Origin of the sequence: Pseudomonas sp. SBT1-2, from assembly GCF_028640875.1 — a bacterium.
Lineage (GTDB): Bacteria > Pseudomonadota > Gammaproteobacteria > Pseudomonadales > Pseudomonadaceae > Aquipseudomonas > Aquipseudomonas chlororaphis_I.
In genome coordinates, this window is record NZ_JAQZAA010000079.1 from 1 (window position 1) to 57,042 (window position 57,042).

At 64.2% G+C, this 57,042-nt stretch carries 51 protein-coding genes; 23 read left to right on the forward strand and 28 right to left on the reverse strand.

Annotation, left to right across the window (positions count from 1 at the left end; all coding sequences use genetic code 11):
• Positions 1-70 precede the first annotated feature (70 nt).
• A complete protein-coding gene (locus tag PVZ78_RS13795) occupies positions 71-1,717 on the reverse strand; it encodes a Na+/H+ antiporter (RefSeq protein ID WP_009047208.1) in 1,647 nt (548 codons plus the stop codon).
• Positions 1,718-1,997: 280 nt separating this feature from the next.
• On the opposite strand from PVZ78_RS13795, the gene PVZ78_RS13800 reads away from it, so the two are divergent.
• The 4 genes from PVZ78_RS13800 to PVZ78_RS13815 all read left to right on the forward strand — a co-directional run bounded on the left by PVZ78_RS13800 (position 1,998) and on the right by PVZ78_RS13815 (position 5,058).
• The gene (locus tag PVZ78_RS13800; protein WP_231999350.1) at positions 1,998-2,306 is read left to right on the forward strand and encodes an arsenate reductase; all 309 of its coding nucleotides are present in this window, start codon (positions 1,998-2,000) and stop codon (positions 2,304-2,306) included.
• Between the two features lie 34 nt (positions 2,307-2,340).
• Entirely contained in the window at positions 2,341-3,375 is a 1,035-nt protein-coding gene (dapD, locus tag PVZ78_RS13805; protein WP_009047206.1) for a 2,3,4,5-tetrahydropyridine-2,6-dicarboxylate N-succinyltransferase, read from the forward strand.
• A gap of 76 nt (positions 3,376-3,451) precedes the next feature.
• Positions 3,452-4,657 (forward strand): aminotransferase class V-fold PLP-dependent enzyme, encoded by a 1,206-nt coding sequence (locus PVZ78_RS13810; RefSeq protein ID WP_273828826.1) that lies wholly within the window; start codon positions 3,452-3,454, stop codon positions 4,655-4,657.
• The gene (locus tag PVZ78_RS13815; protein WP_009047204.1) at positions 4,654-5,058 is read left to right on the forward strand and encodes a SufE family protein; all 405 of its coding nucleotides are present in this window, start codon (positions 4,654-4,656) and stop codon (positions 5,056-5,058) included. Before PVZ78_RS13810 ends, PVZ78_RS13815 begins: the two co-directional genes overlap by 4 nt.
• 99 nt (positions 5,059-5,157) lie before the next feature.
• Here PVZ78_RS13815 and tcdA read toward each other — a convergent pair whose 3' ends face one another.
• Entirely contained in the window at positions 5,158-5,973 is an 816-nt protein-coding gene (gene tcdA / locus PVZ78_RS13820; protein WP_162098622.1) for a tRNA cyclic N6-threonylcarbamoyladenosine(37) synthase TcdA, read from the reverse strand.
• Positions 5,974-6,236: 263 nt separating this feature from the next.
• On the opposite strand from tcdA, the gene PVZ78_RS13825 reads away from it, so the two are divergent.
• The 4 genes from PVZ78_RS13825 to PVZ78_RS13840 all read left to right on the forward strand — a co-directional run bounded on the left by PVZ78_RS13825 (position 6,237) and on the right by PVZ78_RS13840 (position 11,486).
• Complete coding sequence (locus tag PVZ78_RS13825) at positions 6,237-8,831, forward strand: glycosyltransferase (RefSeq protein WP_053268333.1); 2,595 nt, start codon at positions 6,237-6,239, stop codon at positions 8,829-8,831.
• Positions 8,832-9,064: 233 nt separating this feature from the next.
• Positions 9,065-10,216, forward strand: a complete 1,152-nt coding sequence (gene dapE, locus PVZ78_RS13830) for a succinyl-diaminopimelate desuccinylase (RefSeq protein WP_009047201.1) — start codon at positions 9,065-9,067, stop codon at positions 10,214-10,216.
• Positions 10,216-11,025 (forward strand): putative RNA methyltransferase, encoded by an 810-nt coding sequence (locus tag PVZ78_RS13835; protein WP_038630709.1) that lies wholly within the window; start codon positions 10,216-10,218, stop codon positions 11,023-11,025. The genes dapE and PVZ78_RS13835 overlap by 1 nt, the downstream gene beginning before the upstream one ends.
• 83 nt (positions 11,026-11,108) lie before the next feature.
• Positions 11,109-11,486, forward strand: coding sequence for a hypothetical protein (locus tag PVZ78_RS13840; RefSeq protein WP_007927921.1), 378 nt, complete (start codon positions 11,109-11,111; stop codon positions 11,484-11,486).
• A gap of 94 nt (positions 11,487-11,580) precedes the next feature.
• Here the strand turns inward: PVZ78_RS13840 and PVZ78_RS13845 are convergent, their stop codons facing one another.
• Complete coding sequence (locus PVZ78_RS13845; protein ID WP_007927922.1) at positions 11,581-11,790, reverse strand: cold-shock protein; 210 nt, start codon at positions 11,788-11,790, stop codon at positions 11,581-11,583.
• Between the two features lie 244 nt (positions 11,791-12,034).
• Between PVZ78_RS13845 and plsB the strand changes: the two genes are divergently transcribed.
• Genes plsB through PVZ78_RS13860 form a run of 3 tightly spaced genes read left to right on the forward strand, consistent with a single transcriptional unit; the run spans position 12,035 to position 15,707 of the window.
• Entirely contained in the window at positions 12,035-14,539 is a 2,505-nt protein-coding gene (plsB, locus tag PVZ78_RS13850; protein ID WP_009047198.1) for a glycerol-3-phosphate 1-O-acyltransferase PlsB, read from the forward strand.
• A gap of 52 nt (positions 14,540-14,591) precedes the next feature.
• A complete protein-coding gene (locus tag PVZ78_RS13855) occupies positions 14,592-14,990 on the forward strand; it encodes a YbaY family lipoprotein (RefSeq protein WP_038630706.1) in 399 nt (132 codons plus the stop codon).
• Positions 14,991-15,017: 27 nt separating this feature from the next.
• Positions 15,018-15,707 (forward strand): DUF4197 domain-containing protein, encoded by a 690-nt coding sequence (locus PVZ78_RS13860; protein WP_009047196.1) that lies wholly within the window; start codon positions 15,018-15,020, stop codon positions 15,705-15,707.
• 115 nt (positions 15,708-15,822) lie between these two features.
• Here PVZ78_RS13860 and PVZ78_RS13865 read toward each other — a convergent pair whose 3' ends face one another.
• Together PVZ78_RS13865 and PVZ78_RS13870 are read right to left on the reverse strand one after the other, a co-directional pair.
• Positions 15,823-18,888, reverse strand: a complete 3,066-nt coding sequence (locus PVZ78_RS13865) for an efflux RND transporter permease subunit (protein WP_009047195.1) — start codon at positions 18,886-18,888, stop codon at positions 15,823-15,825.
• 6 nt (positions 18,889-18,894) lie between these two features.
• Complete coding sequence (locus PVZ78_RS13870; protein ID WP_028681754.1) at positions 18,895-19,995, reverse strand: efflux RND transporter periplasmic adaptor subunit; 1,101 nt, start codon at positions 19,993-19,995, stop codon at positions 18,895-18,897.
• Positions 19,996-20,088: 93 nt separating this feature from the next.
• Between PVZ78_RS13870 and PVZ78_RS13875 the strand changes: the two genes are divergently transcribed.
• On the forward strand, positions 20,089-20,733 hold the full coding sequence (locus PVZ78_RS13875; protein ID WP_101281879.1) for a TetR/AcrR family transcriptional regulator: 645 nt from the start codon (positions 20,089-20,091) through the stop codon (positions 20,731-20,733).
• Positions 20,734-20,829: 96 nt separating this feature from the next.
• On the opposite strand, the gene PVZ78_RS13880 is transcribed toward PVZ78_RS13875, so the two are convergent.
• Positions 20,830-21,612, reverse strand: coding sequence for a class I SAM-dependent methyltransferase (locus tag PVZ78_RS13880; protein WP_273828827.1), 783 nt, complete (start codon positions 21,610-21,612; stop codon positions 20,830-20,832).
• A gap of 94 nt (positions 21,613-21,706) precedes the next feature.
• Between PVZ78_RS13880 and PVZ78_RS13885 the strand changes: the two genes are divergently transcribed.
• On the forward strand, positions 21,707-22,327 hold the full coding sequence (locus PVZ78_RS13885) for an energy transducer TonB (protein WP_273828828.1): 621 nt from the start codon (positions 21,707-21,709) through the stop codon (positions 22,325-22,327).
• Positions 22,328-22,341: 14 nt separating this feature from the next.
• Here PVZ78_RS13885 and PVZ78_RS13890 read toward each other — a convergent pair whose 3' ends face one another.
• The 7 genes from PVZ78_RS13890 to ppc all read right to left on the reverse strand — a co-directional run bounded on the left by PVZ78_RS13890 (position 22,342) and on the right by ppc (position 29,604).
• Entirely contained in the window at positions 22,342-23,040 is a 699-nt protein-coding gene (locus tag PVZ78_RS13890; protein WP_273828829.1) for an extensin-like domain-containing protein, read from the reverse strand.
• Between the two features lie 16 nt (positions 23,041-23,056).
• Positions 23,057-23,884 (reverse strand): isocitrate lyase/PEP mutase family protein, encoded by an 828-nt coding sequence (locus PVZ78_RS13895; RefSeq protein ID WP_028681749.1) that lies wholly within the window; start codon positions 23,882-23,884, stop codon positions 23,057-23,059.
• Between the two features lie 33 nt (positions 23,885-23,917).
• Entirely contained in the window at positions 23,918-24,778 is an 861-nt protein-coding gene (locus PVZ78_RS13900; RefSeq protein WP_038630694.1) for a DUF72 domain-containing protein, read from the reverse strand.
• On the reverse strand, positions 24,778-25,080 hold the full coding sequence (locus tag PVZ78_RS13905; RefSeq protein ID WP_273828830.1) for a hypothetical protein: 303 nt from the start codon (positions 25,078-25,080) through the stop codon (positions 24,778-24,780). Before PVZ78_RS13905 ends, PVZ78_RS13900 begins: the two co-directional genes overlap by 1 nt.
• 184 nt (positions 25,081-25,264) lie before the next feature.
• Complete coding sequence (tsaB, locus tag PVZ78_RS13910) at positions 25,265-25,939, reverse strand: tRNA (adenosine(37)-N6)-threonylcarbamoyltransferase complex dimerization subunit type 1 TsaB (RefSeq protein WP_016705289.1); 675 nt, start codon at positions 25,937-25,939, stop codon at positions 25,265-25,267.
• Positions 25,940-26,037: 98 nt separating this feature from the next.
• Positions 26,038-26,685 carry an adenylate kinase gene (gene adk / locus PVZ78_RS13915; protein WP_009047185.1) on the reverse strand — a complete coding sequence of 216 codons (648 nt, stop codon included), beginning with the start codon at positions 26,683-26,685 and terminating at the stop codon, positions 26,038-26,040.
• A gap of 288 nt (positions 26,686-26,973) precedes the next feature.
• Positions 26,974-29,604 (reverse strand): phosphoenolpyruvate carboxylase, encoded by a 2,631-nt coding sequence (ppc, locus tag PVZ78_RS13920; protein WP_028681746.1) that lies wholly within the window; start codon positions 29,602-29,604, stop codon positions 26,974-26,976.
• Between the two features lie 240 nt (positions 29,605-29,844).
• On the opposite strand from ppc, the gene PVZ78_RS13925 reads away from it, so the two are divergent.
• The 3 genes from PVZ78_RS13925 to PVZ78_RS13935 all read left to right on the forward strand — a co-directional run bounded on the left by PVZ78_RS13925 (position 29,845) and on the right by PVZ78_RS13935 (position 31,730).
• Positions 29,845-30,189, forward strand: a complete 345-nt coding sequence (locus PVZ78_RS13925; protein ID WP_009047183.1) for a hypothetical protein — start codon at positions 29,845-29,847, stop codon at positions 30,187-30,189.
• 285 nt (positions 30,190-30,474) lie between these two features.
• Complete coding sequence (locus PVZ78_RS13930; protein WP_009047182.1) at positions 30,475-30,888, forward strand: DUF4398 domain-containing protein; 414 nt, start codon at positions 30,475-30,477, stop codon at positions 30,886-30,888.
• 53 nt (positions 30,889-30,941) lie between these two features.
• The gene (locus PVZ78_RS13935) at positions 30,942-31,730 is read left to right on the forward strand and encodes an OmpA family protein (protein ID WP_009047181.1); all 789 of its coding nucleotides are present in this window, start codon (positions 30,942-30,944) and stop codon (positions 31,728-31,730) included.
• Between the two features lie 109 nt (positions 31,731-31,839).
• Here the strand turns inward: PVZ78_RS13935 and PVZ78_RS13940 are convergent, their stop codons facing one another.
• The 15 genes from PVZ78_RS13940 to PVZ78_RS14010 all read right to left on the reverse strand — a co-directional run bounded on the left by PVZ78_RS13940 (position 31,840) and on the right by PVZ78_RS14010 (position 48,463).
• On the reverse strand, positions 31,840-32,166 hold the full coding sequence (locus PVZ78_RS13940) for a hypothetical protein (protein ID WP_023969761.1): 327 nt from the start codon (positions 32,164-32,166) through the stop codon (positions 31,840-31,842).
• On the reverse strand, positions 32,163-33,080 hold the full coding sequence (locus PVZ78_RS13945) for an alpha/beta hydrolase (RefSeq protein ID WP_273828831.1): 918 nt from the start codon (positions 33,078-33,080) through the stop codon (positions 32,163-32,165). The genes PVZ78_RS13940 and PVZ78_RS13945 overlap by 4 nt, the downstream gene beginning before the upstream one ends.
• Positions 33,081-33,379: 299 nt before the next feature.
• Positions 33,380-34,657, reverse strand: a complete 1,278-nt coding sequence (locus PVZ78_RS13950; protein ID WP_009047178.1) for a flavohemoglobin expression-modulating QEGLA motif protein — start codon at positions 34,655-34,657, stop codon at positions 33,380-33,382.
• 33 nt (positions 34,658-34,690) lie between these two features.
• Complete coding sequence (locus tag PVZ78_RS13955) at positions 34,691-35,236, reverse strand: hypothetical protein (protein ID WP_009047177.1); 546 nt, start codon at positions 35,234-35,236, stop codon at positions 34,691-34,693.
• Between the two features lie 137 nt (positions 35,237-35,373).
• Positions 35,374-36,090, reverse strand: coding sequence for a TetR/AcrR family transcriptional regulator (locus tag PVZ78_RS13960; protein WP_009047176.1), 717 nt, complete (start codon positions 36,088-36,090; stop codon positions 35,374-35,376).
• Positions 36,091-36,191: 101 nt separating this feature from the next.
• Positions 36,192-37,691, reverse strand: coding sequence for a lysine--tRNA ligase (lysS, locus tag PVZ78_RS13965; RefSeq protein WP_009047175.1), 1,500 nt, complete (start codon positions 37,689-37,691; stop codon positions 36,192-36,194).
• Positions 37,692-37,801: 110 nt separating this feature from the next.
• A protein-coding gene (gene prfB, locus PVZ78_RS13970) for a peptide chain release factor 2 (RefSeq protein ID WP_097305473.1) occupies positions 37,802-38,897 on the reverse strand; the annotation gives its coding sequence in 2 pieces (ribosomal slippage) (positions 37,802-38,824 and positions 38,826-38,897; 1,095 coding nt in all).
• A 108-nt stretch (positions 38,898-39,005) separates the two neighbouring features.
• The gene (locus tag PVZ78_RS13975) at positions 39,006-40,007 is read right to left on the reverse strand and encodes a response regulator (RefSeq protein WP_007927977.1); all 1,002 of its coding nucleotides are present in this window, start codon (positions 40,005-40,007) and stop codon (positions 39,006-39,008) included.
• A 48-nt stretch (positions 40,008-40,055) separates the two neighbouring features.
• Positions 40,056-41,069, reverse strand: a complete 1,014-nt coding sequence (locus PVZ78_RS13980) for a chemotaxis response regulator protein-glutamate methylesterase (protein ID WP_009047174.1) — start codon at positions 41,067-41,069, stop codon at positions 40,056-40,058.
• Positions 41,066-43,402, reverse strand: coding sequence for a hybrid sensor histidine kinase/response regulator (locus PVZ78_RS13985; protein ID WP_053268323.1), 2,337 nt, complete (start codon positions 43,400-43,402; stop codon positions 41,066-41,068). The genes PVZ78_RS13980 and PVZ78_RS13985 overlap by 4 nt, the downstream gene beginning before the upstream one ends.
• On the reverse strand, positions 43,399-44,079 hold the full coding sequence (locus PVZ78_RS13990) for a chemotaxis protein CheW (protein WP_009047172.1): 681 nt from the start codon (positions 44,077-44,079) through the stop codon (positions 43,399-43,401). Before PVZ78_RS13990 ends, PVZ78_RS13985 begins: the two co-directional genes overlap by 4 nt.
• Positions 44,076-45,350, reverse strand: coding sequence for a CheR family methyltransferase (locus PVZ78_RS13995; protein WP_009047171.1), 1,275 nt, complete (start codon positions 45,348-45,350; stop codon positions 44,076-44,078). The genes PVZ78_RS13990 and PVZ78_RS13995 overlap by 4 nt, the downstream gene beginning before the upstream one ends.
• A complete protein-coding gene (locus tag PVZ78_RS14000) occupies positions 45,347-45,883 on the reverse strand; it encodes a chemotaxis protein CheW (protein ID WP_009047170.1) in 537 nt (178 codons plus the stop codon). Before PVZ78_RS14000 ends, PVZ78_RS13995 begins: the two co-directional genes overlap by 4 nt.
• Positions 45,883-47,505, reverse strand: coding sequence for a methyl-accepting chemotaxis protein (locus PVZ78_RS14005; protein WP_009047169.1), 1,623 nt, complete (start codon positions 47,503-47,505; stop codon positions 45,883-45,885). The genes PVZ78_RS14000 and PVZ78_RS14005 overlap by 1 nt, the downstream gene beginning before the upstream one ends.
• A gap of 232 nt (positions 47,506-47,737) precedes the next feature.
• The gene (locus PVZ78_RS14010) at positions 47,738-48,463 is read right to left on the reverse strand and encodes a tellurite resistance TerB family protein (protein ID WP_273828832.1); all 726 of its coding nucleotides are present in this window, start codon (positions 48,461-48,463) and stop codon (positions 47,738-47,740) included.
• Positions 48,464-48,653: 190 nt separating this feature from the next.
• Here PVZ78_RS14010 and PVZ78_RS14015 point away from each other — a divergent pair, with 190 nt between their 5' ends.
• From PVZ78_RS14015 to PVZ78_RS14045, 7 genes are all read left to right on the forward strand, one after another.
• On the forward strand, positions 48,654-49,568 hold the full coding sequence (locus PVZ78_RS14015) for a LysR family transcriptional regulator (protein ID WP_009047167.1): 915 nt from the start codon (positions 48,654-48,656) through the stop codon (positions 49,566-49,568).
• A 104-nt stretch (positions 49,569-49,672) separates the two neighbouring features.
• On the forward strand, positions 49,673-51,163 hold the full coding sequence (locus PVZ78_RS14020) for a gamma-aminobutyraldehyde dehydrogenase (RefSeq protein ID WP_028681738.1): 1,491 nt from the start codon (positions 49,673-49,675) through the stop codon (positions 51,161-51,163).
• An 87-nt stretch (positions 51,164-51,250) separates the two neighbouring features.
• Entirely contained in the window at positions 51,251-52,402 is a 1,152-nt protein-coding gene (gene ydcS, locus PVZ78_RS14025; protein ID WP_273828833.1) for a putative ABC transporter substrate-binding protein YdcS, read from the forward strand.
• Positions 52,403-52,604: 202 nt separating this feature from the next.
• Positions 52,605-53,642, forward strand: a complete 1,038-nt coding sequence (locus PVZ78_RS14030) for an ABC transporter ATP-binding protein (RefSeq protein WP_009047164.1) — start codon at positions 52,605-52,607, stop codon at positions 53,640-53,642.
• 1 nt (position 53,643) lies between these two features.
• On the forward strand, positions 53,644-54,591 hold the full coding sequence (locus tag PVZ78_RS14035; protein ID WP_009047163.1) for an ABC transporter permease: 948 nt from the start codon (positions 53,644-53,646) through the stop codon (positions 54,589-54,591).
• A complete protein-coding gene (locus PVZ78_RS14040) occupies positions 54,581-55,408 on the forward strand; it encodes an ABC transporter permease (protein ID WP_273828834.1) in 828 nt (275 codons plus the stop codon). Before PVZ78_RS14035 ends, PVZ78_RS14040 begins: the two co-directional genes overlap by 11 nt.
• 160 nt (positions 55,409-55,568) lie before the next feature.
• Complete coding sequence (locus PVZ78_RS14045) at positions 55,569-56,993, forward strand: gamma-aminobutyraldehyde dehydrogenase (RefSeq protein WP_009047161.1); 1,425 nt, start codon at positions 55,569-55,571, stop codon at positions 56,991-56,993.
• Positions 56,994-57,042: the final 49 nt, after the last annotated feature.

The following is a 57,042-nucleotide window of genomic DNA, read 5'->3' on the forward strand; positions in this document are numbered from 1 at the left end:
ACAACGCCGTACATCTGATACACCGCGTTATCGTTCATCGCGGGCAAGCCTCGCTCCTACAAAGCCAGGGTCATTTCACCTGCCCCAGATTGGCCTCGCTGAGGTCCAGCTCACCCAGGACCTCGCGCAACACGTCGTCGCCGATCTGGTGCTGGCGGCTCAACCGATATAACTCCAGCCGCTGCGCCCGCAGCGCTTTCAAACGTAACTTGCGCTCCAGCAAGTCCATCTGAAACGCCAATGCCTGGGCTTCGGCGGAATCGTTGAACACCTCCAGTTGATGGCGATATTCCGACATCAACCGCCCCTTGAGCTCGGTGGCCAGCGCCGCCTGGGCCGCATCCGGCGAGTTGGCCGCATCGGCCACTTCCTCGGCTTCCAGGGCATGGATCGCCGCCTCGGCGGTTTTGCGCCAGGCGTCACGCACTTCGGCGTGGCGCTTCTCGTCGGGGCTCTTCTGGATGCCCCGCAGCAACAGCGGCAGGGCGATACAGGCGGCAATCAGCGACAACAGGATCACCCCCGCGGCAATGAAGATCAGCAGGTCGCGCTCGGGGAAAGCCTCGCCCGCCCCCAGCAACAGCGGCACCGACATGACGCCCGCCAGGGTCACCGCCCCCCGTACCCCGCCAAGCGTCAGCAACCAGCAGGAACGCGCGGTCGGCACCAGCGTCAGCTCACCCTTGCCACGCCAGCGGCGCAACAGGCCGGACAGGCGCCAGATGCTTTGCACCCAGATAAAACGCAGCACCAGCAGCACCAGGAAGATCGCCCCGACATCCAGGCAGCGATAGAACAGGGTCGGCCACAAGGTGGTTTCATGGCTGACCACGGCCTTGATGATGTCGGGCAGTTGCAGGCCCAACAGCAGGAAGATCAGGCCGTTGAAGGCGAATTCCAGCAGCGACCAGACACTGCGGTTGAGCAAGCGGGTGCTGGTCTGCCGGGGCAACAGGTCGAGCCAGCTCTGCATCATCCCCGCCGCCACCGCCGAGAGGATGCCCGAGGCTCCCAGGCGCTCGGCCAGCACGTAGGCGGCGAACGGCAGCAACAGCATGAACACCACGTGGGTCGCCGGGTCATCCCAGCCGCGGGCGATCATCCAGGCACGCAAGCGCCCCACCAGCCAGCTCAGGGCCACGCCGACCGCCAGGCCACCCACCGCCACCAGGACAAAGGTCAGGCTGGCATTGGCCAGGGAAAACACCCCGGTCACGGCCGCCGCCAGGGCGAACTTGAAGGTCACCAGGCCGGAAGCGTCGTTCATCAGCGCCTCGCCCTGGAGCATGTGCATCAAGGGCGTCGGCAGGCGGTTCTGGGAAATCGCCGAGACCGCCACGGCGTCGGTCGGCGACAGTACTGCCGCCAGGGCAAAGGCCACCGGCAAGGGAATGGTCGGCAACAACCAGTGAATGAAGTAACCAGCGCCCACCACCGTGAATAGCACCAGGCCTACGGCCAGGGTCAGGATCGGCCCGCGCAGGCGCCACAGCTCACGCTTGGGCATGCGCCAGCCATCGGAGAACAGCAGCGGCGGCAGGAACAGGAATAGAAACAATTCCGGGTCCAGGGCCACGTGCAGCCCCAGGGTGGGCCAGGCCAACAAGGCCCCGGCGGCGATCTGCACCAGCGGCAACGGCAACGGAATCACCCGTCCGACCAGCCGCGAGAGACTCACCAGCATCAGCAGGATAAGGACGGTATAAGCGGTTTGCATAAAGCGGTTTTCCCAATCGATCAGCAGCAGACTTCAGGCAACAGGTTACCGTCGAAGTGCCATATTAGCCGCTTAAGCTCGGGCCTCGCCGCTGCACAAAAGTCGCAAGTGGCCCATGCCGCTGTCACACAAAGCTACAAAGCCGGGCCTTCGCCGACGCCGAACCGGCGCGGGCATGGCATAATCCGTGACCTTTAACTCCAGCATCTCAAAAGGGGGCAATTCCTTGACCGCTTCAAGCAAAACGTTGCACCTTTTCGGCATCAAAGCCTGCGACACCATGAAAAAGGCGCGCACCTGGCTCGATGAACACGCTGTCAGCTATGACTTCCATGACTACAAAGCGGTCGGTATCGACCGCGAACACCTGGCCCAGTGGTGCAACGAGCACGGCTGGCAGGTGGTGCTGAACCGTGCGGGCACGACCTTTCGCAAACTCGACGACGAACGCAAAGCCGATCTCGACCAGGCGAAAGCGATCGAACTGATGCTCGCGCAACCCTCGATGATCAAGCGCCCGGTGCTCGATCTCGGTGACCGAACCCTGATTGGCTTCAAGCCCGATATCTACGCGGCAGAAATCAAATAACGCCTGCCCGTTCAATTTTGTAAGAGGTAACAGCATGTCCACTACCCTGTTCAGCCTGGCCTTTGGTGTCGGCACTCAAAACCGTCAAGGCGCGTGGCTGGAAGTGTTCTACGCCGCGCCCCTGGTCAAGCCATCCGCGGAAATCGTTGCCGCCATCGCCCCGGTACTGGGCTACAGCGAAGGCAACCAGGCCATCACCTTCACCACCGCCCAGGCCGCGCAACTGGCCGAGGCCCTGAAAAGCATCGACGCCACCCAGGCCGCGCTGCTGACCCGCCTGGCCGAAAGCCACAAGCCGCTGGTCGCCACCCTGCTGGCCGAAGACGCCCAGCTGACCTCTACCCCGGAGGCCTACCTGAAGCTGCACCTGCTGTCCCACCGCCTGGTCAAGCCGCACGGCCTGAACCTGGCCGGGATCTTCCCGCTGCTGCCGAACGTGGCCTGGACCAACCAGGGCGCGGTCGACCTCGGCGAACTGGCCGAGCGTCAACTGGAAGCGCGCCTGCGCGGCGAGCTGCTGGAAGTGTTCTCGGTGGACAAGTTCCCGAAAATGACCGACTACGTGGTACCGAGCGGCGTGCGTATCGCTGACAGCGCGCGCATTCGCCTGGGCGCCTACATCGGCGAAGGCACCACCGTGATGCACGAAGGTTTCGTCAACTTCAACGCCGGCACCGAAGGCCCGGGCATGATCGAAGGCCGGGTTTCCGCGGGCGTATTCGTCGGCAAGGGTTCCGACCTGGGCGGCGGCTGCTCGACCATGGGCACCCTGTCGGGCGGCGGCAACATCGTGATCAAGGTCGGCGAAGGCTGCCTGATCGGCGCCAACGCCGGCATCGGTATCCCGCTGGGCGACCGCAACACCGTGGAATCGGGCCTGTACGTGACTGCCGGGACCAAGGTGGCGCTGCTGGACGAGAACAACCAGCTGGTCAAGGTGCTCAAGGCCCGCGAACTGGCCGGCCAGCCTGACCTGCTGTTCCGCCGCAATTCGGAGACCGGTGCCGTGGAGTGCAAGACCCACAAATCGGCCATCGAGCTGAACGAAGCGCTGCACGCTCACAACTAAGCAGCGATTCGGTTCCACTGAAACCGGCCGGGCGCTTATCATCGGCGCCCGGCCTGTTCAAACGAGTTCTGCCACCATGCTTGTACCCTCCCCCTGGCGCGCCGACTTCCCGGCCATCGCCGCCCTGCAACGGCAGGACCAGACCTACCTGGACAACGCCGCCACCACGCAAAAACCCCAAGCCCTGCTGGACGCCCTGGCGCACTACTACGCCAATGGCGCGGCCAACGTGCATCGCGCGCAGCACCTGCCCGGTGCTCACGCCACCCAGGCATTCGAGAACAGCCGGCACAAAGTGGCGCAGTGGCTGAATACCGGTGACCGTGGGCAGATCATCTTCACCCACGGCGCGACCTCCGCGCTGAATCTCCTGGCCTATGGCCTGGAACACCAGTTCAACCCGGGCGACGAGATCGTCATCAGCGCCCTGGAACATCACGCCAACCTGCTGCCCTGGCAGCAACTGGCGCACCGTCGCGGCCTCAACCTGGTGGTCCTGCCGCTGGACGACGACGGCCTGATCGATCTCGACGCCGCGACCCGTCTGATCGGTCCGCGCACCCGGCTACTGGCCGTCAGCCAGCTATCCAACGTGCTCGGTGCCTGGCAACCCCTGCCGCAGCTGCTGGCCCTGGCCAAGGCGCACGACGCCCTGACCGTGGTTGACGGCGCCCAGGGCGTGGTCCATGGCCGCCACGATGTGCAGGCGCTGGGCTGCGATTTCTATGTGTTCTCCAGCCACAAGCTCTACGGTCCGGACGGCGTCGGCGTGCTCTACGGACGCAACGAGGCGTTGCCAGGCCTGCGTCACTGGCAGTTTGGCGGCGAGATGGTCCAGCAGGCCGACTACCAGCACGCCAGCTTCCGCCCCGCCCCACTGGGTTTCGAAGCCGGTACGCCGCCGATCGCCAGCGTGATCGGCCTGGGCGCGACCCTGGATTACCTCAGCGGTCTCGACCAGGACGCCGTCAGCGCCCATGAAGCCGCGCTGCACGACTACCTGCTGCATGGCCTGCTGGCCCGCAAAGGCCTGCGCCTGCTGGGCAAGCCGCAGCTGGCGCTGGTCAGTTTCGTGGTCGATGGCGTGCACAACGCCGACCTGGCTCACTTGCTGACCGAACAGGGCATCGCCGTGCGTGCCGGGCATCACTGCGCCATGCCGCTGCTGAAAAGCTTCGGCCTGGCCGGGGCGATCCGCGTGTCCTTGGCGCTGTACAACGACTCCGAGGATCTGGAGCGCTTCTTCGAGGCCCTCGATCAGGCCCTGGAGCTGTTGCGATGAGCCTGCCCGCCGAAGCCCTGGCCGCCCTCGACAGTTTCCAGGGCGCTCCCGGCTGGGAACAGCGCGCACGCCTGCTGATGCAATGGGGCGAACGCCTGGCGCCGCTGGCTGAAGCCGACAAGGTCGAGGCCAATCGGGTGCATGGCTGTGAAAGCCAGGTCTGGCTGGTGGGGACCTTGCAGGACGGTCACTGGCAGTTCGCCGCCAGCAGCGATGCGCGCCTGATCCGTGGCCTGGTGGCCCTGCTGTTGGCGCGGGTCAACGGTCTGTCCGCCGAGGAGCTGCAACGGGTGGATTTGCCGGACTGGTTCAATCAGCTGGGCCTGTCGCGCCAGCTGTCACCGTCGCGCAGCAATGGGCTGAATGCGGTATTGCAGCGGATGCGCGAGCTCTCAGCCTGACGCCCATCCCTGTAGGAGCGAGGCTTGCCCGCGATAGCGGTCTATCTGACACACCGCATTTCGCGGGCAATCGAGCGTCGATCGGCCGCTCCTACAGAGTCAAACGGCCGCGGGCTTGACCCGGTCCGCCGGGCGCCGCACGCCAGCTACCAGCTTGTCCACCGCCTTGGTCGCCGCGACCATGCCGAAGGTCGCGGTCACCATCATCACCGCGCCAAAACCGCCGGCGCAGTCGAGTTTCACGCCATCGCCGACAAAGCTCTTCTGCAGGCAGATGCTGCCGTCCGGTTTCGGGTAGCGCAGTTGCTCGGTGGAAAACACGCAAGGCACGCTGTAGTGACGGGTCACGGTGCGGGAAAAACCGTAGTCGCGACGCAGGGTCGAGCGCACTTTCGAGGCCAGCGGGTCGTTGAAGGTGCGGTTCAGGTCACAGACCTGGATCAGCGTCGGGTCGATCTGCCCGCCCGCGCCGCCGGTGGTGATGATCTGGATCTTGCGCCGCTTGCACCAGGCGATCAGCGCCGCCTTGGCGTTGACGCTGTCGATGCAGTCGATCACGCAGTCGATGTTCGGCGTGATGTACTCGGCCATGGTCTCGCGGGTGACGAAGTCCGCCACCGCATGCACGGTGCAAGCCGGATTGATCCCGCGCAGGCGCTCGGCCATGACCTCGACCTTGGCCTTGCCGACCGTGCTGTCGAGGGCGTGCAGCTGCCGATTGCTGTTGCTGACGCAGACGTCGTCCAGGTCGAACAGCGAGATCTCGCCCACGCCGCAACGGGCGATGGCTTCCGCCGCCCAGGAACCGACACCGCCGACCCCGACGATCGCCACATGGGCGGCGCGCAAGCGTTCCAGCCCCTCGATGCCATACAAACGGGCGACGCCAGCAAACCGCGGATCTTCTGTACTCATGACCATTACCCCAAAAACCGGCGCGCATTATAGGGCCGATGTCCGCCAAGAGCATCTTTGCCCTATGAATGGCAGTCAGGGCTGCTTTAATGAGGGAACAATCTGAAAATTCCGGCGCCGAGAACTTAAATCGAGTTGGATTGCCCAACCTGCGGCCTTCTCCTGTGCGCTGTACGCTCAGCCGAAGGCCAGTGTAGGATGCGCGCCGCTTGGCGCATGCCGACCGTTCCCCCGTTCCACACCCTTTGGAACCCGAAATAGCTATGTCATCGCGTAAATTTGGACTCAACCTGGTGGTGGTTCTGGCAATCGCCGCCCTGTTCACCGGCTTCTGGGCACTGGTCAACCGCCCGGTCTCCGCCCCCAATTGGCCTGCACAAATCTCCGGCTTTTCCTACTCGCCTTTCCAGCTGGGCCAGTTCCCGCAGAAAGACCAGTTCCCGACCGACGATGAAATGCGTCGCGACCTGGAGATCATGAGCAAGCTGACCGACAACATTCGCACCTACTCGGTCGACGGCACGCTGGAGAACATCCCCAAGCTGGCGGAAGAGTTCGGCCTGCGCGTGACCCTGGGGATCTGGATCAGCCCGGACCTGGAACGCAACGAGCGTGAAATCACCCGCGCCATCGACATCGCCAACAACTCGCGCAGTGTGGTGCGCGTGGTGGTCGGTAACGAAGCGATCTTCCGCAAGGAAATCACCGCCGACCAGTTGAGCGTCCTGCTCGATCGCGTGCGCGCTGCCGTCAAGGTACCGGTCACCACCTCCGAGCAGTGGCACGTCTGGGAAGAACACCCGGAACTGGCCCAGCACGTCGACCTGATCGCCGCCCACGTCCTGCCCTACTGGGAATTCATCCCGATGGACAAGGCCGGGCAGTTCGTCCTCGACCGCGCCCGTGACCTGAAAAAGATGTTCCCGAAAAAACCGCTGCTGCTGTCCGAGGTGGGCTGGCCGAGCAACGGCCGCATGCGTGGCGGCGCCGACGCCAGCCCGGCGGATCAGGCTATCTACCTGCGTAACCTGGTCAACAAGCTCAACCGCCAGGGCTACAACTACTTCGTGATCGAAGCCTTCGACCAGCCGTGGAAGGCCAGCGACGAAGGTTCGGTGGGCGCCTACTGGGGCGTGTTCAACGCCGCGCGCCAGCAGAAGTTCAACTTCGAAGGCCCGGTGGTGGCGATCCCGCAGTGGCGCGTGCTGGCCATCGGCTCGGTGGTCCTGGCGCTGCTGTCCCTGACCCTGCTGATGATCGACGGCTCGGCCCTGCGCCAGCGCGGCCGGACCTTCCTGACCTTCATCGCCTTCCTCTGCGGTTCGGTGCTGGTGTGGATCGGCTACGATTACAGCCAGCAATACAGCACCTGGTTCAGCCTGACGGTGGGCTTCCTGCTCGCCCTGGGTGCGCTCGGGGTGTTCATCGTGTTGCTCACCGAGGCCCATGAACTGGCCGAGGCGGTCTGGGTGCACAAGCGCCGGCGCGAGTTCCTGCCGGTCGAAGGCGACTCCAGTTACCGGCCGAAAGTCTCGATCCATGTGCCGTGCTACAACGAGCCGCCGGAGATGGTCAAACAGACCCTCAATGCCCTGGCCAACCTCGACTATCCGGACTTCGAAGTCCTGATCATCGACAACAACACCAAGGACCCGGCGGTCTGGGAGCCGGTGCAGGCCTATTGCGAGACCCTCGGCCCGCGCTTCAAGTTCTTCCACGTCGCGCCCCTGGCCGGTTTCAAGGGCGGCGCGCTGAACTACCTGATCCCGCACACCGCCAAGGACGCCGAAGTGATCGCGGTGATCGACTCGGACTACTGCGTCGACCGTAACTGGCTCAAGCACATGGTGCCGCACTTCGCCGACCCGAAAATCGCCGTGGTGCAATCGCCACAGGACTACCGCGACCAGAACGAAAGCACCTTCAAGAAGCTCTGCTACGCGGAATACAAAGGCTTCTTCCATATCGGCATGGTCACCCGCAACGACCGTGACGCGATCATCCAGCACGGCACCATGACCATGACCCGCCGTTCGGTCCTGGAAGAACTGGGCTGGGCCGACTGGTGCATCTGCGAAGACGCCGAGCTGGGCCTGCGGGTGTTCGAGAAAGGCCTGTCGGCGGCGTACTACCACGAAAGCTACGGCAAGGGCCTGATGCCGGATACCTTCATCGACTTCAAGAAACAGCGTTTCCGCTGGGCCTATGGGGCGATCCAGATCATCAAGCGCCACACTGCCAGCCTGCTGCGCGGCAAGGACACCGAGCTGACCCGTGGCCAGCGCTATCACTTCCTCGCGGGCTGGCTGCCGTGGGTGGCGGACGGCATGAACATCTTCTTCACCCTCGGCGCCCTGTTGTGGTCGGCGGCGATGATCATCGTGCCGCAGCGCGTCGACCCGCCGTTGCTGATCTTCGCGATCCCGCCCCTGGCGCTGTTCGTGTTCAAGGTCGGCAAGATCATCTTCCTCTACCGCCGGGCAGTCGGGGTCAACCTCAAGGATGCGTTCTGCGCGGCCGTGGCGGGCCTGGCGTTGTCCCATACCATCGCCAAGGCGGTGCTGTACGGCTTCTTCACCAGCAGCATTCCGTTCTTCCGCACACCGAAGAATGCCGACAACCACGGTTTCTGGGTGGCGATCTCGGAAGCCCGGGAAGAGCTGTTCATCATGCTGCTGTTGTGGGGCGCGGCGCTGGGTATCTACCTGGTGCAGGGCGGCCTGCCGAGCAACGACATGCGCTTCTGGGTGACCATGCTGCTGGTGCAGTCGCTGCCGTATGTGGCGGCGCTGGTCATGGCCTTCCTGTCGTCGCTGCCAAAACCCGTTGCCGAAAGCGCGCCGGTGGCGGCGGCATAAATCGCGGCAAAGCACTAAACGGCGGCCTCTGGCCGCCGTTTTGCTTTAAGATATCCGCCATTTTGCGCGCCTTGCCCGCCGCCGCCTCTGTAGGAGCGAGCTTGCTCGCGATGGATATCAAGAATAACGCGCAGCCCCTGATGCACTGCGCCGCTCTTGCGTCCATCGCGAGCAAGCTCGCTCCTACGAAGAAAGAGCAGCGCCTGACCTTGCCCCTGCTTCGGAGTTTCCCCATGACGGCCCACGCCGACCTTTCGCCGACCCTGCAACTCGCCTGTGACCTGATCCGCCGCCCGTCGGTGACGCCGGTCGACGCCGACTGCCAGAAGCTGATGATGCAGCGCCTGGGCGATGCCGGCTTCAAGCTGGAGCCGATGCGCATCGAGGATGTGGATAACTTCTGGGCCACCCACGGCAAGCACGAAGGCCCGGTGCTGTGTTTCGCCGGCCACACCGACGTGGTGCCCACCGGCCCGGTCCAGGCCTGGCAGAACGACCCGTTCGACGCGTTGATCGACGAGCACGGCATGCTCTGCGGGCGCGGCGCGGCGGACATGAAAGGCAGCCTGGCGGCGATGCTGGTGGCGACCGAGCGTTTCGTCGCCGACTACCCGGACCACAAAGGCTCGGTGGCGTTCCTGATCACCAGCGACGAAGAAGGCCCGGCGCACCACGGCACCAAGGCCGTGGTCGAGCGCCTGGCGGCGCGCAAGGAACGCCTGGACTGGTGCATCGTCGGTGAGCCGTCGAGCACCAGCCTGGTCGGTGACGTGGTCAAGAACGGCCGTCGCGGCTCCCTCGGCGCCAAGCTCACGGTGCGCGGCGTGCAGGGCCACGTGGCCTACCCGCACCTGGCCAAGAACCCGATCCACCTGGCCGCCCCGGCCCTGGCCGAACTGGCTGCGGAGCATTGGGACGACGGCAATGCCTTCTTCCCGCCGACCAGCTTCCAGATTTCCAACCTGAATTCCGGCACCGGCGCGACCAACGTGATCCCCGGCGAGCTGGTGGCAGTGTTCAACTTCCGCTTCTCCACCGAATCCACGGTTGAAGGCCTGCAACAGCGCGTGGCCACCATCCTCGACAAGCACGGCCTGGACTGGCATGTGGAGTGGGCGTTGTCGGGCCTGCCGTTCCTCACCGAGCCGGGCGCCCTGCTCGACGCGGTGTCGGCCAGCATCAAGGACGTCACCGGCCGCGAGACCCAGGCTTCCACCAGCGGCGGCACCTCCGACGGGCGCTTCATCGCCACCCTCGGCACCCAGGTGGTCGAGCTGGGCCCGGTCAACGCCACCATCCACCAGGTCAACGAGCGGGTGCTGGCCAGCGATCTCGACGTGCTGACCGAAATCTACTACCAGACCCTGATCAAGTTGCTCGCCTGATGCTTGCCTGCCCTATCTGCGCGGCGCCCCTGAGCGCCGTCGACAACGGTGTCGTGTGCCCGGCCGGGCACCGCTTCGACCGCGCCCGCCAGGGTTACCTGAACCTGCTGCCGGTGCAGCACAAGAACAGCCGCGACCCGGGCGACAACCAGGCCATGGTCGAAGCCCGCCGCGACTTTCTCAATGCCGGCCATTACGCCCCGGTAGCCAGGCGCCTGGCCGAACTGGCCGCCGAGCGCGCCCCGCAGCACTGGGTCGATATCGGTTGCGGCGAGGGTTACTACACCGCACAGATCGCCCAAGCGCTGCCCCAGGCGGACGGTTATGCCCTGGACATCTCCCGGGAAGCGGTCAAGCGCGCCTGTCGCCGTGCCCCGCAGCTGACCTGGTTGATCGCCAGCATGGCCCGGGTGCCCCTGGCCGATGCCAGCTGCCAGTTCCTCGCCAGTGTCTTCAGCCCGCTGGACTGGCAGGAAGCCAAGCGCCTGCTCAGCCCTGGCGGCGGCCTGATGAAGGTCGGGCCGACCAGCGGTCACCTGATGGAATTGCGCGAGCGCCTGTACGACGAGGTCCGCGAATACACCGACGACAAACACCTGGCGCTGGTGCCCGCGGGCATGGCGCTGCAACACAGTGAAACCCTGGACTTCAAGCTGACGTTGAGCAATCCGCAGGATCGCGCCAACCTGCTGGCCATGACGCCCCACGGCTGGCGCGCCAGTGCCGAACGCCGAGCCAGCGTGATCGAGCAGGCCGAGCCCTTCGAGGTCAGCGTGTCGATGCGCTACGATTACTTCGTTCTGCAATAACCCATCAATCCACGGCCTCGAGCAGCGACTCGAGGCCGAATAAATCCGCGAATGGATTTTTCAGACCCGCAGTGAGGACATCCATGCGCCAACCGGATATCGAGATTTACCTGAAAGACGCCGACGTCGACCACAAGGCTATCGCCGCCTGGCTCGGCGCGGCCCTGGGCCCATGCAGCGACTGGGTGCAGAAAGGCCAGACCTACAAATGCAAGGCCGGCAGCGTGCCGGTGACCTGGCTGCCGAAAGCCGTGGGCAAGTGGAACAGCCTGTACCTGGAAAGCGACCAGACGCCGTGGGACGACGACATCGCCTGCGCCCGCGCCGCCTTCGCCGCGCTGAACGTCGAAGTGCGCTGCGCACCGGGCAGCTGGGTCGAGGAAGAAGGTGAAGAATCGGCCGACCGCTGGATTCGCATCAGTGCCGACGGGGAAGAAGAGATTACCTGGCGTACCGCCTGATTCCGATTACTGTAGGAGCGAGGCTTGCCCGCGATAGCGTTTTACCTGACACAACGCTATCGCGAGCAAGCTTCGCTCCTACAAGGCACAACGCTTACAAGCCCACTACATCCTCAGCCTGCAAACCCTTCTGCCCCTCTACCACGGCGTATTCAACCTGCTGCCCTTCGGTCAGCGAGCGGTGGCCTTCACCACGAATAGCACGGTAGTGGACAAATACATCGGCACCACCTTCACGCTGAATGAAGCCGTAGCCCTTGGCGTCGTTGAACCACTTCACGCTGCCGGTCTCGCGAGTTGCCATCAATCCATCCTCCGTCTTTTTATTATCAGTCGGCTTACTGAAACGAAGCCGTGAGAACTTTCGCCTGGACCTGGGTTTCTATTGATGGGGCCCACATGCCCAGGCGTCAGTCGGGCGAGTATATGACAGGCACAAAAACTCTCAACTCAATCTTGTTTGCCGCTTTTTTGCCGATTTTCGGTGAATCCGGCACACTAGCCGCCCCGAGCAACTGCTCGGTTTTTTCCACTAAAGCAGAAGCCGTATGACCCGCTCCCCGTTCCGCCGTCTTGTGTTTGGCACCTTGCGCCGACTGTTGTACCTCTGGGTTCGCTCAGAGACGATCAACCAGTCGTCCTTCACCCTCAACCTCGACCGCAGTCGCCCGGTGTTCTACGTCCTGCAAAACCCTTCGCTCACCGACCTCGCCGTGGTCGATACCGAGTGCACCAAGGCCGGGCTGCCGCGCCCGGTGCTGCCGGTCTCGGTGGGCAACCTGCTGGAACCCGCCGCATTCTTCTACCTGACCCCGGCCCCGGACTGGCTCGGTCGCCAGGACAAACGCGGTGCGCCACCGACCCTGACCCGCCTGGTCAGCGCCCTGAGCCAGAATGCCGCCGAAGACGCGCAGATCATTCCGGTCAGCGTGTTCTGGGGCCAGTCGCCAGACAGCGAATCGAGCCCGTGGAAACTGCTGTTCGCCGACAGCTGGGCGGTCACCGGGCGCCTGCGCCGGCTGCTGAGCATCATGATTTTGGGCCGCAAGACCCGGGTGCAATTCTCCGCGCCGATCCACCTGCGCGAGCTGATCGAGCACAACAAGGGCCACGAGCGCACCGTGCGCATGGCCCAGCGCATCCTGCGGGTGCATTTCCGCAACCTGAAGGCCGCGGTGATCGGCCCGGACATTTCCCACCGCCGCAACCTGGTCAAGGGCCTGCTGAACCAGCCGCTGGTCAGGCAGGCGATCCTCGACGAAGCCGAACGGGAAAAGATCTCCCCGGAAAAAGCCAAGGCCGTGGCCCTGCGCTATGGCAACGAGATCGCCTCGGACTACACCTTCACCGCGATCCGCTTCCTCGAAGTGGTGCTGAGCTGGTTCTGGAACAAGATCTACGACGGGATCAAGGTCAACCACATCGAAAGCGTGCAGAAAGTCGCCCCCGGTCACGAAGTGATCTATGTGCCCTGCCACCGCAGCCATATCGACTACCTGCTGCTGTCCTACCTGCTGTTCCGCAACGGCCTGACCCCGCCGCACATCGCCGCCGGGATCAACCTGAACATGCCGGTGATCGGCAGCCTGCTGCGCAGGGGTGGCGCGTTCTTCATGCGCCGCACCTTCAAGGGCAACCCGCTCTACACCTCAGTGTTCAACGAATACCTGCACACCCTGTTCACCAAGGGTTTCCCGGTGGAGTACTTCGTCGAAGGCGGGCGCTCGCGCACCGGGCGCATGCTGCAACCGAAAACCGGGATGCTGGCCATCACCCTGCGCAGCTTCCTGCGCTCCTCACGCATGCCGATCGTCTTCGTGCCGGTGTACATCGGCTACGAGCGCGTGCTGGAAGGCCGCACCTACCTGGGCGAACTGCGCGGCGCGAGCAAGAAGAAAGAGTCGATCTTCGACATCTTCAAGGTCATCGGCGCCCTCAAGCAGCGCTTCGGCCAGGTGGCGGTGAACTTCGGCGAGCCGATCAAGCTGGCCGAGTTTCTCGATCAGGAACAGCCGGGCTGGCGCGCCCAGGAGCTGGGCCCGCAGTTCAAGCCGGCCTGGCTCAACGAAACCACCAACCGCCTGGGTGAAAAAGTCGCCCAGCACCTGAACGAAGCGGCGGCGATCAACCCGGTCAACCTGGTGGCACTGGCGTTGCTCTCCACCAGCCGCCTGGCCCTCGACGACCGTGCCATGGCCCGGGTCCTGGACCTGTACCTGGCGCTGCTGCGCAAAGTCCCCTACTCGCCCCACACCACCCTGCCGGAAGGCGACGGCCGGGCCTTGATCGAACATGTGAAGGACATGGACCTGCTGTCCGAGCAGAGCGATGCCCTGGGCAAGATCCTCTACCTGGACGAGCAGAACGCCGTCCTGATGACCTACTACCGCAACAACGTGCTGCACATCTTCGCCCTGCCGGCGTTGCTCGCGAGCTTCTTCCAGAGTTCGTCGCGCATGAGCCGCGAACAGATCCTGCGCTACACCCGCGCGCTGTATCCCTACCTGCAGTCGGAGCTGTTCATCCGCTGGTCCCTGGACGAGCTGGACGGGGTGATCGACCAGTGGCTGGAGGCCTTCGTCGAGCAAGGCCTGCTGCGCTTCGAGAAGGACCTGTACCTGCGTCCGGCGCCGAGTTCGCGGCACTTCGTGCTGCTGACCCTGCTGTCCAAGAGCATCGCCCAGACCCTGCAGCGCTTCTACATGGCCATCTCGCTGCTGCTCAACAGCGGCCAGCGCAGCATCAGCGCCGAAGAACTGGAAGACCTGTGCACGGTCATGGCCCAGCGCCTGTCGATCCTGCATGGCCTGAATGCCCCGGAGTTCTTCGACAAGAGCCTGTTCCGCCACTTCATCCAGACCTTGCTGGAGCAGGACGTGCTGCGCCGCGACGAAGCCGGCAAGCTGAGCTACCACGAATTGCTCGGCGAACTGGCCGAAGGCGCGGCCAAGCGCGTGCTGCCGGCGGAGATTCGCCTGTCGATCCGCCAGGTGGCCCTGCACCGCAGCGAAGATGCCGCCGAGCAGGTCGCCGCCCCGCAACAAAGCGACTAGATTCTTATCGGCGCCAGGCGGTTTCTGGCGCCTCCCGATACGGAGATCCATCATGAAAAAGCTCACCCTGCTCGCCCTTACCACCCTGCTCGGGGCCTGTAACAGCATGCAACCTGCCAGCAACGCCAGCCTCGACGGCGAAGTCTTCTACCTGCAACGCATCGCCCTGCCGCCAGCCGCCACCCTCAGCGTCAGCCTGCAGGACGTATCGCTGGCCGACGCCCCCGCGGTGGTGCTGGCCGAACAGAAAGGCCCGGTCAAAGGCCAGGTGCCACTGCCCTTCCACCTCAGCTACGACCCGGCCCAGGTCAAACCTGGACACCGTTATTCGGTCAGCGCGCGGATCGAGCTGGCCGGCAAACTGCTGTTCGTCACTACCGAGCACAACGGGGTGAAACTCGACGGCAGCGACCCGCAACCGCTGAAAATCCGCGTCGACGCGGTTCGTTAATCCCTTTTCTTGAACAAGGAAGCTGCCATGCTCCGTTCTTCCCTTCGCTTCACCAGCCTGTGCGCCGGCCTGTTGATCTCCGCCAGTGCCCTGGCGCTGTCCCTCGGCGACCTGTCGCAGCAAGATGCCACCGGCGGCCTCAAGGACGCCCTGACCCAGGGAGCCCAGGTCGCGGTCAAACAGCTGGGCACCGCCGGCGGTTTCAGCAATAACCCGGACGTGCGCATCGAGTTGCCGGGCAACCTCGGCAAAGTGGCGAAGAAAATGAAGCAGTTCGGCATGGGCGCCCAGGTCGAAGAACTCGAGAGCAGCATGAACAAGGCCGCCGAGGCCGCTGTGCCGCAGGCCCAGGCGCTGCTGGTGGATGCGGTGAAGAAGATGAGCGTGGAGGACGCCAAGGGCATTCTCAGCGGCGGCAAGGATTCCGCCACCCAGTACCTGAGCAAGACCAGCCGCGAGCAGATCCGCGTGAAGTTCCTGCCGATCGTCAAGCAGGCCACCGACCAGGTGGGCCTGGCCAAGCAGTACAACGCCTTCGCCGGCCAGGCCGCCACCCTCGGCGTGCTGGATGCGAAGAACGCGAATATCGAAGGCTACGTGACCGAACAGGCGCTCAACGGCCTGTTCGAGATGATCGGCAAGCAGGAAGCGACCATTCGCGAGAACCCGGCGGCAGCGGCCACCAGCCTGGCGAAGAAGGTGTTTGGTACCCTGTAACCCCTACCTGTAGGAGCGGCCGGTCGACGCTCGATTGCCCGCGATGGCCTCACCGCGGTGTGTCTGGCACACCGTGGCGTCTAGATCGCGGGCAAGCCTCGCTCCTACAGGCGAATCAGGTTTTCTTGACCCTGAACCACGCCGCATACAGCGCCGGCAAGAACAGCAGGGTCAGCGCCGTCGCCACAATCAGCCCACCCATGATCGCCACCGCCATCGGCCCGAAGAACACGCTGCGTGACAGCGGGATCATCGCCAGCACCGCCGCCAGCGCGGTCAGCACGATCGGCCGGAAGCGCCTTACCGTCGCTTCGATGATTGCCTGCCACGGCTTGAGCCCGGCGGCGATGTCCTGCTCGATCTGATCCACCAGGATCACCGAGTTGCGCATGATCATCCCCGACAGCGCGATGGTCCCGAGCATGGCCACGAAGCCGAACGGCTGGCGGAACACCATCAGGAACAGGGTCACGCCGATCAGCCCCAGCGGCGCGGTGAGGAACACCATCGCCGTGCGCGAGAAGCTGCGCAGTTGCAGCATCAGCAGGGTCAGCACCACCACGATGAACAGCGGCACGCCGGCCTTCACCGAGTTCTGCCCGCGGGCCGAGTCTTCCACGGTGCCGCCGACGTCCAGCAGGTAACCGTCCGGCAATTCGGCGCGGATCGGCTCGAGGGTCGGCAGGATCTGCTGCACCAGGGTCGCCGGTTGTTCCTTGCCATAGATGTCGGCACGCACGGTGACGTTCGGCAGGCGGTTGCGGTGCCAGATGATGCCTTCCTCGAAGCCGTACTCCAGGGTCGCGACCTGCGACAGCGCCACACTCTTGCCGTTGTCGGTGGGCACCGCCAGGCTCGACAGCAGCGACAGCTCGGTACGTTCATGCAAGGTCCCGCGCAGCAGGATCTCGATCAACTCGTTGTCTTCGCGGTACTGGCTGACGCTGGAGCCGGTGAGCGAGCTTTGCAGGAACTTCGCCAGGTTGGCCGTGCTCACGCCCAGGGCCCGCGCACGGTCCTGATCGATATTGAGGTAGACCACCTTGCTCGGTTCTTCCCAGTCCAGATGCACGTTGGTCACATGGGGGTTCTCGCGCACCTTGGCCGCCACCTTGCGCGCCAGGGCCCGCACTTCTTCGATGTGCTCGCCGGTGACGCGGAACTGCACCGGGTAGCCCACGGGCGGGCCATTCTCCAGGCGGGTGACCCGCGAACGCAGGGTCGGGAACTGTTCGTCGAGGGTTTCGATCAGCCAGCTGCGCAGGCTTTCCCGCTCCTCGATGGTCTTGGCCAGCACCACGAACTGGGCAAAACTCGCCGCCGGCAGTTGCTGGTCCAGGGGCAGGTAGAAACGCGGCGAACCGGTGCCGACGTAAGCCACGTAGTTATCGATGCCGGCGTGCTCCTTGAGCATCGCCTCCAGGCGCTTGACCTGATCGGCGGTGTTGCTCAGGGACGCGCCCTCGGCCAGCTTCAGGTCGACCATCAGCTCCAGCCGCCCGGAAGCCGGGAAGAACTGCTGCGGCACGAAGCGGAACAGCATCACCGAGGCAATGAACAGCAGCACGGTCAGGGCGATCACGGTCTTGCGCCGGCGCACGCACCATTCCACCATCCGCCGCACCCGCTGATAGAACGGCGTGCCGTACGGATCGGGCTGGCCGTCACCGTTGCCGTGCTTGGCCGCATGCAGCTTGGCCAGGTCCGGCAGCAACTTCTCGCCCAGATAGGGCACGAACACCACCGCGGCGATCCACGAAGCCAGCAGGGCGATGGTCACCACCTGGAAGATCGAACGGGTGTATTCGCCGGTGCCCGACTGCGCCGTGGCAATCGGCAGGAAACCCGCGGCGGTGATCAGGGTACCGGTGAGCATCGGGAACGCGGTGCTGGTCCAGGCGTAGCTGGCGGCCTTGAGCCGGTCGTAGCCCTGCTCCATCTTGATCGCCATCATCTCCACCGCGATGATCGCGTCGTCCACCAGCAGGCCAAGGGCCAATACCAGCGCGCCGAGGGAGATCTTGTGCAGGCCGATCCCCAGGTAATACATGGTGGCGAAGGTCATCGCCAGCACCAGCGGAATCGCCAGGGCCACCACCATGCCGGTGCGCACGCCCAGGGAAAAGAAGCTCACCAGCAGCACGATCGCCAGGGCTTCCACCAGCACCTGGACGAACTCGCCGACACCGGTCTTCACCGCGGCCGGCTGGTCGGAGACCTTGCGCAGCTCCATGCCGGCGGGGAGGTTTTTCTGGATCCGGGCGAACTCCAGTTCCAGCGCCTTGCCCAGCACCAGGATGTCGCCGCCGTCCTTCATCGCCACCGCCAGGCCGATCGCGTCCTGGCCCATGAAGCGCATGCGCGGCGCCGGCGGATCATTGAAGCCGCGGCGCACGTCCGCCACATCGCCGATCCGGAAGGTGCGGTCGGCCACCCGGATCGGGAAATTGCTGATCTGCTCGACGCTCTGGAAATTACCGGACACACGCAATTGCAGGCGCTCGCTGCTGGTCTCGAAGAAACCGGCGGTGGACACCGCGTTCTGCTCCTCCAGGGCCTGCTGCACCGCTGCCAGCGGTAGACCGAGGGTCGCCAGCTTGACGTTCGACAGTTCGATCCAGACTTTCTCGTCCTGCAGGCCCAGCAGCTCGACCTTGCCCACGTCCTTGACCCGCTGCAGCTGGATCTGGATGCGGTCGGCGTAATCCTTGAGCACCGCGTAGTCGAAACCGTCGCCGGTCAGCGCATAGATATTGCCGAAGGTGGTGCCGAACTCGTCGTTGAAGAACGGGCCCTGGATACCCGGCGGCAAGGTATGGCGGATATCGCTGATCTTCTTGCGCACCTGATACCAGAGCTCGGGGATCTGGTTCGAGTGCATCGAGTCGCGCGCCATGAAGGTCACCTGGGACTCGCCCGGGCGGGAAAACGAGACGATGCGCTCGTACTCGCCGGTTTCCATCAGTTTCTTTTCAATGCGCTCGGTGACCTGCCGGGAAACCTCCTGGGCCGTGGCGCCCGGCCAGTTGGTGCGGATCACCATGGCCTTGAAGGTGAAGGGTGGGTCTTCGCTCTGGCCCAGCTTGGTGTAGGACAACGCCCCGACAATGGCCAGCAACAGCATCAGGAACAGCACGATCTGGCGGTTGCGCAACGCCCATTCGGAAAGATTGAAACCCATCGGGGATTACTCCTTGGCCGCCAGATTGACCACGCGGTTGGAGCGATCCACCGGGCGTACCTGCTGCCCCTCATGGAGCACATGCACGCCAGCCGCCACTACCCAGTCACTGACCCCAAGGCCCTCGAGCACCGGCACGCTCTTCTCACCGAAGGCACCGAGACGCACCGGGGTCTTTTTCAGGGTGTTGTTGGCGTCGACCCGCCAGACATAGGCGGCGCCGTTTTCCGCGGTCACCGCCGACAGCGGCACCGACAACGGCACACTGGCCGCGGCCTGGATGAACACCCGGGCGCTCTGCCCCAGTTCGGCCGGCACCTTGCCGGCGGTAAAGGCGATGCGGGCGGCGAAGGTACGGGAGCGTGGGTCGGCGGCCGGCGACAGCTCGCGGATCTGCCCGGCGAAACGCTGGTCGGGCTGGCTCCACAGTTCCACCGACACTGGCTGGCCGATGTGGAAGCGGCCAAAACCCTGCTCCGGCAGGCTGATCAGCACTTCCCGCTCGCCGTCGGTGGCGAGGGTAAAGACGGTCTGGCCGGCGGCAACCACCTGGCCGACCTCCACCGTACGCCGGGCCACGACGCCATCCTGGGGCGCGCGCAGCACGGCGTAGCCGGCCTGGTTGCTGGCCACGTCGAACTCGGCCTTGATCTGCTTGAGCCGGGCCAGGCCCGAGCGATACAGGTTCTCGGCGTTGTCGTACTGGGAACGGCTGACCAGTTGCCGATCCATCAGGGTCTTATAGCGGTCGCGCTCGGAACGCACCAGGTTCAGGTTGGCTTCGGCCGCTGCCACCTGGGCCCGGGTGGCTTCCAGTTGCAGCCGCACGTCCTGCGGATCGAGCTCGGCCAATGGCTGGTCGGCTTTCACCCGCTGCCCCTCATCGACCAGTCGTCGGCTGACCTTGCCCCCAATCCGGAACGCCAGGTCCGGTTCGTAACGCGCGCGGACCTCGCCAGGGTAGCTGTCCATGGCCTGTGCCGCGGGCTCTGGCTGCACCACCATGGCTGGGCGAATGGTGGTTTGCGCCGTTTCTTCATGTCCGCACGCGGACAGCAGAACGGCCAGGCTGACGGGCAACGCGAGGGGTAAGGCATAGCGGAACATGGTGAGGGACCTTTCGCTAAGGGTGCTTCGAATAATTATACTGGCGGGTATGTTATTAATAGCAAACTCACCAGTCCAGTATTAAAGCGAAGAATGTCCGACAATATTTCCACCTCAAACGGCCCCGGCCGCCCCAAGGATCTGGCAAAACGCCAGGCCATCCTCGAAGCCGCGAAAACGCTGTTCCTTAGCAATGGCTACGCCAGCACCAGCATGGACGCGGTAGCCGCCGAAGCCGGTGTTTCCAAGCTGACGGTGTACAGCCATTTCAACGACAAGGAGACCCTGTTCTCCTCCGCGGTAATGGCCAAGTGCGAGGAGCAGTTGCCAACGCTGATCTTCGAGCTGCCTGCCGGCATGCCGATCGAAAGCGTGTTGCTGAACATCGCCCGGGGCTTTCACCTGCTGATCAACAGCGAAGAATCCTTGAACCTGCATCGCCTGATGCTGGCCCTGGGCAGCCAGGACCCGAAGCTCTCGCAGATCTTCTTCGAGGCCGGCCCCCTGCGCATGCTGCAAGGCATGGAGCGGCTGTTGGCCCGGATCGACCAGAGCGGTGCCCTGAGCATCGACAAACCGCGTAATGCCGCCGAGCATTTCTTCTGCCTGCTCAAGGGCACGGCGAACTTTCGCCTGCTCTACGGCTGCGGCGAGCCGCTGAGCGATGAAGACGCCGAGGAGCATGTGCGGGAAGTGGTGGGATTGTTCATGCGCGCGTATCGGCCGGAGCCGGCCTGACAGCCATCGCGAGCAAGCTCGCTCCTACAGGGATGGTACAAGCCTCTGTAGGAGCGAGCTTGCTCGCGATTGAAGGCCCAGAGGGCCTTCCCGTTATCAGGCCTTGAGCGCCTTCTTCGGATAGATATCGTAGCGGCTGGATTTGCCATCCAGCGCATGGCTCGGCTTGGGGCCGTCGATGCACGGCGCCTTGCGCGGGCGCTTGACCACCACCCGGTGGCTGGCCAGGGCCAGGGCGGCCTCCAGCAGCGCCGGGGCATCCGGATCGTCTCCGACCAGGGGGCGGAACAGGCGCATTTCCTTTTTCACCAGCGCGGTCTTTTCCCGATGCGGGAACATCGGGTCCAGGTAGATCACCTGGGGCGGCTCGCCCTCCCAGTTGCGCATCACCTCGATCGAGTTGCCCTTGAGCAGGTGCATGCGTGCCACGATCGGCGCCACCTCGAAATCCTCTCCCGCCCGGGACAGGCCGTCTTCCAATAAGGCGCCGATCAATGGCTGGCGCTCGATCAGGCTCATCTCGCAGCCCAGGCTGGCCAGGACGAACGCATCCTTGCCCAGCCCCGCCGTGGCATCCAGGATCCGCGGACGCACGCCCTGGGCGATCCCCACCGCCTTGGCGATCATCTGCCCGCTACCGCCACCGTACAGCCGCCGATGCGCCGCGCCGCCTTCGACAAAGTCCACGCGCACCGGCCCTGGCGCGTCGGCGCCGAGCTGCTGCAGTTGCAAGCCCTGCTCGCCGACCTGCAGGGCGAACTCCGCCTCGTCGATCTGCAATGGCAGCCCCAGTCGCTCGGCCCAGTGCGCCGCCTGCGGCTGGAATGCATCGGCCAAGGCCTCGACTTTGATGCGGCAGGCCGCTGGTTGCTCACTCATCTGAAAACACGCTCAAAAAATTAATGATCGGCAAAAACTGCCGATAAAAGAACTATCCGGCATTTTGCCAGAGCTGAGCGTCGACCCGAGAGAAATGTCAGACATTCGAAGCCTATCCATTGGCGTCATATCGCCCCACGGCGATTACGGCCTCAAAAATTCCCAGGCACTGAGCGGCGTCAGCCATCTGTGGCAGGATTTTTTTGCCCAGGCGCTGGCCGAGCAACGCGGCGATGGCTCGAAGGTCACTGACGACAATTCTCTGGTGGCGGTGGATGGCCCGACCGAACCCCATGGTGGCAGCGACCTGCTGACGCAAATCGTTACCCAGCGCCATTGCGACGTCCAGGACACCGAAATCCGCCCGCCGGAGCCGCTGTTCCTGCCGATCGCCGAGTTCGAACTGGAGCTGCTGGACAAACCCTTCCCGCCCTTCCCGCCGGAAGAAATCGTCGCCCAGCAACGCCAGCAAGACTTCGAAAGCGGCTGGGTGCGCCCCATCGTCCTCAACGCCGGCCAGCCTGTGCCTGAGCCGAGCCCGGCGCCGCCACCACGGCCGTTGCACCTGCCGATCGCCGAATTCGAAATGGACCTGCTGGACAAACCCTTTCCGCCCTTCCCGCCGGAAGAGCTTATCGAGCAGCAGAAACAGTTCGATTTCGATACCGGCTGGGCGCGTCCGCTGATCCTGCAGAACCTGCGGATCGCCGCCTAAACCTCAAGCCGGTTTCATCGACAGATCCACCAGGGCCCCACATCCAGGTGGAAATGGTTGCGATGGGCGGCGTTGTAATCCGGACTCAGCACCACTTGGAACGCATCGCAGGCCCCGTCGCGGGCCAGGCGCAGAAAACGCGCATCCGCCCCCTCCCCCGGCCAGTCCTTGAGCACGCTGATATGGCGACCGTCGGCCAGGCGAAAACCCGAGATATCCAGGGCATCCGCCGTCGCATGCTGGCTGCGGAAACCGTTTTCGCGGCTGTACATGTTGCGGCAGGCAAAGCTGCCCAGATGCTCGATGCGGCTTATTCTCTGCCCGTAAACGGCCTGGGCCGCGGGTTGCAAAGCATGGTACTGGTACAGGGCAAAGGCCACGGCCAGCGGGCAACTGGCGAGGAAGCTGCTGCTCAGGGCGATATCCCCGCCCTGCACGCGCAGGACATTGCGCAGTGGGCAGTCGGCGTCCGGGCGGCTGTCCTGCTGCCGGGCCAGCCGCAAGCCGGAGTCGCGCAATACCTGATCGCACAACTGCGGGTCAGCGCGCAGGCGCATCAGTTTGAAGCGAGTCAACAGATTGGGCGGCTCCCTGACCTGCAAGGGCGCCCAGGGATTCCAGGCCGCGGGCAGTGGCAGCCAGCCACGCCAGACACTCACCAGCCCGGCCGCGACCAGCAACGAAAACAGCAACAACAGCCTGCCCGCTCGCACACTGGCTCCCGGCCGCTCAGCCCTTGAACAAGCCGTTGATCTGCGCGAACGGCAAGGCCTGGTCGGCAAAGTGGAAGCTGCCGTGGTCGAGAATTTCCTGCGCCGCCTGATAGAAGGCGCCATAGGCGGCCCGCGCCAGGGCCGAACCGACGCTGATCCGCTTCACCCCCAGCTCGCTCAGTTGCGCCACGGTCAATTTCAGACCGCCCGACATCAGCACGTTGACCGGCTTCGGCGCCACCGCCCGGACCACTGCGATGATTTCCTCGGCCGAGCGCAGCCCGGGCGCATACAACACATCGGCGCCGGCCTCGGCATAGGCTTGCAGGCGGCGAATGGTGTCCGGCAGATCCTGGCGGCCATGCAGCAGGTTCTCCGCCCGCGCCGTGAGCACAAAGGGAAAAGGCAATTGCCGCACCGCGGCGACCGAGGCCTCGATACGCTCGACCGCCAGTTTGAAGTCATAGATCGGATCATCGGCCCGGCCCGTGGCGTCTTCGATGGAGCCGCCCACCGCCCCGCAGGCGGCCGCTTGGCGCAGGGTCCGGGCACAGCCTTCGGGACTGTCGGAAAAACCGTTTTCCAGGTCCACCGCCACCGGCAGATCGCTGGCCCCGACTATGGCGCGAACGTTGCCCAGGGTGTCCTCCAGGGACAAGGCGCCTTCAGCGTCGGGGCGGCCCAGGGAGAACGCGAAACCGGCGCTGGTGGTCGCCAGGGCCTCGAAGCCGAGGCTGGCCAGCATCTTGGCGGAGCCTGCATCCCAGGGGTTGGGAATCACGAAGGCCCGATCACGCTCATGCAGGGCCTTGAAGGTTTGGGCTCGAAGGGTTTGCGCATCCATTGGCGGACTCCTGGGCAGGGAAATGATCCCGCCTCAGAGCAAGCCGAGTTGCTCCGCGGCGGGCTCTCTGTATAGCTCAGGCAAGGCCGGCAATCCAGGCAGGCGCTGCATCAGGCGCGCGTGGAAACGCCGCGCCAGCTCGGCGGCCAGGCGGTTATCGGCGGTGTGCAGGAAGATGTAGGGGGTTCGCCCTTCCTCGATCCAGCCGGCGACCTTGTCGATCCAGGGCACCAGGAACGGGTCGTTGGCCTCGAGCTGCGGATGGCCGATAAAGCGCACTTGGGGAAACTGGGTGAAGGCGGCCGGGCGCGGCGGCACCTTGGGTTTCTTCGATTGCGCATGGAGCACCGACGGCTCGCTGGAAGTGCAACTGAACAAGGCGCGCGGGTCGAGGCAGATGCGCTCCACGCCACGATCCAGCAGCAGGCGATTGAGCATGCGCTCGGCATCGCCCTTGGCGAAGAAGTCCCGATGCCGAACTTCCACCGCCAACGGCCGCTCCAGGCCGTCGATAAAGCCCGCCAGCTCGGCCAGGCGTTGTGGCGTGAAGCTCGCGGGCAGTTGCAGCCACAACGGCGAAACCCGTTCGCCCAGCGGGCTGAGCAATTGCAGGAAGCTCTCGGCCGCGCCCAGTTGCTCGCGCAAGTCGCCGCCATGGCTGATATCGCCGGGAAACTTGGCGGTGAAACGGAAATGTTCCGGCATGGTCTGCGCCCAGCGCTGCACCGTGGCCTCGGCGGGGCGCGCGTAGAAGGTGGTGTTGCCTTCCACGGCATTGAAGACCTGGCAATACAGGCCGAGAAAATCCGTCGGCCGCGCGCTTTCCGGGTACAGGTACTCACGCCAGGCGTTTTCGCTCCAGGAAGGACAACCGAGGTAATAAGGCAGCAACATCAGATGTGCAGGTCGAGACCCACCACTTCCATATCCCAATCGACGAAACCGGCGGTGGTCAGGTAGCTGGCCAGGGCGTTGGCGACGCTTCTTTTCATGGCGCGCTGGAAGACCATGTCCTGTGGACGGGCGGGAAGATTGCTGGTGCGCCCGGCAGAAGCCTGGGAGCGCGCCTGGGCAGGAGTCTCGGGTTGGACTTCGACGGCATCTGCGTCCTCGAGGGAGTCGTCCAGCAGCACACTGCCTTTGCGAGGCTTGCGCTTGATGGGGTAGGACTGAGAGGAAATGCCGTCTATGCGCATAAATACATGCCCGATATCAATGATGGCAATTTAGCGGCACCTAGCCGACTACGCAAATGCCCGAGTGATAACTAGAACACAGAAAATGCAAAAGGTTTAAAAGCCGCCGGAAACTGCCGCGAAAACCTGACGATTGGCACGCTCATCGCACGGACTCATGCTGGCAGACGGCCCTGGAGCGCGGTCAGCGCGCCTTGGGCGTCGCCACCTTGTCCCGCAGGTACACCGGTTGCGCCTCGTCCGCCGGGATCGCCTCGCCGCGTTCCCAGGCAAAGCGCGCCAGGGTCAGCAAATCTTCGGCGTGGGGCAGCATACCCGCATCCTGGCCGCTGAGTTCGACGCCGATACGCTCGGCATAGCCCCAGCCGGTGCCCGCGCCGAACCAGGCGCCGCTGGCGTCCGCCGGCAATGCGGCGGCTTCCGGCGGCAACACCGCTTCGGCCCCGGCCAGGCGCATCTCGCCAGCCACTTCGCGGTAGCAGCCCCAGTAGACCTCATCCATCCGCGCATCGATGGCGGCGGCCACCTGGGTCGCACCGTGTTCGCGCAAGGCCCGCTGCGCCAGCACCGCCAGGTTCGACACCGGCAGCACCGGGCGCTCGAGGGCGAAGGCCAGGCCCTGAACCACGCCTATGGCGATCCGCACCCCGGTAAAGGCCCCCGGCCCACGACCGAAGGCAATGGCATCGACGGCCTGCAGGCTGATGCCGGCATCGGCCAGCAGCGTCTGGATCATCGGCAGCAGCTTCTGCGCATGCAGGCGCGGGATCACCTCGTAATGGCTCGTCACCTTGCCGTCGTGCAGCAAGGCAACCGAGCAGGCTTCAGTCGCGGTGTCCAGGGCCAGCAAGGTGCTCATCGATGTTTCCATAAGGCAGAGGGAGTTGAAAAAAGTGACGCATTATAAACAGCAACGGCCCGCAAGCGGGCCGTTGAAGATGAAGCCGGTACGACTGATCAGCTCAGCGCTTCGAGCACCTTGCTGGTGATCGACTCGACCGAACCGACGCCCGCGATGTGGCTGTACTTCGGCTTGCCCTGATTGGCGGCCAGGCCTTGGTAGAACTCCACCAGCGGCTTGGTCTGGGAATGGTAGACCGACAGGCGATGACGCACGGTTTCTTCGGTGTCGTCTTTACGCTGGACCAGGTCTTCACCAGTGATGTCGTCTTTACCGGCGATTTTCGGCGGATTGTAGACAGTGTGGTAAACGCGGCCCGAGGCTTCGTGTACACGGCGACCGGCGATACGCTGGACGATCTCTTCGTCGTCGACGGCGATTTCGACCACGTTATCCAGCTCGACGCCGGCCTTGACCAGCGCTTCGGCCTGAGGAATGGTGCGCGGGAAGCCGTCGAACAGGAAACCCTTGGCGCAATCGGCCTGGCTGATGCGTTCCTTGACCAGGTTGATGATCAGGTCATCGGAGACCAGGCCACCGGCGTCCATCACACTCTTGGCTTTCAGGCCCAGCTCGGTGCCGGCCTTGACCGCTGCGCGCAGCATGTCGCCGGTGGAGATTTGCGGAATGCCGAACTTTTCGGTGATGAACTTTGCCTGAGTACCTTTACCGGCCCCGGGAGCTCCCAGCAGAATTACGCGCATCGATGTGCTCCTCAATTTTTATTTAGAAACGCTCGGATTCGCCTCGTGGGGCCAATCTCGGAAATGGGATAGTGGCCGCCCAAACGGCCAAAGGCTGATCAAGATACACAGCCGACACAGCGCACACAAGCAGCCGAAAGTCGGAGCAACCCGCCGACTTTATGCCCTGGCGACAGGGTGTTGCTGGTCGCAACCCCATAACAAAGTGTCGCCTGGCGACGGTCGCCAGCCCTTTCGGGACAGTGCTCGAAGTACCGCGCCAAGCCACTGAAAACCCCGGCAATTACCTTAGCCGGTATTGCGCAAACCGGCGGCAATCCCCGCCACAGACACCAGCAGCGCCTGTTCCACCGGGCTGTCCTGCGCGCCGTCCTGGCGCCGCGAACGGGCCAGCAGTTCGGCCTGCAATAGATGCAGCGGGTCCAGGTAGGTATTGCGCAGGCGAATGAACTCCAGGGTGTCAGGGCTATGTGCCAGTAACTGCGACTGGCCGGTCAGCCCCAAGACCACCGAACACGCCTGCGACAATAAGTCGCGTAAATGCGCACCCAATGGCAGCAGCGCCGGTTCGACCAATCGCTCGTCGTAGGAACGGGCGATATCCGCGTCGGCCTTGGCCAGCACCATCTCCAGCATGTCGATGCGCGTGCGGAAAAATGGCCACTGTTCGCGCATCTGCCCCAGCAACTCACCCTCCCCGCGCTCCAGGGCCTTGCTCAAGGCGGTTTCCCAGCCCAGCCAGGCCGGCAGCATCAGGCGCGTCTGGGTCCAGCCGAAAATCCACGGGATGGCCCGCAGGCTTTCGATGCCGCCGGCGCGGCGCTTGGCCGGCCGGCTGCCCAATGGCAGGCGCCCCAGTTCCTGCTCCGGCGTGGACTGGCGGAAATACTCGACGAACTGCGGGTTCTCCCGCACCACCGCGCGATAGGCCTTCACCCCGTCGTCGGCCAACTCGTCCATCAGGTCGCGCCATGCCGGCTGCGGCAGCGGCGGTGGCAACAAGGTCGCTTCCAGCACCGCCGCCAGGTAGAGATTGAGGTTCTGCTCGGCGATGTCCGGCAGGCCGAATTTGAAACGAATCATTTCCCCTTGCTCGGTGGTGCGGAAGCGCCCCGCCACCGATCCCGGCGGCTGCGACAGGATCGCCGCGTGGGCCGGGCCGCCGCCACGCCCCACGGTGCCACCGCGACCGTGGAACAGCAGCAGCTCGACCTGCTGCTCGCGGCAGATATCCACCAGCTTTTCCTGGGCCCGGTACTGCGCCCAGGCAGCAGCCGTGGTGCCAGCATCCTTGGCCGAGTCGGAATAACCAATCATCACTTCCTGCGGGCCCTGCAAGCGCGAGCGATAGCCCGGCAAAAGCAGCAACTGCTCGATCACCGGGCCGGCGTTGTCCAGGTCGGCCAGGGTTTCGAACAGCGGCACCACGCGCATCGGCCGCAGCACACCGGCTTCCTTGAGCAGCAGTTGCACGGCGAGCACATCGGAAGCGGCGCCGGCCATGGAGATGACATAGGAACCCAGCGACGCCGCCGGGGCCGCGGCGACTTCCCGGCAGGTCGCCAGCACTTCGGCGGTATCGGCCGACGGCTTGAAGTAACCGGGCAGCAGCGGACGGCGGCTGCCCAGTTCGCGCATCAGGAAATCGATGCGCTCTTTCTCGCTCCAGTCGCCGTAGCGGCCCAGCCCCAGGTAATCGGTGATCTCGGTCATGGCCGCGGTGTGCCGCGAGGAGTCCTGACGCACGTCCAGGCGCACCAGGAACAGGCCGAAGGTCACCGCGCGGCGCAGGCAGTCGAGCAACGGTCCGTCAGCGATCACGCCCATGCCGCATTCGTGCAGGGACGCGTAGCAGAGCTCCAGCGGGTCCAGCAGCTCGCGGTTGTTCTGCAAGACCTGGGCTGTCGCCGGCACGCTACCGCTCAACGAGGCCTGGGCCCAGTTGCGGGTGGCCCGCAGGCGCTCGCGCAACTGCTTGAGCACCGCGCGATAGGGTTCGGCGCTGTCGCCGGCCAGGGTCCGCAACGCTGCGTTGGCCTGCTGCATGGACAGGTCGGCAGCCAGTTGATCGACATCGCGCAGGTACAGGTCGGCGGCCATCCAGCGCGCCAGCAACAGCACCTCGCGGGTCACCGCCGCGGTGACATTGGGGTTGCCGTCACGGTCGCCGCCCATCCACGAAGCGAAGCGGATCGGCGCCGCCTCCAGCGGCAAGTGCATGCCGGTGGCCGCATGCAGGGCCTGGTCGGCCTTGCGCAAATAGTTGGGGATGGCCTGCCACAGCGAATGTTCGATCACCGCGAAGCCCCACTTGGCTTCGTCCACCGGGGTCGGCCGGGTACGGCGGATTTCTTCGGTGTGCCAGGCTTCGGCGATCAGGCGCTGCAAGCGGGTCTGGATCTGCGCGCGTTCGGCCGAGGTCAGGTCGCGATGGTCCTGGGCGGCCAGTTGCGCGGCGATGGCATCGTATTTCTGGATCAGCGTGCGGCGCGCGACTTCGGTAGGGTGCGCGGTCAGCACCAGTTCGATCTCCAACCGCCCCAACTGCCGGGCCAGCGCCTCGGCGCCATGGCCTTCGGCCCGCAGGCGCGCCAGCAGTTCCGGCAGCACCCGCGACTCGAACGGCGCCGGCTGCGACTCCTCGCGACGGTGAATCAACTGGTACTGCTCGGCAATGTTGGCCAGGTTGAGAAACTGGTTGAACGCCCGCGCCACCGGCAGCAGTTCGTCCTCGCTGAGCTGGTTGAGGCTGGCGCTGAGTTCGGCATCCAGCGAACCGCGCCGGTCGGCCTTGGCGCCCTTGCGAATCTGTTCGATCTTGTCGAGGAAACCCTCGCCATACTGTTCACGAATGGTGTTGCCCAACAGCTCACCCAGCAGGTGAACATCTTCGCGCAAGCGCGCATCAATATCGGTCATCTACCTGCTCTCCAGCGGACTCGGGGCTCCTGCTAAGCCCCAAGAGTGCCGCCAGCACATGGCTATTAGCAAGGGCGGTCTTGGCGCGAACGGCTCCGGGCAAGGCCGGCGCACGACGAAGCGCCTTTAAACCTTGCGCGATGGAGCTAGTCTCAAGAGTAAGCCGCACAACGGCTTAGCGCCGGCACAGGCCGGTCACTCACCAGGCCCTGCCACAAGCAGGTGTTCATTGAGGTTGCCATGAAAATCCGTGAGCTCGCGCAACACTGGGAAGAAAACGCCAAGGGTCGCCTGACCAAGACCGGCTACACGATCTACCTGGATGTCGAAGCCGCCGCACGCCTGGCGGCGATTTCCGAGATGTACCCCAAGCGCCGGACCGAGGAACTGCTCGGCGAACTGATCGGGGCTGCCCTGGAGGAACTCGAAACCAGCTTCCCTTATGTCCAGGGCCAGCATGTGGTCGCCACCGACGAGGAAGGCGATCCGCTCTACGAAGACATCGGCCCTACCCCGCGTTTTCTCGCCCTGTCGCGGCGTTATCTGCACGATATGTCGGCCCAGGCGGACGAGCAGAAACACTGATCCATCCCCGCATTTTTCCCCGATAAAAGCGTTATTCCTGACCCCGGATCGGGTCAGGAGTACCCCTGCGCACGGCAAAAGTTCCTTATTTAGAGCCTTGTCCGCGCAGTCAGAAAATTTCCGGGCGATTGGCCATCTTCTCTGAACTATTCAAAAAAGCCTCGGGTCACAGCCAATAACCATCACTGGAACGGCCGTTTCATTTTCAACGCCCTCAGCATGTCGTCACTCAGCGTTACGGCGTCGGAACCGGGATGGATTTTGATGTTTTTCAGGAGTTATCCAATGGAGTTGAAGACCATGAAGATCAGCACTGCCAAATCCTCGTCCACCCCTCTGCGCGGGCTGAAACTGGCCGCGCTGGCTCTCGGTAGCAGCCTGGTCCTGGCCGGTTGCGCCGGTAATCCGCCAAGCGAGCAATACGCGGTGACGCAATCTGCGGTCAACAGCGCAGTCAGCGCAGGCGGTACCGAATTTGCCGCCGTGGAAATGAAATCGGCTCAGGACAAGCTCAAGCAAGCCGAGCTCGCCATGCACGACAAGAACTACGACGAAGCCCGGCGCCTGGCCGAGCAGGCCGAATGGGACGCCCGCGTCGCCGAGCGCAAGGCTCAGGCAGCCAAGGCCGAACAGGCATTGAAGGACTCTCAGAAAGGTGTTCAGGAACTACGTCAGGAAGGCATGCGCAGCGTGCAATGAGCCGCGGGCGCCGATTCCCACGTATTCGCAATCGATAAAAGGACGAAACCATTATGCGTAAACAACTGATGATCCCTGCCCTGTTGGCCCTGAGCGTGGCGCTGGCGGCATGCTCCACCCCGCCTAACGCCAACCTGGAAAACGCCCGGACCAACTACTCCGCCCTGCAGGCCAATCCGCAGGCCACCAAGGTGGCGGCCCTGGAAACCAAGGATGCCAGCGAATGGCTGGACAAGGCCGACAAGGCCTACCTGAACAAGGAGGACGAAAAGAAGGTCGACCAACTGGCCTACCTGACCAACCAGCGGATTGAAGTGGCCAAGCAGACCATCGCCCTGCGCACCGCGGAAACCCAGCTCAAGGACGCCGGCGACCAGCGCGCCAAAGCGCTTCTCGATGCCCGCGACGCGCAGATCAAGCAACTGCAATCGAGCCTCAATGCCAAGCAGACCGACCGCGGTACCCTGGTGACCTTCGGTGACGTGCTGTTCGCCACCAACAAGGCCGACCTGAAGTCCAGCGGCCTGGTCAACATCAACAAGCTGGCGCAGTTCCTGCGCGACAACCCTGACCGCAAAGTGATTGTCGAAGGCTACACCGACAGCACCGGCAGCGCGGCTTACAACCAGTCGCTGTCCGAGCGTCGCGCCACTTCGGTACAGGTCGCCCTGATCAAGATGGGTGTCGATCCGGCACGCATCGTCGCCCAGGGTTATGGCAAGCAATACCCGGTTGCCGACAACGGCAGCGTTTCCGGGCGCGCCATGAACCGTCGTGTGGAAGTCACCATTTCCAACGACAACCAGCCGGTCGCGCCACGTTCGGCCGTCAGCGTCAACTAAGCCCGGCCCTGCGCACTCAACCGCGCAGCCAATAAAAAGCCCCGCCTTGATCGGCGGGGCTTTTTTATTGCGGCAAACGGATCGCGGCTTGCGCTGGCAAACCTTTCGGTCACTGCTCCAGCTTCGGGGTTTCCTGGCCCATGCAGCGCACGGCGCGCTTCTTGTTGTTGACCAGCACGCCGGTCAGGCCTTTCTGCTCGGTGTCGAACAGCACCAGCACGCCATCGATGCACTGCGCCACCTCGGCCGCCGGCTCCAGGGACACCTTGTAGTCCTCGCCGGGCACGGTCTTGAGCATGGTGAAATCGTTGAGCAGCAACGCATCCTCCGGCTTGGCGAAATGCAGGTAGCCGTAGTACCACAGGCACGCCACGGTGCCGAGGATGCTGCAGATACCGGTGATGATCAGGGGGATGGCGTTACGTTCTTCGCTCATTGCGGACTCTCTGGAGGTTCTACGACTGGATTCAAAGGTGCAGGGTAATTCGGGATTTCGCCCAGGCGGCGCAGGCCGTTGAAGTGCTGCGGGTCCTCAAGGTAACGCAACATCACCTGGCGCCAGACCGGGTCGGCGAAGGTCTGCACATGCCCGCCACGGGTCAGCTGCAGCACCCTGGGCGGGGGCGCAGCTTGATACAGACGGATGCCGTTGGAAAGCGGTACGAGGGAATCGTCGATGCTGTGGTAGATCAGCTTGGGCACGCCATCCAGGCGCGCCATGGCCTTGATCGCACTGTCGCCATCCGGCACCAGCCACGACAGCGGCACCTGGAACGGCCAGGTCATCCAGGACGTACTGAGGGCAAAACGACCCACCTCGCGGTAACTGGCCGGCACCCCGTCGAAGACAATGGCCTTGAGCTGGCGCTGGCGTTCCGGGTGCTGTTCCACCAGATAGTGGATGGCCAGGGCGCCTCCCAGGCTCTGGCCCAGGACAATCAGCGGCTTGCCCTGGACCTCGGGCGCCCGGTCCAGCCACTGGAAGGCCGCGTCGACGTCCTGGTAGATCGCCGGCAGGCTCGGTTTGCCTTGCGACACCCCGTAGCCACGGTAGTCCACCAGCAGCACCTGGTAGCCCTGCTCCGGCAACCACCAGCTGCCGCCGAGGTGCCCGGACAGGTTGCCGCCATTGCCGTGCAGGTGCAGCACCGTGCCCTTGACCGGCACCCCGGCCTTGGCCGGCAGCCACCAGCCGTGCAGGCGCGTGCCGTCGGCGGCGCTCAGGGTGACGTCGCGGTAGTCGAGCCGGGCCTTGTCCGGGGTGAACGGCAAACCGCGCTCGGGATAGAACAGCAGCGAGCTGCAACCGCTCAAGGCCAGTAGCAGGCAGACAATGCTGAGGACTCGCATCCGTTTGAAGCCTCACGACAGGGGGTGGAAAGGATACGCACTGTTGTAACTGTGTTCCTCATGTCATTTGCGCAAACCACCGTAGCCGCTGTCGAGCCATGGCGAGGCTGCGATCGAGGACGGAGTCCTCGCGAAACCTGAGTACGCGGTTTGCCAGGAAGAACAGGTTGCCCGGTTTTACGACCGCTTCGTCGGAATGCCGCCCAGCCCGATCGCAGCCTCGCCATGGCTCGGCAGCGGCTACAGATGTGGCACGCCAGCAGGAAACCTGGGGCGAGGCCGCTCCTACAGGGTGTGGGTCACAGGATATTCGAGTAATCCGCCTCGATCCGGTCCAGGCTCAGGTGGTTGAGGAAGTTGGAGAAACACATCCAGGCCGACAGCGCGTTCATGTCGCGGAACTGGTCCGGCAGGTACTTGGGCGGCACCACCAGGCCTTCGTCGACCAACTGGCGCAGGGTACGCATGTCCTCCAGGGTGGTCTTGCCGCAGAACATCAGCGGGATCTGCTCGAGCTTGCCCTTGCGCACGGCCAACTGAATGTAGTTGTAAACCATGATGAAGCCCTTGAGATAGGACAAGTCTTTGGTGAATGGCAGGCCCGTCGGCACCGAACCACGGAACACCCGGCTGGCGTTGCCATAACTTTCGGCCATTTCGAACCCCTGCTCGCGGAAGAACGCGAACACCTGCATGAAGTCCGCGCCCTCCTCCACCATGTGAATGGCGCGGGTGCGGTTGGTCAGCTTGCGCAGACGGCTCGGGTAGGAGGCAAAGGTGATGATCTCCATCAGGATCGCCAGGCCTTCCTGGGTCACGGTCGACGAGGGCGGGCCCTTGGACAGGAAGGTGCAGATCGGCTGGTTCAGGCCATTGAGGGTGGTGCCCACGTGCACCAGGCCTTCGTGGACTTCCAGGGCCCGTACATCGCGCTCGTTGAACATGGCGTCGGCGCGGATCTTGATGTAGTCGGCGCCGGCCGCCGCGTCGGCGACGATGCCGTCGGACTCGAAGACCCGGATGGTTTCCTCGGCCTCGCCGAACACCTTGTTCAGCCGGCTTTGCAGCAGGCTCACGGCTTCCTTGGCGCTCAGGGTCTTGGGTTCGTCCTTGAGGTCGCCACGGCCGTCGATGTTGTTCAGGTAATCCGAGAGCATCAGGCCCAGGTCGGCCAGGGTCGGGTCGCCGGCATGAAAAGCGTCGGAGGCCGCGCCGTAGAGCTCCTGGGATATCAGCCCGAAATCCTCGGTGCCACGGGCCTCGAGCATCCGCACCACCATGCGGTACTCCTTGCACATGCGCCGCATGATCTGCCCCACCGGGTTGAACTGGCCCAGTTGCCGGGTGATGTCACGCTCGATGTTCTGGAACTCCAGCTTCACCGCGCTGGAGTCGAAAGACAGCGGCCGGCCTTCGTAATAGGCGCGGTCCACCGCCGGCATTTCCTTACCGTTGGCCTTGAGGAAACCTTTGCGGATGTTGTCGTCCCACTTCACCGCATCCAGTACGCGGATCGGCGTCTGTGCCAGCACAATGCGATCGGACAAGGTGCGTATCGTCTGCTGGTAATCGTCCACCCCAAAACTCCCGTTAAAACGTCTGTACTGCGTTTACTTGCCCGCCCGCTGGAAGCGCGCCGCCTCGACGAACACGTCGGAGTTGGCGGGGTCGTCCAGATAGGCGAAAACCTGTGGTAGCGCGCTGTCGATCAGCACGCCCTCGCCGTCCTTGGTGTCGAACGGTTCGCCTCGCAGGGCATTCTGCCCGCGGGCCTGATTGATCTGCTCGAGATCGAGCTGGTAGAGCACCAGTTCGTGGTCGTCGGTCAACTCGAAACCGGCGATGGTGAAGTGCCCACCCAGCGCCTGGGGCACCGCCGCCGAGAGATACCAGCGGCTGCCATGGCGGGAAACGGTGAACTCGTAGGTGTCGTGCTGTTGCGGCCTGGCCTTGACGGAAGTGACGGCCTTGTAGCGGTTGTTGCCGATGCGGCTCAGCTGCAGGGTGAGCGGTTCGCCCCAGGCATTCTTGCTGGTCCATTTGCCCAGCAACGCCGCAGGCGCTGCCTGGTCGGCCGGCAAGGGTTCCTTGAAGGACACCAGGCAGCCGCTGAGCAGCAGGAACGACAAGGCGATCACAACACGCCAGGCTTTCATTCAACACTCCCTATCAGCAGTCGACTCAAACACGCGTGGCAGCTGATGAAGCCCGCGTTCGCTCCAGCGCCCATGGAATCCGCAGGAAGGCCCTTCGGACCTTATCGCAGCCTGCGGCAGCAGCTACAGGGAACACATCACACCGAGGCCAGAACCAGATGCATGTACCGGGTAAGAATGCCCAGCATGTCTTCGTCGGCCAACGGCTCTGCCCCGTTGAGCAGGCCCTGATATTCCATCCGTCCGATTATAGACGTCAACACTTTGGCATCCTGTTGCGGCTCGCGGGAACCCAATACCTGGAAGAACTGGCAGGTGCCGTGCAGCAGGATCTGCTGGTGGGAGCGCACCAGCACCGCCAGGCGCGGGTTGAGCAGCGCCTCCTGGCGAAACGCCTGCTCGGCCATCAGATGCTCGCGGCGGTTATGCAGTTGCCGCTGCACGTAGTCGGCGGTCAGGCGGGCAATGTCATCGGCCAGTTGTGCGCGGGACTCCGGGCTGCCGTCGCCATAGGCGACCATCTCCCGCAGCAAGCCTTCGTTGTTGGCCCAGAGCTTGGCCATGAAGGCGGCGCTGCGCTCGACGTATTGGGCGAAGGTATCGGTGAGCAGGTCATCGATATCCTTGAAGTAATAGGTGGTGGCCGACAGCGGCACACCGGCTTCGGCGGCGACCGCGCGATGACGCACGGCGCGCACGCCATCGCGCACGACGATGCGCATGGCCGCGTCGAGAATATCCTGGCGACGTTGCTCACTGCCCTGTCGGCTGGCCTTGCGGCCCTGGTACTGAACACTTTCAGCGACCGCAGTGGCGATGCCAGCTGCACCTTCTTGAGCAATTGCACGGTTCACGACAGGTATTCCTCTCACATAAAAAATGAAAAAAGCAGTACGTCAGTGCCACACAGACAATAAAAAGCCGCCTGTTAGCGGCGGCTTTTTATTCAACATATTTACGCTTGCGGCCGCATGTGCGGGAACAGGATCACGTCGCGGATCGACGGGGAGTTGGTCAGCAGCATCACCAGGCGGTCGATGCCGATACCTTCACCGGCGGTCGGCGGCATGCCGTACTCCAGGGCGCGAACGAAGTCAGCATCGTAGTGCATGGCTTCGTCGTCACCGGCGTCCTTGTCGGCCACCTGGGCCATGAAACGCTCGGCCTGGTCTTCCGCGTCGTTCAACTCGGAGTAGGCGTTGGCGATTTCGCGACCACCGATGAACAGCTCGAAACGATCGGTCACGTTCGGGTTCTCGTCGTTGCGACGGGCCAGCGGCGAGACTTCGAACGGGTACTGGGTAATGAAGTGCGGCTGTTCCAGCTTGTGCTCGACCAGCTCTTCGAAAATCATCACCTGCAGCTTGCCCAGGCCTTCGAAGCCGAGCACCTTGGCACCGGCCTTCTTGGCGATGGCACGGGCCTTGTCGATGTCGTTCAGATCATCGGCGGTCAGCTCAGGGTTGTACTTGAGGATCGAGTCGAACACCGACAGACGGACGAACGGCTCGCCGAAGTGGAACACCTTGTCGCCGTACGGCACGTCGGTGCTGCCCAGGACCAGCTGCGCCAGCTCGCGGAACAGTTCTTCGGTCAGGTCCATGTTGTCTTCGTAGTCGGCGTAGGCCTGGTAGAACTCCAACATGGTGAATTCAGGGTTGTGCCGGGTCGAAACACCTTCGTTACGGAAGTTGCGGTTGATCTCGAACACTTTCTCGAAGCCACCGACCACCAGACGCTTCAGATACAGCTCCGGCGCGATACGCAGGAACATTTCCATGTCCAGGGCGTTGTGGTGGGTCTCGAACGGCTTGGCCGCCGCGCCGCCAGGAATGGTCTGCAGCATCGGCGTTTCCACTTCCAGGAAGTCACGCTTCATCAGGAAGCTGCGGATGTGGGCGATGACCTGGGAACGCACGCGGAAGGTTTCGCGCACGTCTTCGTTGACGATCAGGTCGACGTAGCGCTGGCGATAACGCTGCTCGGTGTCGGTCAGGCCGTGATGCTTGTCCGGCAGCGGGCGCAGCGACTTGGTCAGCAGGCGCACGTTGGTCATCTCGACGTACAGGTCGCCCTTGCCGGAACGGGCCAGGGTGCCTTCGGCGGCGATGATGTCGCCCAGGTCCCAGGTCTTGACCGCATTAAGGGTGTCTTCCGGCAAGGTCTTGCGGTTGACGTAGACCTGGATACGCCCGGTCATGTCCTGGATCACCATGAACGAGCCACGGTTGAGCATGATGCGACCGGCAACCTTGACCGGAATCGCCGCCTCGGCCAGCTCTTCCTTGGTCTTGTCCGCGTACTGTTTCTGCAGGTCGTTGCAGTAGTTGTCGCGGCGGAAGTCGTTGGGGAAGGCCTGACCCTTGGCGCGCTCGGCAGCAAGCTTTTCCTTGCGCAGGGCGATCAGGGTGTTTTCTTCCTGTTGCAGGGCCTGGTCGAGTTGTAGGTCGCTCATGTCTTTAAAATTTCCATCACAGGTTCGTTGCCCCTTGCCTGTGGCAAGGGATCGCGGGCCGGCCGCGCTCCTACAGAAGCGCGCCGTGCCCGCGGCATGGGTATCGCGGCTTACAGCCCCGACTTCAGGCTGGCCACCAGGTATTCGTCGATGTCGCCGTCGAGCACCTTGTCGCAGTCACTGCGTTCGATGTTGGTACGCAGATCCTTGATCCGCGAAGCATCGAGCACGTAGGAACGGATCTGGTGGCCCCAGCCGATGTCGGACTTGCTGTCTTCCAGCGCCTGGGAAGCGGCGTTGCGCTTCTGGATCTCCTGCTCGTACAACCGGGCCCGCAGCATCTTCATGGCGGTGTCCTTGTTGGCGTGCTGGGACCGTTCGTTCTGGCAGCTGACCACGGTGTTGGTCGGTACGTGGGTGATACGTACGGCCGAGTCGGTGGTGTTTACGTGCTGACCACCGGCACCGGAGGAACGGTAGGTGTCGATCCGCAGGTCCGCCGGGTTGATCTCGATTTCCACCTTGTCGTCGATCTCGGGCGACACGAACACGGCCGAGAACGAGGTGTGGCGGCGGGCGCCGGAGTCGAACGGGCTCTTGCGCACCAGGCGGTGCACGCCGATCTCGGTGCGCAGCCAGCCAAAGGCGTACTCGCCCTTGATGTGCACGGTGGCGCCCTTGATGCCGGCGACTTCGCCTTCGGACAGTTCCATGATGGTGGCGTCGAAGCCACGCTTGGAGGCCCAGCGCAGGTACATGCGCAGCAGGATGTTGGCCCAGTCCTGGGCTTCGGTGCCGCCGGAGCCGGCCTGGATGTCCAGGTAGGCGTTGTTCATGTCCATCTCGCCGCTGAACATGCGACGGAATTCCAGCTTGGCCAGGGCTTCGTCGAGACGGGTCAGTTCGGCGACCACGTCGCCCACTGTGCCTTCATCGTTCTCTTCGACGGCCATGTCCAGCAGATCGCGGCAATCGGCCAGGCCACCGGACAACTCGTCCAGGGTCTCGACGATCTGCGCCAGCGCAGCGCGTTCGCGGCCCAGTTCCTGGGCATATTCAGGCTTGTTCCAGACGTTCGGATCTTCAAGCTCGCGATTGACTTCGGTCAGACGCTCATGCTTTTGATCGTAGTCAAAGATACCCCCGAATAGTTTCGGAGCGCTCGGACAGGTCCTTGATAGTGTTAAGGATCGGGTTGATTTCCATGGCAGGCAGCACTCGTTGGCGAACTTTTGAAAGCCGGCGAGTATAACGTAATCAAGCTGGCGCGGCAGCCCGCCTGGCGGCTTTAGGCCCCCGCGGTGGCGGTTTTTTTCACTCGATCCCTACCTGGTTGCGACCATTGTGCTTGGCCAGATACAGGCCTTTGTCGGCGGCCGAGATCAATTGCCGGCAACTGGTGCTCGGCTGCGGCGTCATGGTCGACAGACCGATGCTGATGGTCAGGCTGGCCCCTTCGGTTGGCGCGATATGCGGAATCTTCAGCGCGGCCACGGTCTGGCGCAGCTTCTCGGCCACCAGCCGCGCCCCGCCGGGCGAGGTGTTCGGCAGCACCAGGGCAAACTCCTCCCCGCCATAACGCGCCGGTAAATCCGACGGTCGGCTGCTGGCCTCGCGGATCGCCGTCGCCACCTTGCGCAGGGCTTCATCGCCCTCCAGGTGGCCGAAGTTGTCGTTGTAGGACTTGAAGTAGTCGACATCGATCATCAGCAGCGACAACTGGGTCTGGTCGCGCATTGCCCGGCGCCATTCCAGCTCCAGGTACTCGTCGAAATGCCGGCGGTTGGACAGGCCGGTCAGGCCATCGGAGTTCATCAGGCGCTGCAGCACCAGGTTGGTATCGAGCAACTGCTGCTGGCTGACCCGCAGTGCGCGATAGGCCGCGTCCCGCTGCAACAGGGTCATGTAGGAGCGCGAGTGGTAACGGATGCGCGCCACCAGCTCGATATTATCCGGCAGCTTGACCAGGTAATCGTTGGCCCCGGCCGCGAAGGCCGCACTCTTGATCAGCGGGTCTTCCTTGGTCGAAAGCACGATGATCGGAATATTCTGGGTCGCCGGGTGGTTGCGGTACTCGCGCACCAGCGTCAACCCGTCCAGGCCCGGCATCACCAGGTCCTGCAGGATCACCGTCGGCTTGATGCGGATCGCCTGGGCAATGGCCTGGTGCGGGTCGGCACAAAAATGGAAGTCGATGTTTTCTTCATTCGCCAACCCACGCCGCACAGCCTCACCGATCATTGCCTGGTCGTCGACCAGCAGCACCATCGCAGCATTTTCATCGGTTTTAAAATCGTCGAGCTGTAAATCATTCATGGGTTGTCACCTGAGTTGCTACCTGGCCAGGACAGCTGCGTTTGTCGGTCATTTGGCAAATATCTCCAGCAATCGTGGAGCGATCTTGTCCAGTGGGCGAATCTCTGTGGCAGCGTCGATGGCAGCCGCCGCCTTGGGCATGCCATACACCGCGCTACTATTCTGGTCCTGGGCGATGGTCAGGTAACCCTGATCGCGCATCAGCTTCAGGCCCTGGGCGCCGTCGCGGCCCATGCCGGTCAGCAGTACGCCGACCGCGTCGCCATTCCAGTAACTGGCGACACTTTCAAAAAACACATCGATCGATGGCCGATAGATCTCGTTTACCGGCTCGGCGGTGTAGGCCAGGGTGCCGTTCTTCAACAGCCGGATATGGTGGTTGGTCCCGGCCAGCAGCACCGTGCCGCTCTGCGGTGGCTCGCCTTCGCGGGCCAGGCGCACCTTCAGCCCGGAAGCGCTGCTGAGCCATTCGGCCATGCCCGCGGCGAATACCTGGTCGACGTGCTGCACCAGCACGATGGCGGCCGGAAAATGGGCGGGCAGCCCCTTGAGCAGCACTTCCAGCGCGGCCGGGCCACCGGCGGACGAGCCGATCGCCACCAGGCCCTGACGTTGCGCCATGGTGCGCATCGGCGCCGGTGCCGAACGCACGTGGTTGCCGCGCTGCTGGCCGATCAGCCAGCCGATATTGAGGATCTTGCGCAGTAAAGGCGCCGCCGCTTCCTGCGCATTGCCAGCCCCCAGGGCCGGTGTATCGACCACGTCCAGCGCGCCATGGCCCATGGCCTCGAACACCCGATGCACGTTCTGCTGGCGATCCACCGTGACGATCACGATGGCGCAAGGGGTTTCGGCCATGATCCGGCGGGTCGCCTCCACGCCGTCCATCACCGGCATGATCAGGTCCATCAGGATCAGGTCGGGCGTCAGCTGCGCGCAGTATTCGACCGCTTCGGCGCCATTGGTCGCGACCCACACCACTTCATGCGCGGGTTCGAAGGCCAGGGCCCGGCGCAGGGCCTCCACGGCCATGGGCATGTCATTGACGATCGCGATTTTCATGCCCGCGCTCCTCCAATCAGCTCCACCACCGCATCCAGCAGGGCGTCGTCATGGAAACTGGCTTTGGCTAGATAATAGTCGGCTCCGGCATCCAGTCCACGGCGCCGGTCCTCTTCGCGATCCTTGTAGGAAACCACCATCACCGGCAACGACTGCAGGCGATTGTCACGGCGCAGGAGTGTGACCAATTCAATCCCATCCATTCGGGGCATATCGATGTCAGTGATCAGCAGGTCGAAGTCTTCCGAACGCAGGGCGTTCCAGCCATCCATGCCGTCGACGGCGACCGCTACGTCATAACCACGGTTGAGCAAAAGCTTGCGTTGCAGCTCACGCACAGTGAGCGAGTCGTCGACCACCAGGATGCGCTTGCGCGCCGTCTCGGCCTGATGGCGGTTGTGACGGGCGATGCGCTCCAGCCGGCCGGTATTGAGCAGCTTGTCCACCGAACGCAGCATGTCCTCGACGTCGACGATCAGCACCACGGAGCCGTCATCGAGCAAGGCCCCGGCGGAAATGTCCTGGACCTTGCCCAGGCGGTCGTCCAGCGGCAGCACCACCAGGGTCCGTTCGCCGATGAAACGCTCGACCGCCACGCCATAGACCGCGTCGCGCTCGCGAATCACCACCACCTTGAGTGTGGAGTCGTTGCTCTGCCCCGCCGGGCGTTGCAACAGCTGGCTGGCCGCGACCAGGCCGACATGGCGGCCTTCGTGCCAGAAATGCTGGCGCCCTTCCAGCTGGACAATGTCATCGGGCTCCAGGTCGCACATGCGTTCGATATGCGCCAGCGGGAAGGCGTAGGCCTCTTCGCCGACCTCCACCACCAGGCTGCGCACCACCGACAGGGTCAGCGGCACTTCGAGGTGGAAACGACTGCCCTGCCCCGCCACCTGCTCCATCTGCACCGCGCCGCGCAGCTGGCGCACCATGTGCTGCACCGCATCCAGGCCGACACCGCGCCCGGAGACCTCGGTGACCTTGTCCCGCAGGCTGAAGCCCGGCAGGAACAGGAAGGTCAGCAGTTCTTCCTCGCTCAGTTGGGCAGCGGTCTCGGCCGGGGACAGCTGGCGCTCGACGATGCTCTGGCGCACCCGTTCCAGGTCGACGCCATTGCCGTCGTCGCTGAGTTCCAGCACCAGCAATCCGGCCTGGTGGGAAGCGCGCAGGCGAATCAGGCCCTCGGCCGGCTTGCCCGCCAGCAGTCGCTGCTCGGGCATTTCGATGCCGTGATCGACCGCGTTGCGCAGCAGGTGGGTCAATGGCGCCTCGAGTTTTTCCAGCACGTCGCGATCGACCTGGGTCTTCTCACCTTCGACTTCCAGGCGGACCTGCTTGCCCAGGCTGCGCCCCAGGTCGCGGACCATCCGTACCTGGCCCATCAGCACATCGGCGAACGGCCGCATGCGACAGGCCAGCGCGGTGTCGTAGAGCACCTGGGCACGCTGGCTGGCCTGCCAGCCGAACTCATCCAGCTCGGCGGTTTTCTCGGTCAGCAGCTGCTGGGACTCCGCCAGCAGGCGCCGCGCATCCTCCAGGGCTTCGAGGGCCTCCAGGCCCAACACCTGCTCCTTGAGATGCCCATTGAGGTTTTCCAGGGCGCGCAGCCCGTTGCTCTGCATGCGCTTGAGGCGCTGCAGGGCCGCCAGGTACGGCTTCAGGCGCTGGGTTTCCACCAGCGACTTGCTCGACAGATCGAGCAGGCTGTTCAAGCGTTCGGCCGTGACCCGCAGCACCCGCTCGCCACCCTCGGCGAGCTTCTTGCCCTTCTGCGCAAGCGCCGCGGCCGTCTCTTGCAGGGTTTCCTGCAGTACCTCCTGCGGCATCTCGAACGGCGGGACCTGCGGTTCGGGTTCGACCCGCGGGGCCTCCAGCTGCAGCTCGGCCATGGGCAACAGGCCTGGCTCGACCCTGGGCGGGACAGCGCCTGCAGCCGGCGCACCCGACGAGCCGATCAACTGCTCCATGAGCGCCACATAGGCGGCAATGTCCTGATCACCGACCTGGCTGCCCGGCGTGGCAATGCGCATCAGGAAATCGGTGCCCTGCAGCAGCGCATCGATATGCTCGGGATGCAGGTACAGCCGCCCTTCCTGGGCGCTGACCAGGCAATCTTCCATCACATGGGCCACGCTGACGCCAGCGTCGACCCCGACAATCCGCGCCGCGCCCTTGAGCGAGTGAGCGGCGCGCATGCAGGCTTCCAACTGGTCGGCCTGGATCGGATTGCGTTCCAGCGCCAGCAGGCCGGCACTGAGCACCTGGGTCTGGGTTTCGGCTTCCAGGCTGAAGAGTTCGAGCAGCGAGGCGTCGCGCATTTGATCGGGGGTCATGTCAGGCTCCGGGTCACGGCAGACAGCAACTGCTCTTCATCCAGCCAACGCAGGCTGCGGCCCTTCCATTGCAGGACGCCACGGGTGTACTTGGCACTGGCCTGCTGGCCGGAAACCGCGGCGGCGTCCAGGGTGCGCTCGTCGATGGCATGGATACCCTCCACCTCGTCCACCGGCACCACCACCGGGCCGCCCTGGGCGGCGATGATCAGCATGCGCGGAATGACCCGCGCGCCCGACACGACCGTGCCGCTGGTGTCCAGCCCCAGCAGTTCCACCAACGACAGGCAGGCCACCAGCGCACCACGCACATTCGCCACGCCCAGCAAGGCCCGCGAGCGCTGGTGCGGCAAGGAATGGATCGGTTGCAGCGGCGCCACTTCCACCAGGCAACGGGTGGCAATGCCCAGCCACTCCTCGCCCAGGCGGAACATCAACAGCGAACGGGTGACGACATCCGTATCGGCCTCGGCCGTGTGCTCAGGACGCTCCTGCTGCAACGCATAGCGGTCGAGCAGACGGGTGGCCGCGGCGGAATACACCGAGCAGTTGCGGCAATGCACATGCCCGGCCAGCAACGGGCAACTCTTGTCGCCATGGATACCGATGCGGTTCCAGCAATCGTCGATGGCCTGCGCATCTTCGTGGGTCACGTTCAACGAAACAGAGCCGCTCATGATTTACGCTCACTGTCTGCTGCACGGCCGCTACGGGCCGCACGCTCCTGCAATCGACGGGCACCGGCGACGTCGCCCTGGGAAGCCAGCAAGGCGGCCAGGTGCGCCAGCGCTTCGGCGTGCTGCGGGTCCAAGTACAGGGCCTTGCGATAGAAACCCTGGGCTTCCAGGGCGCTGCCCGCCACGTCGCTGAGCAGCCCTAGCCAATAGAACACCTGCGCCACCGGCTCGTGGGTATCCAGGTAGTGCTCGCAGGCCGCCCGGGCCTCGGCGCTTTTACCTTCGTTGGCCAGGGCCGCGATGCTCGCCAGCAGGGTCGTGGCGTCGCTGACCGGCCTGGTCGGCGCCGGGCGCTGGCTCGCCACGGCGGCACTGGAAAACGGCCGGCTGCGCACGGGCGGCGCGATGCTGCGCACCGGCTGGCGTGCCGGCAATGCGCTTGGGACAAAGGCCGGCGCGGGTTCGGGCTCGGGTTCGTTATGCCGGCTGAAGGCAAAGGACTGGGCAATGCCGATCGAACGCATGCCCAAACGGCCCAGCAGGCTGCCTTCGGCCGGGCCGATGAACAACACGCCTTCAACGTGAGTCAGGCGCTTGAGCACTTCGAACACCTGGCGCTGGGTCGGCTGATCGAAATAGATCAGCAGGTTGCGACAGAAGACAAAATCGTAGGGCGGTTCATGGGCCAGCAAGGTCGGGTCCAGCAGGTTGCCGACCTGCAGGCGCACTTGTTCGCGCACCCGCTCGCTGAGGCTGTAGCGCTCATCTTCGGCGGTGAAGTGCCGCTCGCGGAAATCGCTGTGCTGGCCGCGAAAGGAGTTCTTGCCGTACACCGCCTGCCTGGCCCGCTCGACCGACAGCGGGCTGACATCGAAGCCATCGACCTTGAATTGATGGGGGGCAAGCCCGGCGTCGAACAGGGCCATGGCAATCGAGTACGGCTCTTCGCCGGTGGAGCACGGCAGGCTGAGGATGCGCAATGCGCGCATGCCCTTGAGTTGGGAAAGGCGCGAGAGGGCGAGTTTGGCCAGGGTCGCGAAGGACTCCGGGTACCGGAAAAACCAGGTTTCCGGGACGATCACCGCCTCGATCAACGCTTGCTGTTCATCGCGCGAGCCTTGCAGGGTCTGCCAGTAATGGTCGGTGCTGGGCGCCTGCTGGGCGATGCTGCGCTGGCGCACCGCGCGCTCGATGATCGCCGGCCCCACCGAGGCCACGTCGAGGCCGATGCGCTCCTTGAGAAAATCGAAAAATCGCTGGTCGCTGCTCATGACGACTCCCCGAGCAACGCCGGATCCAGTGGCGGCGAGGGAAACAGCAGCGCACGCACCTCGGCATCCAGCAGATCGTCGACCCGCACCCATTGCAGCAGGCCCTGGGCGTCTTCATGGACCGGCCCCAGGTACGGCGCATTGCGGTTATCCAGGCCGTAGGCCTTGAAGTCCTGCGGGTTGCACCGCAGGGTGTCGGTGGCCTGCTCGAGGATCAGCCCCAGCAACCGCGCGGGCTGTGCCGCCTGCGGGCGGTAATGCACCAGCACCAGGCGGGTGCTGGTGCGTTCCTGCGCCGGCTGGCCAAAGGTCAGGGCGCTCAGGTCGAGCACCGGCACCACCGCGCCGCGATGGGCAAAGACCCCGGCCACCCAGGACGGCGCCCGGGGAATCGGCTTGAGTTGCAGGCGCGGCAATACCTCGACCACCTCGACGGCCTGCAAGGCGTAACGTTCGGTGCCGATGCGGAACACCAGGAACAGCGCGTCTTTGGTCGCCGTCCCTGCGCCGCCTTTCGCTGCGAGCTCGTTCATCAGACTTTGAAACGCGAGACGCCGCTGCGCAGCCCCACCGCCACCTGGCTCAGTTCATCGATGGCGAAACTGGCCTGGCGCAGCGACTCGACGGTCTGGCTGCTGGCATCGCCCAGTTGCACCAGGGCGTGGTTGATCTGCTCGGCACCGGTGGCCTGGGCCTGCATGCCCTCGTTGACCATCAACACCCGCGGCGCCAGGGCCTGGACCTGATGGATGATCTGCGACAGCTGCTCGCCGACCTGCTGCACCTCGGCCATGCCGCGGCGCACTTCTTCGGAGAACTTGTCCATGCCCATGACCCCGGCCGAGACCGCCGACTGGATCTCCCGGACCATTTGCTCGATGTCGTAGGTGGCGACCGCGGTCTGGTCCGCCAGGCGCCGCACTTCGGTGGCCACCACGGCAAAACCGCGCCCGTATTCGCCGGCCTTCTCGGCTTCGATCGCGGCGTTGAGCGACAGCAGGTTGGTCTGGTCGGCGACCTTGACGATGGTCACCACCACCTGGTTGATGTTGCCGGCCTTCTCATTGAGGATCGCCAGCTTGGCGTTGACCAGGTCGGCCGCGCCCATCACCGAATGCATGGTTTCTTCCATCCGCGCCAAGCCTTGCTGGCCGGAGCCGGCCAGCACCGAAGCCTGGTCGGCGGCGGTGGAGACTTCGGTCATGGTGCGCACCAGATCGCGCGAGGTGGCCGCGATTTCCCGGGAGGTCGCGCCAATTTCGGTGGTGGTTGCCGCGGTCTCGGTGGCGGTGGCCTGTTGCTGCTTGGAGGTGGCGGCAATCTCGGTGACCGAGGTGGTGACCTGGACCGAGGAGCGCTGCGCCTGGGACACCAGGGAGTTGAGTTCGGTCATCATGTCGTTGAAGCCGGTTTCCACGGCGCCGAATTCGTCCTTGCGCTCCAGGTTCAGGCGGCTGGTCAGATCGCCCGTGCGCATGACGTCGAGGATCTTCACGATACGGTTCATCGGCGCCATGATCGCGCGCATCAGCAACAGGCCGCACAGGCCCGCCGCCAGCACCGCCACCAGCAGGGAAACGCCCATGGTGACCTTGGCCTCGGCCACCGCATCGTCGATCTGCGAGGCGGCCGAATCGGCGACCCCCTTGTTCTCGTCGATGATGTCGTTGAGTTTCATCCGACCGGCGATCCAGGTGGGCGTCAACTGCTCATGGAACACGCGGACAGCCTCGGCTTCCTGATTACGCCGATGCAGATCCAGGACCGAGGCCTGAATCCTGAGAAATTCCTGATGGCGCTTTTCAAACTCGTCGAACTCCTGCCGGTCTGTCTCGCCGCGAAGCGTTCCCTTGTAGCTGGCCATGTATTTCTGCAGGCGTTGCTCGAAGCTTTTGAAGTCCGCCTCATCCTTGGCACTGACGCCCTTGCCTTCGTTCAGGCCGATGATTTCCTGGGTATGCAGGAAACTGTCGACCCATGAACCGCGAATCATCGAACTGAAATAGACCCCGGGAATGGCATCGGAACGCATGCGGTCTTCACCGGCCTCGATCTTCAACAAGCGGGAGTACGAGGCTATGACCATCAGCAGCATGATGGTGATAATCACCGCAAAGCTCGCCAAAATGCGTTGGCGCAACGTCCAGTTCTTCACAGTCAGTCCTCGGGGCCATTCAAATGGTGGGGAGTATAGCCGAGGGCGTACCATCATTTATCAGCGTGTTGCGCACCACGTCTCACTCAGAGCGAAAGGCAGGGTCCGCTCTGGAGGGCTACTTTCCGCCAGATGGCTCGAGCGCCGCCAGTGATGATCCGGCACAAGCAGAGGGTATTTCAGCCATCAAAGAGGGCGTGCGAAGCTTTCTCCAGCGCACGCCCGATTGGCGTCAAAGACTGGCCTGGCGCACCTGTTTTTCCAGTTCGAGCTTCAACCCCGGCTCCAGCTTGAGCTGACGCGACAGCTCATCCAGGTAGGCCTTCTCCATGAAGTTTTCCTCGTCCACCAGCATCACGCTGGCGACGTACATTTCGGCGGCCATTTCCGGCGTGCCGGCGGCCCGCGCGACATCCGCCGGGTCCAAGGGTTTGTTGAGTTCGGCGTGCAACCAGTGCTGCAGCTCCTGGTCGTTGTCCAGCTTGGTGAACTCACCTTCGATCAGGGCGCGCTCGCGCTCGTCGATATGGCCATCGGCCTTGGCTGCGGCCACCAGCGCCTTGAGAATCGCCTGGCTGTGCTGCTCGACCTGCTGCGCGGGCAGGCGGTCGAGGGTCTGCGGCTCGCTTTTCAGCGCACCGGCCTGCTGCGCCTGCCAGTTGCCGTAGGCCTTGTAGGCGATCACGCCCAATGCCGCCAGGCCGCCGTAGGTCAACGCCTTGCCCCCGAACTTGCGGGCTTTTTTATTGCCCAGCAGCAAGCCCATGGCGCCGGCCGCCAACGCCCCGCCACCAGCACCGGATAACAGGCTGCCGAGCCCACCGGACCCGCCACCGAGCAACCCGCCCAGCGCGCCCTTGTCGGCAGCGGATGCCTTGTTCTGCTGCGCCCCGGCCTTGTTCTGCAACAGCTCCTGGCCGGACTTGAGCAATTGATCGAGCAATCCACGGGTGTTCATCCAAACCTCCAGCAATTTGAGTTGATCGAATCAATAAGGCCACCAGCCTAGATCGAAGTGCCCAGCGCCTGGGCTCGAGTGTGCTTCCAGATGTTGCTTCGCCGGACTCGGCCATGCGCCTGGGCAGTCGTTCGATTAAAAAGATATACACTCGAAAAAATCGATAAAAACGCCTGACCGGTGATTGCCCATGATGACCCTGCGCCAGATCCGTCACTTCATCGCCGTGGCCGAGACCGGATCGATCTCGTCCGCCGCCCAGGCAGTGTTCATTTCCCAGTCGACCCTGACCCTGGCGATCCAGCAGCTCGAACAGGAAATCGGCGTCAGCCTGTTCAACCGCCATGCCAAGGGCATGACCCTGACCCACCAGGGCCACCAGTTCCTGCGCCAGGCGCACCTGATCCTGGCCACGGTCGACAACGCCAAGCGCAGCCTGCAACAGAGCACCGACCAGGTGGCCGGCCAGTTGATCGTCGGCGTGACCAGCCTGGTCGCCGGTTACTACCTGGCGGATTTGCTCACGCGTTTCCAGCGCGCCTACCCCAATGTGGAAATCCGCGTGATGGAGGATGAGCGCCCCTACATCGAGCACTTGCTGGTCAGCGGCGAAATCGACGTCGGGGTGTTGATCCTCTCCAACCTAGAGGACCGCCACGCCCTGCAGACCGAAGTGCTGACCCACTCCCCTCACCGCCTGTGGCTGCCTGCCCAGCATCCGTTGCTGGAACACGACAGCATCAACCTGGCGGATGTCGCGCGCGAGCCGCTGATCCAGCTCAACGTCGATGAAATGGACCGCAACGCCCAGCGCCTGTGGTCCGGCGCCGGCCTGCAACCGCGCGTCACCTTGCGCACCGCCTCCACCGAAGCGGTGCGCAGCCTGGTGGCGGCCGGGCTTGGGGTGTCGATCCAGCCGGACATGACCTATCGCCCCTGGTCGCTGGAGGGCGACATCATCGAAGCCCGGCCCATCGCCGACCTCAGCCAGACCCTCGACGTCGGCCTGGCCTGGCGTCGTGGCGCGGCGCGCCCGACGCTGGTGGACCCGTTCCTGACCGTGGCCCGCGAACAGCCCCACGGCGGGCGCAAGCCATCTATTTAATCGAACGCTGCATTCAGTATTTAGTATTTGTCGAGCACCGGCCCCGCCACTAGTCTCTGATCATCCGTCCAGAGAGGGCCGGGCCTCCGTCACTGGAGAGCACCATGGCCATACAAGAAAAGAGAACCCGGAAAATGGCTGGCGCGCAGACTCCGTTGTCCACCGCTTTGTTGATCGATGGCGAATTGGTCGCCGGCCAGGGGCTTGTCGAGCCGATCCTCAACCCGGCCACCGGCGAAGTGCTGACCCAGATCGCCGAGGCCAGCAGCGAACAGGTGGAAGGCGCGATCCTCGCCGCCCACCGCGCCTTTACCGACTGGTCGCGAACCACGCCCCAGCAACGCTCGAACATCCTCCTGGCGATTGCCGATGCCGTGGAAAAGCAGGCCGACCACCTGGCCCGCCTGGAATCGCTGAATTGCGGCAAACCGCTGCACCTGGCGCGCCAGGATGATCTGGGCGCCACCGTCGACGTGTTCCGTTTTTTTGCCGGCGCGGTGCGCTGCCAGACCGGCCAGTTGGCCGGCGAGTACCTGCCGGGCTACACCAGCATGGTGCGGCGCGACCCCATCGGTGTGGTGGCGTCCATCGCGCCGTGGAACTACCCGATCATGATGGCCGCCTGGAAGATCGCTCCGGCCCTGGCCGCCGGCAACACCCTGGTGTTCAAGCCGTCGGAGCACACCCCGCTGTCGATCCTGGCCCTGGCGCCGACCCTGGCCGAACTGCTGCCGCGCGGCGTGCTGAACATTGTCTGCGGCGGTGGCGAAGGCGTCGGCAGCCACCTGGTCAGCCATCCCAAGGTGCGCATGGTGTCGCTGACCGGCGATATCGTCACCGGGCAGAAGATCCTCCAGGCCGCCTCGAAAACCCTGAAACGCACGCACCTGGAGCTGGGCGGCAAGGCCCCGGTGATCGTCTGCAACGATGCCGACCTGCAGGCCGTGGTCGAAGGCGTGCGCAACTACGGCTACTACAACGCCGGCCAGGACTGCACCGCGGCCTGCCGGATCTACGCCCAGGGCGGAATCCATGACCGCCTGGTGGCCGAGCTGGGCGCCGCCGTGAGTAGCCTGCGGTTCGCCGGCAAGCGCGATGCCGACAACGAGATCGGCCCGCTGATCAGTACCCGCCAGCGCGATCGCGTGGCCAGCTTCGTCGAACGCGCCCTGGGCCAACCGCATATCGAGCGGGTGACCGGCGCCGCGGTGCATTCGGGCGCCGGTTTCTATTACCAGCCGACCCTGTTGGCAGGCTGCCGGCAGCAGGATGAAATCGTCCAGCGCGAAGTCTTCGGCCCGGTGGTCACCGTCACCCGTTTCGACGAGCTGGCGCAGGCGGTGGAATGGGCCAACGACTCGGAATACGGCCTGGCCTCGTCGGTCTGGACCCAGAACCTGGACAAGGCCATGCAGGTGGCGGCCCGCCTGCAATACGGCTGCACCTGGATCAACAGCCATTTCATGCTGGCCAGCGAAATGCCCCACGGCGGCTTGAAACGCTCCGGCTACGGCAAGGACCTGTCCAGCGATTCGCTGCAGGACTACAGCGTGGTGCGGCACATCATGGCCCGCCACGGCAATGACCTGGAATAACGGCACTAAGCTAATAACAAGCCCTTAGGGCGCGCTCCACCACGTTCACAACTGCCCCGACCATAATTTGAAGAAGAGGGTTTCCCCATGTTCGTGCACAAGACCGCACTGCTCAGTGCAATCACCACCGCCCTGCTGGCCAGCGCCAGCCTCCAGGCCGCCGAACCGCTCAAGGCCGTCGGCGCCGGCGAAGGTCAGCTGGATATCGTGGCCTGGCCCGGCTACATCGAACGTGGCGAAAGCGACAAGAGTTACGACTGGGTCACCGGCTTCGAGAAAGAGACTGGTTGCAAGGTCAACGTCAAGACCGCGGGCACCTCCGACGAGATGGTCAGCCTGATGGCCAAGGGCGGCTACGACCTGGTCACCGCATCCGGCGACGCCTCCCTGCGGCTGATCGTCGGCAAGCGCGTGCAGCCGATCAACACCGCGCTGATTCCCAACTGGAAAAACCTCGATCCACGCCTCAAGGACGCGCCCTGGTACGTGGTCGACAAGCAGACCTACGGCACGCCCTACCAGTGGGGCCCGAACGTGCTGATGTACAACACCACCGTCTTCAAGCAGGCGCCGACCAGCTGGAACGTACTGTTCGATGCGCAGAACCTGCCGGACGGCAAGCCCAACAAGGGCCGCGTGCAAGCCTATGACGGGCCGATCTACATCGCCGACGCCGCGCTGTACCTCAAGAGCGCGAAACCGGAACTGGGGATCCAGAACCCTTACGAACTGACCGAGGCCCAGTACAAGGCGGTGCTCGACCTGCTGCGCGCCCAGCAGCCGCTGATCCACCGCTACTGGCACGACACCACGGTGCAGATGAGCGACTTCAAGAACGAAGGCGTGGTCGCCGCCAGCTCCTGGCCGTATCAGGTCAACGGCCTGATCAACGAGAAACAGCCGATCGCCTCGACCATTCCCAAGGAAGGGGCCACCGGCTGGGCCGACACCACCATGCTGCACAGCGAGGCCAAGCACCCCAACTGTGCCTACAAGTGGATGGACTGGTCGCTCACGCCGAAGGTCCAGGGTGACGTCGCCGCCTGGTTCGGTTCGCTGCCGGCCGTGCCGGCGGCCTGCAAGGAAAGCGAACTGCTGGGCGCCGAGGGCTGCAAGACCAACGGCTTCGACCAGTTCGACAAGATCGCCTTCTGGAAAACCCCGCAGGCCGAGGGCGGCAAGTTCGTGCCGTACAGCCGCTGGACCCAGGACTACATCGCGATCATGGGCGGGCGGTAAGCCCTCTGTAGCCGCTGCCGCAGGCTGCGCAAGGTCCGCTGGACCTTGTGCGCCCTGAGGATCGCCGCGCCCCTGCGGGGCGATCGCAGCCTGCGGCAGCGGCTACAGGTTCCTGCGCCAGGTTCGCTCCGGCAGGAGCGGCCTTCGCCGCCAGACCTGATCCCGCTTATTTCGACAGCGCGCTTTTCCGGAGCACCGCACCATGACGCTTGCAGTCCAGTTCACCAACGTTTCCCGGCAGTTTGGCGAGGTGAAGGCCGTTGACCGGGTTTCCATCGATATCCAGGACGGCGAGTTCTTTTCCATGCTCGGCCCTTCCGGCTCGGGCAAGACCACCTGCCTGCGCCTGATCGCCGGTTTCGAACAGCCGAGTGCCGGTTCGATCCACATCCACGGGGCCGAAGCCACTGGGTTGCCGCCCTACCAGCGCGACGTCAACACCGTGTTCCAGGATTACGCGCTGTTCCCCCATATGAACGTGCGCGACAACGTGGCCTACGGCCTGAAAGTCAAAGGCGTCGCCAAGGCCGAGCGCCTCAAACGCGCCGAGGAAGCCCTGGCCATGGTCGCCCTGGAAGGCTACGGCGAGCGCAAGCCGGTGCAGCTGTCCGGCGGCCAGCGCCAGCGCGTGGCCCTGGCCCGGGCGCTGGTCAATCGGCCGCGGGTCCTGCTGCTGGACGAACCCCTGGGAGCGCTGGACCTGAAGCTGCGCGAACAGATGCAGGGCGAACTGAAGAAGCTGCAGCGCCAGCTCGGCATCACCTTCATCTTCGTCACCCACGACCAGACCGAAGCCCTGTCGATGTCCGACCGCGTGGCAGTGTTCAACAAGGGCCGCATCGAGCAGGTCGACAGCCCGCGCAACCTGTACATGAAACCGGCCACCACCTTCGTCGCCGAGTTCGTCGGTACCTCCAACGTGATTCGCGGCGAGCTGGCCGAGCGCCTGAGCGGCAGCCAGCGGCCCTTTTCGATCCGCCCGGAACACGTGCGCTTCGCCGAAGGCCCGCTGTCCAGCCACGAGATCGAAGTCAGCGGCCTGCTGCACGATATCCAGTACCAGGGCAGCGCCACCCGCTACGAGCTGCAGCTGGACAACGGCCAGACCCTCAGCATCAGCCAGGCCAACGACCAATGGCTGGACAGCAGCGCCCAGCACCAGACCGGGCAACGCATCAGCGCGCGCTGGGCCCGCGAGGCGATGATCCCGCTGGCCGATACCCTGGCGAGCGGGGTGTGACATGAACACCCTGGCAATCACTCCCCAAAGCGCCGGCGGCTCGCCGCTGCGGCGCTTTTCCAACCTGCTGTACCGGCGGCCGAACCTGTACCTGGCGCTGCTGCTGGTACCACCGCTGCTCTGGTTCGGCGCGATCTACCTGGGCTCCTTGCTGGTCCTGCTCTGGCAAGGCTTCTACACCTTCGACGACTTCACCATGGCGGTCACCCCGGACCTGACCCTGGCCAACTTCGCCGCGCTGTTCCAGCCGTCGAACTTCGACATCATCCTGCGCACCCTGAGCATGGCCATCGCCGTCTCGCTTGCCAGCGCCGTGGTCGCCTTCCCCATCGCCTACTACATGGCGCGCTACACCAGCGGCAAGACCAAGGCGTTCTTCTATATCGCGGTGATGCTGCCGATGTGGGCCAGCTATATCGTCAAGGCCTACGCCTGGACCCTGCTGCTGGCCAAGGGCGGCGTGGCCCAGTGGTTCGTCCAGCACCTGGGGCTGGAGCCGCTGTTGCAGTTCATCCTGGGGATTCCCGGGGTCGGCGGCAGCACCCTGTCGACCTCGCACCTGGGACGCTTCATGGTGTTCGTCTATATCTGGCTGCCGTTCATGATCCTGCCGATCCAGGCGTCCCTGGAGCGCTTGCCGCCGTCCTTGCTGCAAGCCTCCGCCGACCTCGGCGCCAGGCCAAGCCAGACCTTCATGCAGGTGATCCTGCCGCTGTCGGTGCCGGGTATCGCCGCCGGCTCGATCTTCACCTTCTCCCTGACCCTGGGCGACTTCATCGTGCCGCAGCTGGTGGGCCCGCCCGGCTACTTCGTCGGCAGCATGGTCTACGCCCAGCAAGGGGCGATCGGCAACATGCCGATGGCCGCCGCCTTCACCCTGGTGCCGATCGTGCTGATCGCCATTTACCTGTCCATCGTCAAACGCCTGGGGGCCTTCGATGCGCTCTGATTCAGCCACGCACGGAGAACAAGCTTCACTGGGCCTGCGCCTTGCCGCGTGGGGTGGGTTGCTGTTCCTGCACTTCCCGATCCTGATCATCTTCCTCTACGCCTTCAACACCGAAGACGCTGCCTTCAGCTTTCCGCCCCGGGGCTTCACCCTGAAGTGGCTCAGCGTGGCCTTCGCCCGCCCCGACGTGCTCGAGGCCATCAAGCTGTCGCTGCAGATCGCCGCCATCGCCACCCTGATCGCCCTGATCCTCGGCACCCTGGCCTCGGCGGCGCTGTACCGGCGGGACTTCTTCGGCAAGCAGGGCATTTCGCTGATGCTGATCCTGCCCATCGCCCTGCCGGGGATCATCACCGGCATCGCCCTGCTGGCGACCTTCAAGACCTTGGGGATCGAGCCGGGGATGTTCACCATCATCGTTGGCCACGCGACCTTCTGCGTGGTGATTGTCTACAACAACGTGATCGCCCGTTTGCGCCGCACCTCCCACAGCCTGATCGAAGCCTCGATGGACCTGGGCGCCGACGGCTGGCAGACCTTCCGCTACATCATCCTGCCGAACCTCGGCTCGGCGTTGCTGGCCGGCGGCATGCTGGCGTTCGCCCTGTCGTTCGACGAAATCATCGTCACCACCTTCACCGCCGGCCATGAACGCACCCTGCCGCTGTGGCTGCTCAACCAGCTCAGCCGACCGCGGGACGTACCGGTGACCAACGTCGTCGCCATGCTGGTGATGCTGGTGACCATGCTGCCGATCCTCGGCGCCTATTACCTGACCCGCGGCGGCGAGAGCGTCGCGGGCAGCGGCGGCAAATAAAACCGGCTTGGAACCCGGGCCTGTAGGAGCGAGGCTTGCCCGCGAAGAGGCCTGCACATTCAACATCGATGTTGACTGCTAACGCGTTTTCGCGGGCAAGCCTCGCTCCTACAGAGGCTCGTTTCCATAGAAAAACAATAGCTTCGAAGAGGACACGAACATGCAAACCAAACTCTTGATCAACGGCCAACTGGTCACTGGTGAAGGCCCTGCCCAGCCGGTATTCAACCCGGCACTGGGCAAGGTGCTGGTGGACATCAACGAGGCCAGCGAAGCCCAGGTCGATGCCGCGGTGCGCGCCGCCGACGCGGCGTTCCAGAGCTGGTCGCAAACCGTGCCGAAAGAACGCTCGCTGCTGTTGCTCAAGCTGGCCGACAGCATCGAAGCCCACGGTGAAGAGCTGGCCCGGCTGGAGTCGGACAACTGCGGCAAGCCGCTGAGCGCGGCCTTGAACGACGAGATCCCGGCGATTGCCGACGTGTTCCGCTTCTTCGCCGGCGCCAGCCGTTGCCTCAGCAGTTCGGCCGGCGGCGAATACCTGCCGGGCCACACGTCGATGATCCGTCGCGACCCGGTGGGGGTAATCGCCTCCATCGCGCCGTGGAACTACCCGCTGATGATGGTCGCCTGGAAAATCGCCCCGGCCCTGGCCGCCGGCAACACCGTGGTGCTCAAGCCCTCGGAGCAGACCCCGCTGACCGCCCTGCGCCTGGCCGAACTGGCAGCCGGGATCTTTCCCGCCGGCGTGCTCAACCTGGTCTTCGGCCGCGGCGCCACGGTGGGCCAGCCGCTGGTGACCCATCCGAAGGTGCGCATGGTATCGCTCACTGGCTCCATCGCCACCGGCTCGAACATCATTTCCAGCACCGCCGACAGCGTCAAACGCATGCACATGGAACTGGGCGGCAAGGCGCCGGTGATCATCTTCGACGATGCCGACATCGACGCCGCCGTGGACGGCATCCGCACCTTCGGCTTCTACAACGCCGGCCAGGACTGTACCGCCGCCTGCCGCATCTATGCGCAGGAGGGCATCTACGAACGCTTCGTCGAGAAGCTCGGCGCAGCGGTCGCCAGCATCAAGTACGGCCTGCAGGGCGACCCGGACACCGAGCTGGGCCCGCTGATCAGCGCCCAGCACCGCGACCGCGTGGCCGGCTTCGTCGAGCGCGCCATCGCCCAGCCACATATCCGCCTGGTCACCGGCGGCAAGACGGTGGACGGCGACGGTTTCTTCTTCGAACCGACGGTGCTGGCCGACGCCCAGCAGGACGACGAAATCGTCCGCCGCGAAGTGTTCGGGCCGGTGGTCTCGGTCACCCGTTTCGCCGACGAAGCCCAGGTCCTGGGCTGGGCCAACGACTCGGACTACGGCCTGGCGTCCTCGGTGTGGACCGCCGATGTCGGCCGCGCCCACCGCCTCTCGGCGCGCCTGCAATATGGCTGCACCTGGGTCAACACCCACTTCATGCTGGTCAGCGAAATGCCCCACGGCGGGCAGAAACTCTCCGGCTACGGCAAGGACATGTCCATGTACGGCCTGGAGGACTACACCGTCGTGCGCCATGTGATGTTCAAGCACTGACCCGCATCGCGGGCAAGCCTCGCTCCTACGGACTGTATAAATCCGTAGG

Coding starts and splice junctions, on each gene's coding strand:
- PVZ78_RS13895 (WP_028681749.1), bottom strand. CDS start 23,884: ATGGATGCGCAAACCCTTCGAGCCCAAACCTTCAAGGCCCTGCATGAG.
- PVZ78_RS13980 (WP_009047174.1), bottom strand. CDS start 41,069: ATGAAAATCGCGATCGTCAATGACATGCCCATGGCCGTGGAGGCCCTG.
- PVZ78_RS13925 (WP_009047183.1), top strand. CDS start 29,845: ATGAAAATCCGTGAGCTCGCGCAACACTGGGAAGAAAACGCCAAGGGT.
- PVZ78_RS14020 (WP_028681738.1), top strand. CDS start 49,673: ATGGCCATACAAGAAAAGAGAACCCGGAAAATGGCTGGCGCGCAGACT.
- adk (WP_009047185.1), bottom strand. CDS start 26,685: ATGCGCGTAATTCTGCTGGGAGCTCCCGGGGCCGGTAAAGGTACTCAG.
- tsaB (WP_016705289.1), bottom strand. CDS start 25,939: ATGAGCACCTTGCTGGCCCTGGACACCGCGACTGAAGCCTGCTCGGTT.
- PVZ78_RS13905 (WP_273828830.1), bottom strand. CDS start 25,080: ATGCGCATAGACGGCATTTCCTCTCAGTCCTACCCCATCAAGCGCAAG.
- PVZ78_RS13870 (WP_028681754.1), bottom strand. CDS start 19,995: ATGTTCCGCTATGCCTTACCCCTCGCGTTGCCCGTCAGCCTGGCCGTT.
- PVZ78_RS13860 (WP_009047196.1), top strand. CDS start 15,018: ATGCTCCGTTCTTCCCTTCGCTTCACCAGCCTGTGCGCCGGCCTGTTG.
- PVZ78_RS13935 (WP_009047181.1), top strand. CDS start 30,942: ATGCGTAAACAACTGATGATCCCTGCCCTGTTGGCCCTGAGCGTGGCG.
- PVZ78_RS13840 (WP_007927921.1), top strand. CDS start 11,109: ATGCGCCAACCGGATATCGAGATTTACCTGAAAGACGCCGACGTCGAC.
- PVZ78_RS13815 (WP_009047204.1), top strand. CDS start 4,654: ATGAGCCTGCCCGCCGAAGCCCTGGCCGCCCTCGACAGTTTCCAGGGC.
- ppc (WP_028681746.1), bottom strand. CDS start 29,604: ATGACCGATATTGATGCGCGCTTGCGCGAAGATGTTCACCTGCTGGGT.
- PVZ78_RS14030 (WP_009047164.1), top strand. CDS start 52,605: ATGACGCTTGCAGTCCAGTTCACCAACGTTTCCCGGCAGTTTGGCGAG.
- PVZ78_RS13875 (WP_101281879.1), top strand. CDS start 20,089: ATGTCCGACAATATTTCCACCTCAAACGGCCCCGGCCGCCCCAAGGAT.
- PVZ78_RS13825 (WP_053268333.1), top strand. CDS start 6,237: ATGTCATCGCGTAAATTTGGACTCAACCTGGTGGTGGTTCTGGCAATC.
- PVZ78_RS13900 (WP_038630694.1), bottom strand. CDS start 24,778: ATGTTGCTGCCTTATTACCTCGGTTGTCCTTCCTGGAGCGAAAACGCC.
- lysS (WP_009047175.1), bottom strand. CDS start 37,691: ATGAGCGACCTACAACTCGACCAGGCCCTGCAACAGGAAGAAAACACC.
- PVZ78_RS13880 (WP_273828827.1), bottom strand. CDS start 21,612: ATGAGTGAGCAACCAGCGGCCTGCCGCATCAAAGTCGAGGCCTTGGCC.
- PVZ78_RS13885 (WP_273828828.1), top strand. CDS start 21,707: ATGTCAGACATTCGAAGCCTATCCATTGGCGTCATATCGCCCCACGGC.
- PVZ78_RS13985 (WP_053268323.1), bottom strand. CDS start 43,402: ATGACCCCCGATCAAATGCGCGACGCCTCGCTGCTCGAACTCTTCAGC.
- PVZ78_RS13865 (WP_009047195.1), bottom strand. CDS start 18,888: ATGGGTTTCAATCTTTCCGAATGGGCGTTGCGCAACCGCCAGATCGTG.
- PVZ78_RS13835 (WP_038630709.1), top strand. CDS start 10,216: ATGCTTGCCTGCCCTATCTGCGCGGCGCCCCTGAGCGCCGTCGACAAC.
- PVZ78_RS13845 (WP_007927922.1), bottom strand. CDS start 11,790: ATGGCAACTCGCGAGACCGGCAGCGTGAAGTGGTTCAACGACGCCAAG.
- PVZ78_RS14015 (WP_009047167.1), top strand. CDS start 48,654: ATGATGACCCTGCGCCAGATCCGTCACTTCATCGCCGTGGCCGAGACC.
- PVZ78_RS13810 (WP_273828826.1), top strand. CDS start 3,452: ATGCTTGTACCCTCCCCCTGGCGCGCCGACTTCCCGGCCATCGCCGCC.
- PVZ78_RS14000 (WP_009047170.1), bottom strand. CDS start 45,883: ATGAACGAGCTCGCAGCGAAAGGCGGCGCAGGGACGGCGACCAAAGAC.
- dapD (WP_009047206.1), top strand. CDS start 2,341: ATGTCCACTACCCTGTTCAGCCTGGCCTTTGGTGTCGGCACTCAAAAC.
- PVZ78_RS13990 (WP_009047172.1), bottom strand. CDS start 44,079: ATGAGCGGCTCTGTTTCGTTGAACGTGACCCACGAAGATGCGCAGGCC.
- PVZ78_RS14010 (WP_273828832.1), bottom strand. CDS start 48,463: ATGAACACCCGTGGATTGCTCGATCAATTGCTCAAGTCCGGCCAGGAG.
- plsB (WP_009047198.1), top strand. CDS start 12,035: ATGACCCGCTCCCCGTTCCGCCGTCTTGTGTTTGGCACCTTGCGCCGA.
- PVZ78_RS13945 (WP_273828831.1), bottom strand. CDS start 33,080: ATGCGAGTCCTCAGCATTGTCTGCCTGCTACTGGCCTTGAGCGGTTGC.
- PVZ78_RS13995 (WP_009047171.1), bottom strand. CDS start 45,350: ATGAGCAGCGACCAGCGATTTTTCGATTTTCTCAAGGAGCGCATCGGC.
- PVZ78_RS13800 (WP_231999350.1), top strand. CDS start 1,998: ATGAAAAAGGCGCGCACCTGGCTCGATGAACACGCTGTCAGCTATGAC.
- PVZ78_RS14040 (WP_273828834.1), top strand. CDS start 54,581: ATGCGCTCTGATTCAGCCACGCACGGAGAACAAGCTTCACTGGGCCTG.
- dapE (WP_009047201.1), top strand. CDS start 9,065: ATGACGGCCCACGCCGACCTTTCGCCGACCCTGCAACTCGCCTGTGAC.
- PVZ78_RS13975 (WP_007927977.1), bottom strand. CDS start 40,007: ATGAATGATTTACAGCTCGACGATTTTAAAACCGATGAAAATGCTGCG.
- PVZ78_RS14045 (WP_009047161.1), top strand. CDS start 55,569: ATGCAAACCAAACTCTTGATCAACGGCCAACTGGTCACTGGTGAAGGC.
- ydcS (WP_273828833.1), top strand. CDS start 51,251: ATGTTCGTGCACAAGACCGCACTGCTCAGTGCAATCACCACCGCCCTG.
- PVZ78_RS13855 (WP_038630706.1), top strand. CDS start 14,592: ATGAAAAAGCTCACCCTGCTCGCCCTTACCACCCTGCTCGGGGCCTGT.
- PVZ78_RS13940 (WP_023969761.1), bottom strand. CDS start 32,166: ATGAGCGAAGAACGTAACGCCATCCCCCTGATCATCACCGGTATCTGC.
- PVZ78_RS14035 (WP_009047163.1), top strand. CDS start 53,644: ATGAACACCCTGGCAATCACTCCCCAAAGCGCCGGCGGCTCGCCGCTG.
- tcdA (WP_162098622.1), bottom strand. CDS start 5,973: ATGAGTACAGAAGATCCGCGGTTTGCTGGCGTCGCCCGTTTGTATGGC.
- PVZ78_RS13795 (WP_009047208.1), bottom strand. CDS start 1,717: ATGCAAACCGCTTATACCGTCCTTATCCTGCTGATGCTGGTGAGTCTC.
- PVZ78_RS13930 (WP_009047182.1), top strand. CDS start 30,475: ATGGAGTTGAAGACCATGAAGATCAGCACTGCCAAATCCTCGTCCACC.
- PVZ78_RS13955 (WP_009047177.1), bottom strand. CDS start 35,236: ATGAAAGCCTGGCGTGTTGTGATCGCCTTGTCGTTCCTGCTGCTCAGC.